At 40.6% G+C, this 48,283-nt stretch carries 72 protein-coding genes and 1 pseudogene; 66 read left to right on the forward strand and 7 right to left on the reverse strand.

Annotated elements, in window-relative coordinates:
* Window positions 1-105: 105 nt before the first annotated feature.
* The 7 genes and pseudogenes from H538_RS0114150 to xre all read right to left on the reverse strand — a co-directional run.
* A complete protein-coding gene (locus tag H538_RS0114150) occupies window positions 106-1,329 on the reverse strand; it encodes a tyrosine-type recombinase/integrase (RefSeq protein WP_026678174.1) in 1,224 nt (407 codons plus the stop codon).
* Between the two features lie 333 nt (window positions 1,330-1,662).
* Window positions 1,663-2,241 carry a hypothetical protein gene (locus H538_RS0114155; protein ID WP_026678175.1) on the reverse strand — a complete coding sequence of 193 codons (579 nt, stop codon included), beginning with the start codon at window positions 2,239-2,241 and terminating at the stop codon, window positions 1,663-1,665.
* Between the two features lie 2 nt (window positions 2,242-2,243).
* Window positions 2,244-3,173 (reverse strand): hypothetical protein, encoded by a 930-nt coding sequence (locus tag H538_RS0114160; protein ID WP_026678176.1) that lies wholly within the window; start codon window positions 3,171-3,173, stop codon window positions 2,244-2,246.
* 22 nt (window positions 3,174-3,195) lie between these two features.
* Entirely contained in the window at window positions 3,196-3,771 is a 576-nt protein-coding gene (locus tag H538_RS0114165) for an ImmA/IrrE family metallo-endopeptidase (RefSeq protein WP_026678177.1), read from the reverse strand.
* Between the two features lie 59 nt (window positions 3,772-3,830).
* Entirely contained in the window at window positions 3,831-4,712 is an 882-nt protein-coding gene (locus H538_RS0114170) for a thermonuclease family protein (RefSeq protein WP_026678178.1), read from the reverse strand.
* Between the two features lie 21 nt (window positions 4,713-4,733).
* The gene (locus H538_RS0114175; protein WP_026678179.1) at window positions 4,734-5,228 is read right to left on the reverse strand and encodes a PH domain-containing protein; all 495 of its coding nucleotides are present in this window, start codon (window positions 5,226-5,228) and stop codon (window positions 4,734-4,736) included.
* 471 nt (window positions 5,229-5,699) lie between these two features.
* Window positions 5,700-5,876, reverse strand: a pseudogene (gene xre / locus H538_RS26730) (HTH-type transcriptional regulator Xre); the annotation flags it as partial.
* Between the two features lie 169 nt (window positions 5,877-6,045).
* Between xre and H538_RS0114185 the strand changes: the two are divergent.
* From H538_RS0114185 to H538_RS25135, 66 genes are all read left to right on the forward strand, one after another.
* Window positions 6,046-6,282, forward strand: coding sequence for a helix-turn-helix transcriptional regulator (locus H538_RS0114185; RefSeq protein WP_026678180.1), 237 nt, complete (start codon window positions 6,046-6,048; stop codon window positions 6,280-6,282).
* Window positions 6,283-6,327: 45 nt separating this feature from the next.
* Window positions 6,328-6,600, forward strand: a complete 273-nt coding sequence (locus H538_RS23945; protein ID WP_081412672.1) for a helix-turn-helix transcriptional regulator — start codon at window positions 6,328-6,330, stop codon at window positions 6,598-6,600.
* A 190-nt stretch (window positions 6,601-6,790) separates the two neighbouring features.
* On the forward strand, window positions 6,791-7,522 hold the full coding sequence (locus H538_RS0114195; protein WP_026678181.1) for a phage antirepressor KilAC domain-containing protein: 732 nt from the start codon (window positions 6,791-6,793) through the stop codon (window positions 7,520-7,522).
* A gap of 12 nt (window positions 7,523-7,534) precedes the next feature.
* The gene (locus H538_RS0114200; RefSeq protein ID WP_026678182.1) at window positions 7,535-7,846 is read left to right on the forward strand and encodes a hypothetical protein; all 312 of its coding nucleotides are present in this window, start codon (window positions 7,535-7,537) and stop codon (window positions 7,844-7,846) included.
* Between the two features lie 130 nt (window positions 7,847-7,976).
* Entirely contained in the window at window positions 7,977-8,498 is a 522-nt protein-coding gene (locus tag H538_RS0114205) for a helix-turn-helix domain-containing protein (protein WP_026678183.1), read from the forward strand.
* A complete protein-coding gene (locus H538_RS26145; protein WP_154657983.1) occupies window positions 8,499-8,651 on the forward strand; it encodes a hypothetical protein in 153 nt (50 codons plus the stop codon).
* A complete protein-coding gene (locus H538_RS0114215; RefSeq protein ID WP_026678184.1) occupies window positions 8,614-8,946 on the forward strand; it encodes a hypothetical protein in 333 nt (110 codons plus the stop codon). The genes H538_RS26145 and H538_RS0114215 overlap by 38 nt, the downstream gene beginning before the upstream one ends.
* Before the next feature lie 179 nt (window positions 8,947-9,125).
* Window positions 9,126-9,293, forward strand: coding sequence for a hypothetical protein (locus H538_RS26150; protein ID WP_154657984.1), 168 nt, complete (start codon window positions 9,126-9,128; stop codon window positions 9,291-9,293).
* Between the two features lie 2 nt (window positions 9,294-9,295).
* Entirely contained in the window at window positions 9,296-9,514 is a 219-nt protein-coding gene (locus H538_RS0114225) for a YqaI family protein (protein WP_026678185.1), read from the forward strand.
* Window positions 9,515-9,569: 55 nt separating this feature from the next.
* The gene (locus H538_RS0114230) at window positions 9,570-9,716 is read left to right on the forward strand and encodes a hypothetical protein (protein WP_154657985.1); all 147 of its coding nucleotides are present in this window, start codon (window positions 9,570-9,572) and stop codon (window positions 9,714-9,716) included.
* 88 nt (window positions 9,717-9,804) lie between these two features.
* Window positions 9,805-9,984 (forward strand): hypothetical protein, encoded by a 180-nt coding sequence (locus tag H538_RS0114235; protein WP_026678187.1) that lies wholly within the window; start codon window positions 9,805-9,807, stop codon window positions 9,982-9,984.
* Complete coding sequence (locus tag H538_RS0114240; protein WP_407636396.1) at window positions 9,981-10,916, forward strand: YqaJ viral recombinase family nuclease; 936 nt, start codon at window positions 9,981-9,983, stop codon at window positions 10,914-10,916. The genes H538_RS0114235 and H538_RS0114240 overlap by 4 nt, the downstream gene beginning before the upstream one ends.
* Before the next feature lie 13 nt (window positions 10,917-10,929).
* Complete coding sequence (gene recT, locus H538_RS0114245) at window positions 10,930-11,844, forward strand: recombination protein RecT (protein WP_026678189.1); 915 nt, start codon at window positions 10,930-10,932, stop codon at window positions 11,842-11,844.
* Between the two features lie 178 nt (window positions 11,845-12,022).
* Window positions 12,023-12,175 carry a DUF6906 family protein gene (locus H538_RS26480; RefSeq protein ID WP_169729209.1) on the forward strand — a complete coding sequence of 51 codons (153 nt, stop codon included), beginning with the start codon at window positions 12,023-12,025 and terminating at the stop codon, window positions 12,173-12,175.
* Between the two features lie 17 nt (window positions 12,176-12,192).
* On the forward strand, window positions 12,193-13,059 hold the full coding sequence (locus H538_RS26735) for a hypothetical protein (RefSeq protein ID WP_051291490.1): 867 nt from the start codon (window positions 12,193-12,195) through the stop codon (window positions 13,057-13,059).
* Window positions 12,944-13,786: an ATP-binding protein gene (locus tag H538_RS0114265; protein WP_081412670.1), complete on the forward strand. Its 843-nt coding sequence runs from the start codon at window positions 12,944-12,946 to the stop codon at window positions 13,784-13,786. Before H538_RS26735 ends, H538_RS0114265 begins: the two co-directional genes overlap by 116 nt.
* Before the next feature lie 12 nt (window positions 13,787-13,798).
* A complete protein-coding gene (locus H538_RS26155; RefSeq protein WP_154657986.1) occupies window positions 13,799-13,951 on the forward strand; it encodes a hypothetical protein in 153 nt (50 codons plus the stop codon).
* The gene (locus tag H538_RS23955; RefSeq protein WP_051291491.1) at window positions 13,948-14,202 is read left to right on the forward strand and encodes a hypothetical protein; all 255 of its coding nucleotides are present in this window, start codon (window positions 13,948-13,950) and stop codon (window positions 14,200-14,202) included. Before H538_RS26155 ends, H538_RS23955 begins: the two co-directional genes overlap by 4 nt.
* A gap of 20 nt (window positions 14,203-14,222) precedes the next feature.
* A complete protein-coding gene (locus H538_RS0114280; protein ID WP_026678192.1) occupies window positions 14,223-14,411 on the forward strand; it encodes a hypothetical protein in 189 nt (62 codons plus the stop codon).
* The gene (locus H538_RS0114285) at window positions 14,398-14,592 is read left to right on the forward strand and encodes a Fur-regulated basic protein FbpA (protein WP_026678193.1); all 195 of its coding nucleotides are present in this window, start codon (window positions 14,398-14,400) and stop codon (window positions 14,590-14,592) included. The genes H538_RS0114280 and H538_RS0114285 overlap by 14 nt, the downstream gene beginning before the upstream one ends.
* Window positions 14,589-14,945 (forward strand): BC1872 family protein, encoded by a 357-nt coding sequence (locus H538_RS25115; RefSeq protein ID WP_051291492.1) that lies wholly within the window; start codon window positions 14,589-14,591, stop codon window positions 14,943-14,945. The genes H538_RS0114285 and H538_RS25115 overlap by 4 nt, the downstream gene beginning before the upstream one ends.
* Window positions 14,938-15,189, forward strand: a complete 252-nt coding sequence (locus H538_RS0114295; protein ID WP_026678194.1) for a hypothetical protein — start codon at window positions 14,938-14,940, stop codon at window positions 15,187-15,189. The genes H538_RS25115 and H538_RS0114295 overlap by 8 nt, the downstream gene beginning before the upstream one ends.
* Window positions 15,186-15,614: a hypothetical protein gene (locus tag H538_RS0114300; RefSeq protein ID WP_026678195.1), complete on the forward strand. Its 429-nt coding sequence runs from the start codon at window positions 15,186-15,188 to the stop codon at window positions 15,612-15,614. The genes H538_RS0114295 and H538_RS0114300 overlap by 4 nt, the downstream gene beginning before the upstream one ends.
* Window positions 15,614-16,054 (forward strand): RusA family crossover junction endodeoxyribonuclease, encoded by a 441-nt coding sequence (locus tag H538_RS0114305; RefSeq protein WP_026678196.1) that lies wholly within the window; start codon window positions 15,614-15,616, stop codon window positions 16,052-16,054. The genes H538_RS0114300 and H538_RS0114305 overlap by 1 nt, the downstream gene beginning before the upstream one ends.
* Before the next feature lie 15 nt (window positions 16,055-16,069).
* Window positions 16,070-16,747: a hypothetical protein gene (locus H538_RS0114310; RefSeq protein ID WP_026678197.1), complete on the forward strand. Its 678-nt coding sequence runs from the start codon at window positions 16,070-16,072 to the stop codon at window positions 16,745-16,747.
* Between the two features lie 187 nt (window positions 16,748-16,934).
* Window positions 16,935-17,141 carry a hypothetical protein gene (locus H538_RS0114320; protein WP_026678198.1) on the forward strand — a complete coding sequence of 69 codons (207 nt, stop codon included), beginning with the start codon at window positions 16,935-16,937 and terminating at the stop codon, window positions 17,139-17,141.
* Between the two features lie 5 nt (window positions 17,142-17,146).
* Window positions 17,147-18,502: a DNA cytosine methyltransferase gene (locus H538_RS0114325; RefSeq protein WP_407636397.1), complete on the forward strand. Its 1,356-nt coding sequence runs from the start codon at window positions 17,147-17,149 to the stop codon at window positions 18,500-18,502.
* Window positions 18,502-19,335: a DNA adenine methylase gene (locus H538_RS0114330; RefSeq protein WP_026678200.1), complete on the forward strand. Its 834-nt coding sequence runs from the start codon at window positions 18,502-18,504 to the stop codon at window positions 19,333-19,335. The genes H538_RS0114325 and H538_RS0114330 overlap by 1 nt, the downstream gene beginning before the upstream one ends.
* A 135-nt stretch (window positions 19,336-19,470) precedes the next feature.
* Entirely contained in the window at window positions 19,471-19,647 is a 177-nt protein-coding gene (locus H538_RS25120; protein ID WP_245595241.1) for a DUF3954 domain-containing protein, read from the forward strand.
* A gap of 133 nt (window positions 19,648-19,780) precedes the next feature.
* On the forward strand, window positions 19,781-19,963 hold the full coding sequence (locus H538_RS0114340; protein WP_026678201.1) for a hypothetical protein: 183 nt from the start codon (window positions 19,781-19,783) through the stop codon (window positions 19,961-19,963).
* 19 nt (window positions 19,964-19,982) lie between these two features.
* Window positions 19,983-20,432: an ArpU family phage packaging/lysis transcriptional regulator gene (locus H538_RS0114345; RefSeq protein ID WP_026678202.1), complete on the forward strand. Its 450-nt coding sequence runs from the start codon at window positions 19,983-19,985 to the stop codon at window positions 20,430-20,432.
* Window positions 20,433-20,626: 194 nt separating this feature from the next.
* Window positions 20,627-20,920 (forward strand): hypothetical protein, encoded by a 294-nt coding sequence (locus H538_RS0114350; RefSeq protein WP_026678203.1) that lies wholly within the window; start codon window positions 20,627-20,629, stop codon window positions 20,918-20,920.
* Window positions 20,921-20,980: 60 nt separating this feature from the next.
* Window positions 20,981-21,244 carry a hypothetical protein gene (locus tag H538_RS0114355; RefSeq protein ID WP_026678204.1) on the forward strand — a complete coding sequence of 88 codons (264 nt, stop codon included), beginning with the start codon at window positions 20,981-20,983 and terminating at the stop codon, window positions 21,242-21,244.
* A gap of 74 nt (window positions 21,245-21,318) precedes the next feature.
* Window positions 21,319-21,540, forward strand: a complete 222-nt coding sequence (locus H538_RS0114360; RefSeq protein WP_026678205.1) for a hypothetical protein — start codon at window positions 21,319-21,321, stop codon at window positions 21,538-21,540.
* A gap of 66 nt (window positions 21,541-21,606) precedes the next feature.
* Window positions 21,607-21,867 carry a YjcQ family protein gene (locus tag H538_RS0114365; RefSeq protein ID WP_281172192.1) on the forward strand — a complete coding sequence of 87 codons (261 nt, stop codon included), beginning with the start codon at window positions 21,607-21,609 and terminating at the stop codon, window positions 21,865-21,867.
* An 81-nt stretch (window positions 21,868-21,948) separates the two neighbouring features.
* Window positions 21,949-22,464 carry a terminase small subunit gene (locus H538_RS0114370; protein ID WP_026678207.1) on the forward strand — a complete coding sequence of 172 codons (516 nt, stop codon included), beginning with the start codon at window positions 21,949-21,951 and terminating at the stop codon, window positions 22,462-22,464.
* Complete coding sequence (locus H538_RS0114375) at window positions 22,442-23,707, forward strand: PBSX family phage terminase large subunit (RefSeq protein ID WP_051291494.1); 1,266 nt, start codon at window positions 22,442-22,444, stop codon at window positions 23,705-23,707. Before H538_RS0114370 ends, H538_RS0114375 begins: the two co-directional genes overlap by 23 nt.
* Window positions 23,708-23,718: 11 nt before the next feature.
* The gene (locus H538_RS23965; RefSeq protein WP_211235571.1) at window positions 23,719-25,146 is read left to right on the forward strand and encodes a phage portal protein; all 1,428 of its coding nucleotides are present in this window, start codon (window positions 23,719-23,721) and stop codon (window positions 25,144-25,146) included.
* Between the two features lie 133 nt (window positions 25,147-25,279).
* The gene (locus tag H538_RS0114385; protein WP_035350968.1) at window positions 25,280-25,984 is read left to right on the forward strand and encodes a DUF4355 domain-containing protein; all 705 of its coding nucleotides are present in this window, start codon (window positions 25,280-25,282) and stop codon (window positions 25,982-25,984) included.
* 14 nt (window positions 25,985-25,998) lie between these two features.
* Window positions 25,999-26,853: a phage major capsid protein gene (locus H538_RS0114390; RefSeq protein ID WP_026678210.1), complete on the forward strand. Its 855-nt coding sequence runs from the start codon at window positions 25,999-26,001 to the stop codon at window positions 26,851-26,853.
* A 56-nt stretch (window positions 26,854-26,909) separates the two neighbouring features.
* On the forward strand, window positions 26,910-27,059 hold the full coding sequence (locus H538_RS26160) for a DUF7302 family protein (RefSeq protein WP_154657987.1): 150 nt from the start codon (window positions 26,910-26,912) through the stop codon (window positions 27,057-27,059).
* Window positions 27,043-27,987, forward strand: coding sequence for a phage minor head protein (locus H538_RS0114400; RefSeq protein WP_026678211.1), 945 nt, complete (start codon window positions 27,043-27,045; stop codon window positions 27,985-27,987). Before H538_RS26160 ends, H538_RS0114400 begins: the two co-directional genes overlap by 17 nt.
* Window positions 27,980-28,138, forward strand: coding sequence for a hypothetical protein (locus tag H538_RS26165; RefSeq protein ID WP_154657988.1), 159 nt, complete (start codon window positions 27,980-27,982; stop codon window positions 28,136-28,138). The genes H538_RS0114400 and H538_RS26165 overlap by 8 nt, the downstream gene beginning before the upstream one ends.
* Before the next feature lie 5 nt (window positions 28,139-28,143).
* The gene (locus tag H538_RS0114410; RefSeq protein ID WP_026678212.1) at window positions 28,144-28,464 is read left to right on the forward strand and encodes a phage head-tail connector protein; all 321 of its coding nucleotides are present in this window, start codon (window positions 28,144-28,146) and stop codon (window positions 28,462-28,464) included.
* Window positions 28,461-29,072, forward strand: a complete 612-nt coding sequence (locus H538_RS0114415) for a hypothetical protein (RefSeq protein WP_035350970.1) — start codon at window positions 28,461-28,463, stop codon at window positions 29,070-29,072. The genes H538_RS0114410 and H538_RS0114415 overlap by 4 nt, the downstream gene beginning before the upstream one ends.
* A 10-nt stretch (window positions 29,073-29,082) precedes the next feature.
* On the forward strand, window positions 29,083-29,439 hold the full coding sequence (locus H538_RS23970) for a hypothetical protein (protein WP_035350974.1): 357 nt from the start codon (window positions 29,083-29,085) through the stop codon (window positions 29,437-29,439).
* Window positions 29,420-29,896 carry a phage neck terminator protein gene (locus H538_RS25125; RefSeq protein WP_051291495.1) on the forward strand — a complete coding sequence of 159 codons (477 nt, stop codon included), beginning with the start codon at window positions 29,420-29,422 and terminating at the stop codon, window positions 29,894-29,896. The genes H538_RS23970 and H538_RS25125 overlap by 20 nt, the downstream gene beginning before the upstream one ends.
* A 1-nt stretch (window position 29,897) precedes the next feature.
* Complete coding sequence (locus tag H538_RS0114430) at window positions 29,898-30,905, forward strand: DUF3383 family protein (RefSeq protein WP_026678214.1); 1,008 nt, start codon at window positions 29,898-29,900, stop codon at window positions 30,903-30,905.
* A gap of 12 nt (window positions 30,906-30,917) precedes the next feature.
* A complete protein-coding gene (locus tag H538_RS0114435) occupies window positions 30,918-31,313 on the forward strand; it encodes a phage structural protein (protein WP_026678215.1) in 396 nt (131 codons plus the stop codon).
* Window positions 31,314-31,318: 5 nt separating this feature from the next.
* Window positions 31,319-31,669, forward strand: coding sequence for a hypothetical protein (locus tag H538_RS0114440; protein ID WP_245595242.1), 351 nt, complete (start codon window positions 31,319-31,321; stop codon window positions 31,667-31,669).
* A 203-nt stretch (window positions 31,670-31,872) separates the two neighbouring features.
* Window positions 31,873-36,117 carry a transglycosylase SLT domain-containing protein gene (locus H538_RS0114450; protein ID WP_026678217.1) on the forward strand — a complete coding sequence of 1,415 codons (4,245 nt, stop codon included), beginning with the start codon at window positions 31,873-31,875 and terminating at the stop codon, window positions 36,115-36,117.
* A complete protein-coding gene (locus H538_RS0114455) occupies window positions 36,117-36,692 on the forward strand; it encodes a LysM peptidoglycan-binding domain-containing protein (RefSeq protein WP_026678218.1) in 576 nt (191 codons plus the stop codon). The genes H538_RS0114450 and H538_RS0114455 overlap by 1 nt, the downstream gene beginning before the upstream one ends.
* A 13-nt stretch (window positions 36,693-36,705) precedes the next feature.
* Window positions 36,706-37,056 (forward strand): phage baseplate plug family protein, encoded by a 351-nt coding sequence (locus H538_RS0114460; protein WP_035350976.1) that lies wholly within the window; start codon window positions 36,706-36,708, stop codon window positions 37,054-37,056.
* Window positions 37,043-37,888 (forward strand): phage protein, encoded by an 846-nt coding sequence (locus H538_RS0114465; protein ID WP_026678220.1) that lies wholly within the window; start codon window positions 37,043-37,045, stop codon window positions 37,886-37,888. Before H538_RS0114460 ends, H538_RS0114465 begins: the two co-directional genes overlap by 14 nt.
* Window positions 37,888-38,265, forward strand: coding sequence for a Gp138 family membrane-puncturing spike protein (locus H538_RS0114470; protein ID WP_026678221.1), 378 nt, complete (start codon window positions 37,888-37,890; stop codon window positions 38,263-38,265). The genes H538_RS0114465 and H538_RS0114470 overlap by 1 nt, the downstream gene beginning before the upstream one ends.
* Window positions 38,262-38,627, forward strand: a complete 366-nt coding sequence (locus H538_RS0114475; RefSeq protein WP_051291496.1) for a DUF2634 domain-containing protein — start codon at window positions 38,262-38,264, stop codon at window positions 38,625-38,627. The genes H538_RS0114470 and H538_RS0114475 overlap by 4 nt, the downstream gene beginning before the upstream one ends.
* Window positions 38,620-39,786 carry a baseplate J/gp47 family protein gene (locus tag H538_RS0114480; RefSeq protein ID WP_026678223.1) on the forward strand — a complete coding sequence of 389 codons (1,167 nt, stop codon included), beginning with the start codon at window positions 38,620-38,622 and terminating at the stop codon, window positions 39,784-39,786. The genes H538_RS0114475 and H538_RS0114480 overlap by 8 nt, the downstream gene beginning before the upstream one ends.
* Window positions 39,783-40,487 carry a hypothetical protein gene (locus tag H538_RS25130; protein WP_051291497.1) on the forward strand — a complete coding sequence of 235 codons (705 nt, stop codon included), beginning with the start codon at window positions 39,783-39,785 and terminating at the stop codon, window positions 40,485-40,487. The genes H538_RS0114480 and H538_RS25130 overlap by 4 nt, the downstream gene beginning before the upstream one ends.
* The gene (locus tag H538_RS0114490) at window positions 40,488-40,790 is read left to right on the forward strand and encodes a hypothetical protein (protein WP_026678224.1); all 303 of its coding nucleotides are present in this window, start codon (window positions 40,488-40,490) and stop codon (window positions 40,788-40,790) included.
* A gap of 15 nt (window positions 40,791-40,805) precedes the next feature.
* A complete protein-coding gene (locus H538_RS0114495; protein WP_026678225.1) occupies window positions 40,806-44,825 on the forward strand; it encodes a LamG domain-containing protein in 4,020 nt (1,339 codons plus the stop codon).
* Window positions 44,826-44,828: 3 nt separating this feature from the next.
* Window positions 44,829-45,617 (forward strand): hypothetical protein, encoded by a 789-nt coding sequence (locus H538_RS0114500; RefSeq protein WP_026678226.1) that lies wholly within the window; start codon window positions 44,829-44,831, stop codon window positions 45,615-45,617.
* Between the two features lie 15 nt (window positions 45,618-45,632).
* Entirely contained in the window at window positions 45,633-45,977 is a 345-nt protein-coding gene (locus H538_RS0114505; RefSeq protein WP_026678227.1) for a hypothetical protein, read from the forward strand.
* Window positions 45,978-45,988: 11 nt separating this feature from the next.
* Window positions 45,989-46,462, forward strand: a complete 474-nt coding sequence (locus H538_RS0114510) for a C40 family peptidase (RefSeq protein ID WP_026678228.1) — start codon at window positions 45,989-45,991, stop codon at window positions 46,460-46,462.
* Window positions 46,463-46,535: 73 nt separating this feature from the next.
* A complete protein-coding gene (locus tag H538_RS0114515; protein ID WP_245595244.1) occupies window positions 46,536-46,802 on the forward strand; it encodes a hemolysin XhlA family protein in 267 nt (88 codons plus the stop codon).
* A gap of 17 nt (window positions 46,803-46,819) precedes the next feature.
* A complete protein-coding gene (locus H538_RS0114520; protein ID WP_026678230.1) occupies window positions 46,820-47,053 on the forward strand; it encodes a phage holin in 234 nt (77 codons plus the stop codon).
* Between the two features lie 57 nt (window positions 47,054-47,110).
* A complete protein-coding gene (locus tag H538_RS25135) occupies window positions 47,111-48,133 on the forward strand; it encodes a GH25 family lysozyme (protein ID WP_051291498.1) in 1,023 nt (340 codons plus the stop codon).
* The last annotated feature ends 150 nt before the right edge of the window (window positions 48,134-48,283 follow it).

Consider the following 48,283-nt stretch of genomic DNA (forward strand, 5'->3'; position numbering starts at 1 on the left):
ATGGGCGGCATGATGTAATAAGTCGCCAGAAAGTGTTGATTTATCAACGATTGACAGCTTTATAAATGAGCTGTCAATCCAAAAAAATCACATTTCGCTAACATTTCACATCGAAATCTTATTATTGAGGATGTCCACTAAAGTTTGATTAATCTTTTGTGAGGCATCCTCTTTCATTTTCTTTGTGACATGAGTATAGATTTTCATTGTGGTTTTTATGTCTTCATGTCCAACTCGTTCCATAATCGTTGCAAGATCGACTCCCGCAGCAGTTAACATGCTAATGTGAGTATGCCGAAAAATGTGAGGGGTTGCATGCTTCTTAATCGTTGTTTTTTCTATAAGTCTTTCCATACGTACCAGGATGTTTTTAGGAGCGAATGGATACCCATTATCCCTGCAGAACACAAAATTCGCTTCATGAAAGTCCTCTTTGTACTTTAGTCTTCCTGCCTCATGAAGCTTCATTTGTTTGATTTTGTGCTGTTTTAGTAAATTCATCACATACTCAGGAATATCGAATGTCCGAACTGAACCTTCTGTTTTTGGTGGAGTGAGTTCATATTTTTTCATGTTATTCGTTTCGTTTGTTAACGTTTTAGTAACACGGACTAAATTTTTATTAAAGGTAATATCGGTCCATTTTAAGGCGCAAAGTTCCCCAGAACGCATTCCGGAAAATACAAGCAAATAAAACCATTCAGTGTCCAAATACAGGCCGTATTTCTCTACCGCATCTAAAAACTCGGATACCTCGTTTATCTCTAGGTACTTTTCTTCAATGTCCTCATTTTCAATCTCTTCAACTGTTTTTCGCTTTTTAGGAATAACGGCGTAAGTTGTTGGACTTTCTTTTATCAATTTTTCTTGAACTGCATATCTAAAAATCATCCCAGCTGTGGTATGGACGCCTTCAATTGTGTTTCTTGCATAGGAAACAGGTTTTCTTTTTTTATTTGGTTTTGATAAATCAATTAAGATGTCCTGATACATTTTGGATGATATTTTATCTACATTTACCTTGGCGATATATCTTAAGAGGATTTTAATTTCCTTTCGGCGAATCCTGACAGTGTTTTTCTTTACCCCTGTTAATACGTATACCTTTAACCATTCCGCAGCAAGTTTATCAAACGTCATTTTCCTTACTTTTTTCTCATCAATGCCGTTTTCCTTTAATTTTCTTATCGCATCTTCAACCCTTTTGGCAGCTTCTTTCTTAGTTTTTCCACGGCGAGAAATTTGTCTCCTTTTACCCGTTACAGGATCCGATGGACCATCAGCAACGCAAACCCACTTCTTGCCCTTGATTAGTTCTTTACAGTACATTGATCATTCTCCTTTCCTTTGATTTTTTATATAAATGCACATTCCGCGTAAGATAAAATCTCTTTAGCATCAGCGGCTTGTATAATAAATTGTTTGTTTTGGAATGTATGTTCTGTTTTACGTTATAATGAAAAACCCGATAAGGGCTAACACTAATTTAATTGATTCCTTTAAAATAACATTTTGCCATCTTCGGATAAGGTAAAAGTTAATGGAATAAATGTTCGGTTTGGTAATAAAATATCCCAAAAATATATATCCCTTTTGAAAGATATACAAAAACATATGTTCGATTAATGATGAAAAGAAAAAGCCCGGATAGGACTCAAAAAACTAAACACCTTTCACTATAAATAAATAAAGCATTTTTACATTTCGAATGGATATAAATATCGAATGAAGAACCCCAGCTAACCACATTACAAATACAGTCCATAACCAGTAAGGAGTTAAATCATTTTTAAAAGTTTTGGGAACGAAAAATTGACTTGCGAAGTAAAGCAAAATACCAATTAAAACAATTATCAATTGGACAACAATAGCCCAAGTGAAAAAAATTACTAAGATGGAGAATTTGGATGTTTTCGGGTCTTTTTCGCTTGGCTTATTTTTTAATTCTCTTATTACATCAGACTGTGAACTTGCAATAACCGCGATACTTGCAACATTAAATCCTGCAAGTATTGAAATAGCTGTTATAACAATATTGTTTAGTGTCTGAAAGTTGTTTATAAATTGCTTTATATTCACATTAAAAAACAAAACAGGAATTATTGTTAGTCCAAGAGCAATCAAAAGAGCAAAAAGTAAATCAAAAACTTTCTCGGATGAAGTCGAAAACTTCCGATACTCCTTAAATGATTCGAGTACAAACCTATTCGATTTGCAAAATGCTTTTATTTTTTGACCCATGATTATTCTCCTCTTTTTAATAGGTCTCTATCATCACCAATTTTCTTTATTTTATCATATAAATCATCACTAATCGGACTATTATTAGTATCTACTTTTATTGCAGGTCGATATCGTTCAGAATAAGAATCAACATTAAAAGTACGATCTGACCCTGATTGTTCCCCGACTACTTTTATAGCAGTAACACCTTTCTGACCTTTATATTTTTGAATAAATGGAATCATTTTTCCAAGTCCCTCACGAGCATATCTAGCTTTAAATTCCAAAAGAACATGCGTGCCATATATACTGTCGGTTTCTTCTTGAAGCTCTTGAATAAATTCATTCTCATCAGACTTTTCTTTTGTACTTATTTCTATGATTGTAGATTTAACTTTATCTAATTTTTTAATGTCCTCTAATAAATTAGAGCTGACAAGTGAGCAAATGTTCAAATCGGTATATTTCGAGGCACTAATTGTTTCAGATCCGAATTTTTCAAGATAAGTTTGTACTTTTGAGCGCCCCATTCTAACATCGGTTGATTGCAATAACATAAATCCATCTTCCTTCCTTATCAGGAAGTGCGTATACATCTCTTCTCCTTCTCTTTTGTCTTTTGGATTTTCTCTTGATTCAAGAGTATCTGCATGAATAAGATTTGCTTTTGTTCCATATGCGGCACTTTTGAATTTCCCGTAGATATATTTTTCATCCTGTTGTAAATCATCAAGCAAAGTAAACCATTCGTCTTTAACGTTCATTTTTCGAGCTAATGGTTCTTCGTCAAATATCGTTTTGAGTAAGCGATAAACAAACTGAAAGTCCCATGTTATGGCGTATTCATCATTTTTAACTTTTTTTCCAAGACGAAGCTTGTTAGTTTGTTTTATATAATGAAGATCAAATTGAAAAGCAGTAAAACTAAATTGTTTTGTCTTGTTAGCCAACTTTATTTCCTCCTAAATTATTTTATTCCAACCACTTAATCGCCCCGACCTTACCGCCAATCGAAGCAATGAGATCCACTTTTCGGTTAAACACCAATTGCAGCCGGTACTGTGCAAATTTTTCTGTTACAAGGAAGTGATCCGCAATTTCAGAAATACATACAGCCTGATCGGTTGCCGCAATATAAACACTTTCTAAAAATCGTGCGGGCATAAGAAGATAAGCTGACATTCGTTTTGCCTGGGCTTCAAGTTTGCCAATGTAATGCTTGTCCATTCCAATCTGTGATGTATGGTGAGCGTAAATGTGGCAGAATTCCTCTGTAAGAAGTAATTTCTTTTCGATCGCATTCAAACCAGGTCGAATGTAAATTAGTCCGCGGCGGCCGCGATTTTTTGGAATAGAGAAGGCTTTAATTCCGCCTTTGATGTTACCTTCATAAAAATCAAAGGGCAAAATTTTAATCCCGTAACGACGGCAAATTTCGAATATGTCAATTTCATCTGCAGATTGAAAATTAAAGTGTGAGAGTACGGCTTCTGCTCGCTCTTCCCAATAGTCTGATTTAGTTGTAGGAAGTAATTGCCCCAGTTGCATGGTGTAACGACTCCTAAATATGAAATTAAGGGGAGGGTGGGTTCCTCCCGAACAATTAATTAATTTCTTTCACACGCATAATTGTCGTGATCCCGATCCATTTTCGGCTGATAAGCCGGATGACTGGACGGCACACCGTTTGGATATACTCTTCTTAGATCGGTACAGTTTGCAAAATTGGTTTTAACCGGTTCTGGTTTTGGAGTAGAAGGAACCTTCGGTTTAGACGGTTGTGTCTTTATAACTTTTGCAACACAACCGACAAATCCTCTGTTTGTTACGTAACCGGATCGTGACCATATTCTAAGATGTTTCGCTTGAGCACTGTCTTCTGCTTTTTCGTATGTTGAGAGATACTTGTAGGGTGGTTCATATACATAGGCGACTCTAGCGTAGCCTTCTTTTAATAATGTTTCTTGAACTGATTTCCCATCAACAAATACATAAGCTAACAATCGGCCGTATTTATCAGTGCGACTTTTCTCAAACTCAAGCGTAAGTTTTCCGCTGTTCACGAGTTGGCGATTTCGCTCTGCGGCATCTTTGGCGAATGGCTGAACACAAGTGCCGGGTTTTTTAGATTCGGGTGTATCTACAAGTAAATAACGAACTGTTTCCTCTTTCCCTTTATAGTTGACTTTGATTGTATCTCCGTCTACTGTTTCAATAAGGGTAACAGCTGCTCGGTTTACTTTACTTTGAGGTTTTGTAGTATTATGTTTTGTAGCTTGATTTGTTTTTGTTTCTGTTTTTGCTTCATTTTTTGATGTTCCTTTGTCTTCAGTTGCAGCAGAGTTATTTTCTTTTGATTTATTTTGATCAGTTTCTTTTTGTGCAGCCTGTTTGGTTTGGTTATTATCTGTGCTTGCTTTTTGCGGTTGTTCACATGCCCCTAACAATAATGAAAGAGTCAAAGGTAATGTTAAAATTAATCGTTTCATTTTATCCCCCTCAAGATATCATCATAGTTGATTTGTACGTTCTTTTACTTTATCTCTAATTGCTTTAACGACGCTATCAAGATTATTCTCTGGTATATTACGAATCGTTCTTTTTTTCGATCCGAAAACTCCTTTGATTTTTAAATAAAGAATCCCCAACTCCATTAGAGCTTTACCAAAAGGATTTGGAGCGATATCGAAATCAACTTCAACAATATCTTTATATTGAATGGTTTCAGTCTCAGCGCCACCAAATAATCCGCCTTTCATCGTTACAAAAACTAATTTGCTTTCTGCCACAATGATAAAGCCAGTCTTTGTTAAGGTGGGATTTGCTGTTTCAAATGAAAAAATCTTTTCATTATCCTTGATCACTTTTTTTAATGCTTTTATGGCAAGTTCATAGAACTTTCGTTCCGACTTTGGAAATTCTAAAATAAATTCCTCCATTTCCGTTAAAGTCACTGGATATTCCATGATGCCAAACCGATAGTTAAGTTTAGTATAATTCCCCATGTTTTTAGCCCCTTTTTACTTTTTATATGTATTAATGGGTGAATGTCCCATTGATACAGAAAAAATAAATACCCCCAATAACGGGCGGAATTAAAAGAATAATATAAGTTAGGATAAATATCTGATATTTGTTTAAAATAAAACACGCCTAAGCGTGCTTTAATCATCGATAATATCTTCGTCGTCCTCATCATCTGCATCAAGATCTTTCTTGATAAATTCCCACATCTTAATCAGTTGTTTGATTTTTTTCTCCGGTGCATTGGCAAGATCGTGGAAGAGAACAGGGTGCTTTTTTATTTCTTCTAATATTTTTAGTTCTTCTTTTGAAAAACCTAATTTCTCATCAGAAATTTTAACTATATTTGCGTCTGGAAGCTTATTCTTGATCGTAAGCCTGTAAGGGAGAATAACAGACTTTCCGGATTGTGTATATGATTCTAAATAACCGGTTTTTTCTTCGGTACGCCCAAGAAGATAATCTGTTGACACATTAAATAGATCAGCCATCTTCTGAAGGGTTTCAGTGTCGGGTTCACTACGACCGTTTTCATAGTGAGAATAACGAGCACGGGAAATTCCTATTAAATTTGCAATGTCCTCTTGAGTTCTTTTACCCCTCAAGTCTTTTAATCTCTTCCCTAACACTCATCATCCTCCTCTCTATAATCATTTAATTTATCTTTATTATAGATACAGTTTGTATCGTTTTAAATAGATGATAAAAAAAGTATCAAAAAAGTATTGACGATACAGAATGTATCAAATATAATTTAGATACAGTGATACAAAACGTATCAGAAAAGAGGTGAATAAAATGCGAAAACGATTAGTAAACGAAAGAACTTCACGAGACTGGACACAAAAACAAGTGGCCGAAATGTTGAATATCTCAGAAGTCTACGTTAGAAAAATAGAAAAAGCTGAAAGAAATCCTGGTCGCAAAACCATGCTTAAGTTTGAAAAACTTTATGGTGTTAGAGACCGCGATCTTTTCCCTGATCTTTTTCAGATAGATATTGATACAAAATGTATCAAAACTAATTCAGCCTAAGGAAGCCAGCTGATGAACCTCCAACCCACGAAAGGCGGTGAAGAAATGTCAATTCAAAGAAAAAAACGAAAATCTAAAAAGAAAACTAAAGTTCCAAGTTTAGAATGGAACAACATTAAAGGGGTAAAGCGTGAACGCTTAATCTTGGAGCGTAAGAAAAAAGGTCTTACTCAGGGTGAACTCGCGAAATTACTAAGTGTCTCAACCTCAACGATTTCTCATCTAGAAAACGGGAGAATTAAGCCGAGTCTTGAAGTAGAGAGTGGCCTTTTAGAAATATTTAATGTACCTTTTGAAAAACTGTTTCCTGATTTATAAAAATAGGACTTGACTATTAAAATCAAAATTTTTTCCAGTTGAACAAGAATAAACGACATTTTGCGGTAAGCAACAACTATAATTTTCTTTATTTTGTAATTAGATATTTCTTGAAAGTTCGCGCGATGTCGTCTATCCCATACAATTGGAAACTTTCCGATTTTTATAATGAAATCAGGAGGCGAAGAATGTGAACCAATTACAAACATATAACCATTCCATGTTTGGAGAACTACAAATTTTAGTAAAAGACAATAAAGAGTTTTTTCCAGCTACTGACGTTGCATTAATACTAGGATACGCAAACCCTCATGATGCTTTGTCAAAACATTGCAAGAAAGAGGGGGTCGCGTTTTACGAGGTCCCTTCAAATGGTGGATTACAGAATAAAAAATTTATAAGTGAAGGCAACCTTTATCGTCTGATTGTGAAATCCAAGCTCCCAAGTGCAGAACAATTTGAAAAATGGGTTTTCGATGAAGTTCTTCCGACCATCCGAAAAACTGGTGGATATGTTGCAAATGACGATTTATTCATTCAAACATATTTGCCGCACGCTGACGAACAAACGAAAACCATGTTCAAGGCAACTCTGGCGACCGTAAGAAAACAAAATGAACAGATTGCCGTCATGCAACCGAAAGCCGATTATTTCGATGCACTAGTAGATCGAAACTTACTCACAAACTTTCGGGATACAGCTAAAGAGTTGGAGGTCGGTCAGCGGCAACTGATCAATTGGCTACTCGATCACAAATACATCTATCGTGACGCCAAAGGAAAACTTAAGCCTTATGCTCAGTACGTTCCGGATCTCTTCAAATTAAAAGAGTGGGAACGAAATGGTAAGGCCGATGTTCAAACCTTGATTACACCGAAAGGGAAAGAAACCTTCCGGTTACTACTTAAAAAAGCAAGTTAGGAGGGGGCACTATTGTTAAAACTCGATTTCGACGATGCAGCGATGGACATCATCGCCGCAAAGATCGCTGAGAAAGCCTTTGAAAAACTGAAAGAAAAAATGGATACTGCCAACCAATGGCCGCCATTATTAACCCGAGATCAACTAAAGGATTTCCTTGGAATCAAGGACACAAAAGCATCTGAACTTTTAAATCGTGCTGATTTCCCGGTGATCAGGGAATTTGGAAGGCCGAAAGTTCCCACTCACATGCTCATGAAGTGGATCGAAGAGCATACGGAGTGGATGGATTGCAACTCAAACTTTTTTGATCGCGCTATATAGCCCTTTTTTATCAGATTATTAACTTTTCAAGGAACGAAAGGAAAATTGCTATTTTCGACTCAATCAAGCTATCTATCTTTTATTATAAATTCTACAATTTGAATATTTGGTAAAGGGAGGAAAATAACTCATGGCAGTTGGTAAAGTGATCAAAGCACTAAGGAGGGAACAGGATCTTTCTCAACTTCAACTTTCATTCGATCTAAATGTTTCTCGCGAAAGCATTTCGGCATATGAGACGGAGAGGGCAAAAGTGCCACAAGATATTTCCCGTTCATTGATGGAGAAGTTCGATAATCCTTTTTACGCGATGGAGGTGGCCCATGATTATACAGGTGGGAGCTGGGTTTCAAAATTGGATGGAGAGGCAGTGGACCTTCACCGTTCCACCGTAAAGGACAAAACTTTGGAGGAATTGGATGAAGCTTTAGAGTCGATCAGAGGCGTGAGGTTAGCAACAAAGCCCAAATACATACAAGAGCACGAAAAGCATCAATTAGAAGAGGCTATCATACAAGCGATCGACGCCATTATTGCTCTAACTCATTTCGTTGCAATCATCTGTATCGAATATGGTTTTTCCTGGCTAAAGATGTGGAAGAAGCAGCATGCGAAACTTCGGTCAAAAGGATACATCAAAAGGAGAAGTTGAATGGATCGATCTTTGTTATCCGAGCAATTAGAAGTCGCTTTTGAAGAGATTAGTAGCTTTGAAGATTTACGAGTTTTTCTCAAGCACATTCAAAAATTTTATGGAGGGACAAGCAATGAGAACAGCAGCAGAAATCAAATTGTTACCGGCTGAATTAGGAATGGTTAAAACGGCCATGAGATCATACAGCGACTGGTTAGAAGGGTGGCAAAAGCGCCAGTTTGATATCGCGAAGGAAAGAGTGGAGAACTCAAACGGAAATTTTGAAATGGATGGCATGGAAATGGAGTATGTTTGCCGGGCACTTAGAAAATACGGATGGCTTTATTACAGCATAGGTAAAAGAGAGAAAGCAAAGACATATTTTGAACTAGCCCAAGAAATCAAAGAGAAAAAAGTTCAGTTCCAACAAAAAAATAATCCATTAAAAAAAGCAGTTAGCGCGTGAGTAGACGACATAACTGCATAACCAAAGTAACTAATACTATTCTATCATTCTTGGAATAGAATCCGCAAGGGTCTTCGGCCTCTTGCATCAGGATCAGGAACGATGTTCTCCCCATCCCCCTTCCACTTCGTTCCTGGTTCTGATGGTGGCGACCGAGCACCAGAAAGGTAGGTGTAACAATGAGAGAATTTGATGATTTTGAGGATGATGACGAATTCATCGAAAACATCGTGATTTACGAAAACGAGGTATGCGATTACTGCAAACAGATGCAGGAAGCCGTTCATCCGTTTTTCGGTACAAAAATTTGTGACGTGTGTTATTCAAAGCGTAGAAAGGAGGATTAGAAATGATTGAACACCCAATGATCACACAGATCGAGCGTACCGGTTATCCGGCAGATATGGTCGAACAGTCGGAGCATTTCGGAATCGATTACTACGGAAACGAAATCGTTTCTGGCGATGACGTAGTCGAGGATAAAGAAGCCGGCGAATTGATCTTGAAAGACGATCTTGAGAAGTACCTTGAAGAAGTTTACGGGTTCAAATTTTTTACCGCAGAGTGAGGTGAGGAGAATGCATTTAAAATCCGGAAGCTGGACAGTAAACGAGATTTTCTACATGGTGAATCACATCGATGTTTTGAGTAGAAAAGAAAGTTTTGACATTGCACTTGCTATCGTTGCTTGCAGACTAAATCGTTCAGCGAGTGAAGTGAGACGGCGCTACGAGCAGGAAAAGAAAAAGAACCATCACATTGCTGTGTGACGGTTAGATAGCACTTGTCAAATATTCTTAATTCCTATTTTAGGGGATTCGGACAAAAAATTCAATAGTAGTAGGGAGGACAAGCATTTTGAAACCATTTGAAATTGAATACAGCAGGGATTCTTTTGACCAATGGCGTTTATCACAGGTTGGAGGGCAGATCGCTTTTAACAAGCATAATCAGCCAGTATTCCAGTTCAAAAACCGTGAACAATACAATCGTTATCTTGAATTAAATAGTAAGCGTGGGGAGGTAGCGACAGCTTGAACATTACTGTATTAACCCTTACCAATGGAATGAGCCACGAGCAATGGTTACAGTCCCGCAAGAAAGGGATTGGCGGTTCAGATGCTGCTGCAATCCTTGGTCTAAACAAATGGAAATCACCGATTGCTGTTTATTTGGATAAGATCGGACAAGCTCCTAAAGAAAAGGAACAAAGTGAAGCCGCCTATTTTGGAAATGTTTTAGAAGAAGTTGTGGCCCAAGAATTTTCAAAGCGTACTGGATTAAAAGTTCGCCGGAGAAATGCCATTCTCCAACATCCTGAATATCCCTGGATGCTCGCCAACGTTGACCGATTGATTGTCGGAGAAAAGGCCGGGCTCGAATGCAAAACGGCTTCTGAATATCTGAAAGACGAATGGAAAGATGATGAAATCCCTGCTTCTTATCTGATTCAATGCCAGCATTATATGGCCGTAACAGGCTACGAGGCGTGGTGGATCGCCGTTTTAATCGGAGGCAACAAATTCGTTTATAAAAAGATCGAACGCGATGAGGAAATCATAAAGTACCTGATCGAAGAGGAAAAGATTTTCTGGCTCAATCACGTTGAAAAAGAAATCCCGCCAATGTTTGATGGTTCGGACGCTTCGTCTGATTTGTTAAAAGCACTTTACCCGGAAGCAAAGCCAGAGACAGAAATCGAATTGCCGCCGGACGCAGAAACTCTCATTTCTGCTTTAGACCAGGTTAGCGCGGAACTGAAAGAATTAGAAGCCCGCAAGAAAGAATACGAGAACCAATTGAAAGCGATGATGGGCGATAACGAAAAGGCCTATGCCGGCGAACGGACCATCACATGGAAATCCATCTTTAGCAATCGTTTTGACAGCAAACGTTTTGCTAAAGATCACCCGGAACTTTATCAGCAGTACTTGAATCAATCTTCATACCGCCGTTTAGCGGTGAAATAAGGAGGAATCATAGTTGGCTACAAATCAACAACTCAAGAATCAATTGGCCAATCGAAAGAACGGGGGTAATGCTCCTGCAGCTTCCCCGGCCCAAACGATTGCAGCTTACCTTAAGAAGATGGCGCCTGAAATTGAAAAGGCGCTGCCTTCCCACATGAATCCTGATCGACTTGCACGAATTGCACTTACAACGATTCGTACAAATCCAACGCTTCTTGAATGCACAGTTCCCTCCCTAATGGGTGCTGTTATGCAGTCAGCACAATTAGGTCTCGAACCCGGGTTAATCGGACATTGTTATTTCGTTCCTTTTAATAACAAGAAAAAGGGACCAGACGGTAGAGAGTATTGGGAAAAAGACGTTCAATTCATTATCGGATATAAAGGCATGATCGACTTGGCCCGTAGATCGGGGCAAATTCAAAACATTTATGCTTATACAGTGCATGAAAATGATGAATTCGAATATGCCTTAGGCCTTCATCCGAAACTCGAACATAAGCCAGCAACCGGTAACCGCGGAAAAATGACTCATGCCTACGCTGTGGCTCATTTTAAAGACGGTGGATACCAATTCGAGGTAATGGACGTTGAAGAAATTGAAAAGCGTAAAAAGCGTTCTAAGGCTTCTAAGAATGGTCCGTGGGTAACGGACTATGAGGAAATGGCCAAAAAAACGGTTATCCGCCATATGTGGAAGTACCTTCCGATTTCAATTGAGATTCAAGAACAGGCCGCCCAGGATGAAGTTGTTAGAAAAGACATCACCGCAGATCCGGAACCGGTTGAAATCATCGATGTAACTCCTCCTTTTGAAGAAGAGGATCAGCCTGATCAACAAAAAGAAGAAACAACACCGCCGCCAAATGATATTGGTGAGCCGGATCCAACAGATGAAGAGCTCAACAATCTATTTAATCAAGGATGAAAAAGACAATAGAGTATCCGATCGGCATTCCCTCTTTCTACTGGAAGATTGCCGATTGGAACCCCAAATTGTTTAAGCAATATGTATATGGTTATTTGAAAAGAAATCATCCCGGTTTTAATCCACAACGTGTCAAGAAGGGAAAATATATCGTTTGTGTGAGGGAGGATAACGCGGAATGAAGAACGGTAAACGGCCAACAAAACGTCAGAAAGAGCATATAAAGGCAATGGGGTTAAATCCAGAAAACTGGCTTATCATCAAGAATCTACATAATGAAATGCATTTGGTTCATCGTGAGACAGGAACAAGGCGAATTGTCCCGGCTTAATTTAGGAGGGTGATATTTTGCAGGGGTACATCAAAGATTACCGCAAGGAGCTCGGAAGTGACATATGGATGATGCCCCCTCTTTATCACCGGGTTTGGCAATATCTCAAATATAAGGTCAATCATCAAGAAAATAAAATTCCAATGCGTGATGGAACGTTTTTGACCATTAAAGCTGGACAACATTTAACTTCTGTCCGGGATATTGCGAAAGACGTTGGGTGGTATGAGGGGGTGAAATGGAAAGAACCAAACCCAAAGACCATTTCCACTATTTTAAACTGGTTAGAAAATCAATCGATGATCACTATAAATCGTGGTAAGGGTAACAGGCAATACACACTAATAACCTTGTTAAATTGGGATTTGTACCAATCGAAAGATGTTGAGGGTAACAGCAAGGAAACAGATAGGGAACACCCCGTGGATATAAACAAGAATGATAAAGAATGTCTTAAGAATGAAAAAGATGTTGTTGATAAGATGCCACCACAGCCAGAAGAGCATTATGACGATGTGGATTTAATTGCCAAACATTTCATGGTAGTACGCGGGAAACCCGGCAAGGCTCCGAAGGTCTCCGACTACCAGAGTATAAAAGCTGTCCTATCAGCTGGCGTTCCACTTGAAGAGGTTTTGCGCGGTGTAGACCAAGCGTTTCAAGATTTTAAACCTCAATATCCTGGCGATGAAATAACATCATTTGGTTATTGCAAGAAAGTTATTTTAGGCAACTTTTACAACAACAAGGCGAAGGAGGAGGTTAAACGTGACCAAAAGATTCTCCGGTATCCAGGACGTTCTGGCAGACCTCCAAAGAAAAGCAGCGATTCAATTACAGGCGGCCAAGTCGGCCGACTCGGAAAGAGAAAGCCAGAATTATAACTGCCCGAAATGTAGAGATAAGGGCTTCATCCTTAAAAACATTCCTGATCTTGATGAAAACGGGAACCAGAAAACTTGGCCAAACGGCTTGCCGAAATTCATAGAAACGCTGATAGATTGCGAGTGTTACCGCAAAAGACAATCTGCGCATTTGATGAAATTCAGTGAGATAACAGAGGAATTTCAAAGAATGACCTTCTCTAACTTTATCCTTGAGGGCAAACATGAGCTTATTCATGAGGCCTATCAATGTGCAATTGACTATTACAAAGACTATGACTCTATTAAAGACAATCGTTGTAATAGCATATGTCTTCTCGGTCAGCCGGGATCGGGAAAAACACATTTGCTAACGGCTCTTTCTAACAATCTGATACACAAAAAACAAGTGAGCGTACTGTATTTCCCTTTCGTTGAAGGGTTCAATGATCTGAAAAACGATTTCGACCGTTTAGAGGAAAAACTTACGAAAATGAAACGTGTCGATGTCCTGTTCATTGACGATCTTTTCAAGACCGGTGCTACAAAATTTGAGATTCAGCAAATGTACGCCGTTATCAATCATCGGTATTTGAATCATAAGCCGATTATGGTCTCCTCTGAATTAAATGTGGACATGCTGTGCGACATTGATGAGGCGCTCGGTACCCGTATTTATCAAATGAGCAAAGATTATACGGTTGTCCTTGAGGGTGACAGGAAGTTATTAAACTATCGATTGGCATAGGGGGGGAAGTAGATGCCAGACATGAAGGAACTCGGCTGCGGAATGTATCTTTTCAAACCTGAGACGGATCCTCAAAAGGTTGCAGAAGCCGCCAAACAATTTGACGAATGGGTTCGGGCGTATTTCTCTGAATATCCGAAAGAAATTGAGGAAACGGCTTCATGAGGGAAGCCAAAACGATCACGGAACTTGAGAAAACGTACCTAACTCGACCGAAAACGTACATCTGCCTAGAGGATTTAGATTTCGCCTGGTCCGAGCAAGAAGTACATGAATTCGACGAAATGTGGAAAGACGGCTGCTCGCTTGAATTTATCGCCAAGCGGTTTGACAGAGACATCGATGAAGTAGCCCTTTTGCTTATCGATCGAGCAAGGAAACGAAAATGTAAGCCACGAAAACACGGCATATTTTAGCCGATTAGGGGGTCAATATCATGAATTGGAGGGTGTACGAGCAAAACATAAAAAACCGCATCGCAGAAGCAGAAATTGAGCTCAAAGAACTCAAGAGAAAGGTTGCCAATTGCGAATTGCGGTTGCAGTTGGCTAACGAGGAAAAAGAAGCCTTCGACAAAGCCTTTGAAGAAATTGTGGCAAGGGGTGACTGGCATGGAACTTGCTAATTCTCCAGGCCTACTCCGTCGGGCGGTTGAGGGGCGGAAAAAGATGCTGATCCGGGAGCTTATTACATGTGGGGTTTTTGAACATCCAGACGGCAGGCAGCTATACGAATTAACGCTCACTGAGCTCGAGGACGAATTTCGCTTTATGAATTTGAAACGGGAAGGGGATGTGGTGTTTTGAGAGCAGGAAAAGAACTTGATGCATTGATCGCTGAAAAGGTGATGGGGTGGGTTTCACGTACCGATAAAAACGAGTTTGCTTGGTGGGCTTCTGATAATAGTGACATTCCAAAATGGTTTACATCACAGAGGAATTTCAGACCTTCCACTAATATTTCTGATGCTTGGCTCGTGGTTGAATGGCTAGAAAGTAACATCGGCGGTATTAGTCTTGAGTCACATTGTGATGAAAAGAGATACGATTTCCGTGTTTTTAACGGCTCGGATTTGATTGCAGGACGAGCAGAAACCGCCCCACTCGCCATTTGCTTGGCCGCCTTGAAATGTGTGGAGGGAGGGAATGCCAATGAATGACGTAGAAGAACGCGCAAGAGAAATACAAAATAATGTTTTGGAAATTATTGATGTATTGCAGAATTTGGAGTCTAAAGTGGAACGATTGCAGAAGGAAAATGAGCTACTACAAAGATTTTACAACTATTTTTACTATCTGTATGGAACTGGCTTAGAGGTTGTTAACAGGCATAAAAACGGGAACCCGGAATCATTTGACAATTTATTTGATGCAGCGGAACAGGGAATGGAGGAATCTGAATGACTGATAAATTGCAGGAATTTAAAAGCATCCTTTTTGACGGAAACTGCAATAATCTTTCATTACTTCGTGGAATTGGTATTGATCTGGTCAGTGAAGTGGAACGGCTACTAGATGAAGAAGATCCATATTTCATATCTAAATGTTTCGACTTGGAAAATCAACTTCAACAATCCCAACACGAAGCCGAAACCGCCAAAGAGTTTGTCTACCAAATGATTGAGGATAAACGACTTTTGCAACAGGAGATTGATAGTTTGCAAGAAGAACTTGACAAATTTAAAAATAGTTATCTTGCCGCTTACAGCCAATTGGTCGGCATCAAAAAACAGTACATCCAAACAAGCAACAAACTGAGGCAGCAAAGAGAAGTTACACAGAAGCTTGAAGAAAAGCTCCAGAAGAAACGGAAGGAGTCGGAGTTTTGATGATCAAATTCACAGTTTACGGGGAACCTGTTTCACAAGGCCGCCCGCGCGCAAGCACCATTCAAGGTCGAGTTCGCATGTACGATCCCGCTAAGTCTCGGGAGTACAAAAAATATGTGAAATTAGTTGCATCACAAAACGCTCCCGCCAAATTGTTAGAGGGACCGTTGGTATTAAACGTAAAGGTGTACAAGCCCACTTTAAAAAGTTTCAGTAAAAAGAAAAAGGCGGCTGCTGAACGCGGGGAGATCCGACCGACCACAAAGCCGGACGCAGACAATTTTGTTAAGGCCATTAAGGATGCTTGTAACCAGATTCTTTGGAAAGATGACAGTCAGATTGTAGATTTACATGTTTCAAAGTTTTATAGCGAAAAACCGCGTATTGAAATCATGGTTGAACCATTGGAAGCGCAGGAACAGCAGTTATCCATTATTTAAGGGGAGGAACCAATTATGTCATATATCGATTTTAAATCTGTCGTTAAGAAAGTGAATTTGAAGCCAAAGGGTGTAAAGGAAATTGTTCTTGAGATTAACGACAAAGGTCTTGACGGTAAACTGGACAGGCTTTCGGAAATGATTGATTGCAAAGTTGATGTTTCCCTGGAATCTCTTGTTGTAAATTACAGCATTACGTTGAATGCTCGTACTGAAAGGCCATTGAAAGAATACAAGGTGGACGATAAAGGCGTTGTTAAAGAAGTAGAACCAGAAGCAGAGCAACTTGAAGCGGATCTCGGTCTACCATTTGAAAAGATTAAAACGATAGAAGAGCAAAAACAAACCGAACGTAATATTGTTGATGAATTTATTCTTAGCGGCATGGCCCCGACTTATGATGATCTCCCAAAAGATTTTGCGAACATCTTTAAACGCCGGCTGGAAGGGGAATCGTATTCACGATTAGCATCCGAACTTCAAATATCCTCCGGAAAAATTGTAGAACTCATGGATGATTATCGGGCCCGGGTTGCTCCATTAGCTGAGAAATGGTGGGAATGGAAAGAAGGGCAGGAAAAAGGAGAACCTAAAGCATCAGAGGAAAAGCCGGAAATTGAGCCCGAATCCTCTCCTACTGCTGAAAAAGATGGAGAACAGCAAGATAATGACACCGATGAAAGTGTTGCGTAATGACCGAGGTCATCTTTATTGATACAAGAACGGAATGGATGAAAGAAGAGGATAAGCTTATGACATGCTTTTTTCGCTGTCCTCTCTACCGTTCTTGTTCATCTAAACATGGCGGAGATTGCAAGAGGCTTGGTGGTACGGAAATTCCAAAAATACGTAAGAGAAAGTGAAAAAAAGGGGGATTCTCATGAACGAGGTAAAGGTTTATTATCTTTCGCCAGATGAGCTTGAACATTATCGCTCGTTGCCGCCGCAGAAGGGCTTAAACCTGGAAGGCGCAAACTTTATGAACAGCGTTGATACCGCGCTTCAGTCTTGGGCGAAACGACAAAAGATTATCCGGGGCCCGCAAAGAAAAGTTGATTGGACGTGGCCATTAGCGAGGAAAGGGTGAAACGATTGCAGTTAAGCCTTTTCCGAGAAATCATAGTTGACAATTTTGCTGGGGGCGGTGGTGCCAGCACCGGAATTGAAATGGCAACTGGTTTGAGCGTTGATATTGCCATTAATCACGATCCTGCCGCCATCGCCATGCACAAGGCAAATCATCCCGATACAGAACATTATTGCGAGTCAGTTTGGGATGTTGATCCTGTCAAAGCAGTCAGAGGGAGAAAAGTTGGACTAGCCTGGTTTTCCCCCGATTGTAAGCATTTTTCTAAGGCGAAGGGCGGTAAGCCGGTCGAAAAGAAGATACGCGGGCTTGCTTGGATTGCTGTTAAATGGGCGATAGCTGTTAAGCCTCGAGTCATAATTTTAGAAAATGTAGAAGAATTTAAGACATGGGGTCCATTGGATGAAAAAGGGTATCCCGATAAATCACAAAAAGGCAAAACATTTAATTCTTTCGTTAAATCACTCGAGGCACTCGGTTATGAAGTTGAATTCAAGGAACTGCGTGCATGCGACTACGGCGCTCCAACAATCCGAAAAAGATTTTTCATGATAGCCCGCTGTGACGGCCGTCCGATAGTTTGGCCGAAACCTACACATGGAGATCCGAACAGTCTTCAGGTACATGCGGGTAAACTACAACCCTGGAGAACTGCGAGTGAAATCATTGATTGGGATATTGGTACGCCATCAATATTCGAACGTAAAAAGCCATTGAGTGAAAACACTATGCGCCGGATTGCTCGAGGTATTAAAAAGTTTGTTATTGAAAATAAGGAGCCTTTTATTGCTCCAGTGAAGCCAACAGCATGTTCATTTCTATCAAGCTATTACACTGAAACTACAAAAAACGAAGTAAGAGGATTAGGTTTGGATGAACCGTTGCACAGCATAACGGCCGGGGGAAATCGATTTGCGTTGGTATCAGCTTACATTATGCAGAATTTTAGCTCATCGGTAGGACAAAAGTTAAAGGAACCATTATGGGCGGTAACTGCGGTCAATAAAGCTAGTTTAGTTTCTGCTTTTTTGACTAAGTATTACGGAACCGATGTTGGCCAAAGACTCACAGAACCATTACACACCGTAACCACTAAGGATCGGTTTGGACTTGTCACAGTACATGGTCAAAACTATCAAATCATGGATATAGGAATGAGGATGTTGCAGCCTCACGAATTATTTGCAGCTCAAGGATTCCCGGACAACTATATCATAGACAGGGATTTTACCGGGAAGCAATATCCGAAAAAGGAGCAGGTGGCCCGATGCGGAAATGCGGTACCGCCTCCATTTGCAGAAGCACTTGTCCGAGCAAATTTACCGGAGTTATGTATCGAAAAGAAAGGGGTGGCAATGTAATGGTCAAATCTCCCCTTATATGGTTTGGTGGTAAAGCCATGTTAGCCGAGAAAATAATTGAACTCATGCCTTCACATTCCTGTTATGTTGAACCGTTTGGAGGTGCGGCGCATGTTATGGCCGTAAAGACTCCGTCAAAAGTAGATGTTTACAACGATATTAACGGAGATGTCGTCAATTTCTTAATGGTTTTACGTAAGGATCCGGATCGATTAGAGGATGCATGCTCATCCCTTCCTTACTCGAGATTCTTGTTCGAAACTTGGCAAAATGAATTGTTTGAGAACCGGCGATCCGAAGGGACAATGAACGATTTTGAAAGGGCCGTAAAATTCTTTTATGTCAATCGATGTGGAATAAATGGCGGTGGTCTTAATCATAAATCCGGATGGAAGCATAGCGTACACCATAATACACCGGCTGTCTATCAAAGTATATGCAAAAGGATGAAGGATTTCGGAGAACGTATGAGATCGGTATTTATTGAGTGCCGCGATTTCCGTTATATTATCAAAACGTATGACGGTCCGGAAACGCTATTTTACATTGATCCGCCTTATGTTGGCTGCGAAAGCCGGTATACTGGAAAGTTCAGTGAAAAAGATCATAGGGAGCTTGCAGAATTACTTTGCAATATCAAAGGAAAAGCAATTGTTTCCTATTATGCAGACGACCTGGTAAACCAACTTTATTATGGATGGAACAGACTCGAGCTCCCGGCCAAAAAGAATACAGTTGTTAGTGGAGAGGGTTACACCCGACCTGATGCAACAGAATTGCTTTTAACAAATTTCGAAAACAAACAAATGAGCATTTTTGAATTTGCACAGTAAAGCCAGGGCTCTGATCCCCCTGGCGTGTGACGTGGAAGGTTTAAAAATAGTATTAACAAAATTAACCGAGTATAAACAAAAAAAGCCGGTTGCCCCGGCTCTCTCCAATTCCATTATAGCATGGGGGCGTTACCGGTGAATAAAGAAAAAATGATGACAGCGGAAATAGATTTGATGGAAAATGCAGTCTATCGCGTTATAGATGGCAAATTGGATAAAGTGGACAAGCCAGGGATCGGGTTCGGCAAACAGATTATTACATGGCAAAACGGCAAGCCAACCCATTACGAAATTTCATATACAAAAAAATGATGCTACCGAAACAATCGGGGCACGAAAAGAGGACACAAAAGATGTCCTCCTTCGTGTCCTTTTTATTTTGCTGATATATTAGGGGGTCACTATACATATTCGTGTAGCTGGCCTCATCGCAGGGGGTGTTGACGTGAAAACATTGAGGGATCAATTGAAGGAGTGGCGTAGGCAGAACATGCCGCAGAAAAAGAAACACAAGAAACAGCCACAGAAGCCGTCTGGAGAGAAATTAAAATATCGAGATATATTAGACCTTATGGGTGTCCATCGCCCGGTATACGAAAGGCGCGGGGGCGCTATTCGCCAGAAATAAAATGATAGGAGGAACTAAAATGACTCAACTTTCTTTTCAACTACCAAAAATCGACCGCGAAGCAACTAAGGATGCTGTTGCTGCGGCACTTGAAAAGTACCGCCTCTATGTTCTAATGGAGCCGGAGGAACGATTACCCAAAGTTACGCAAACCTTTTCATTAGTTCCTCCTTCAAATAACGGTTTCCATTCTTCTACTGAAGATGCGGCCATTACAAATGTGGATCAGGAACGATACCGCAAAGAGTATATTGAAAGAATTCGAAAGGCTGTTAATCGACTTTCGTATCAAGAACGAGCAATAATCATTAGGCGTTATATGACCCATGAGGATATTTTTGATTATGAGGTTTATAGCGAGCTCGGGATGAGCGAAAGGAAATATTATCGCGTGAAGGGCCGAGCATTTTACAAGCTCGCGTTTATTTTACGCATTGAAGTAATGGAGGAACCAGAACCGGCAGCATAATGGCAGAAAAAAAGCAGAACGTTGGCAGGTTATTCCGCATTTTTGATGTTATTATGATAGTATCAATATTGTATCGTAAACACACTGGCACTCATCGAATAGATGGGTGTTTTTCTTCATAAAATTTGTAATTATTTAGAAGGAATTTTCTCTCTTTTTGGCGAAAAATGTATGTCGAAAAGGGGGATTAATTTATGAAATGTATAAAATGTGGTGTCCAATTTCATCCTACTGACATTCTTGTAATGGATGATGATGAACCGCCTATTTGCGATTCGTGTGAAAGCGAAAAAGATTTTTTCATCATTACTCATGACAACATGGAATACATAGTCCAGGCTGAAGACAGCAAAGAAGCATTTCATAAATGGATTGAGTGGAATGAACGCATGAATCGTAAAAAGTTTTCGTATGAAGAAAGGTTCTCGCCGACTAATTATGACATCAGACGGGTTGAGTATGTGATTTTAAATAGGGAAATACTTTAATCCATTTGCAGGATTTTTCCTCTTTTTTGCCGAATGGTGTAGGTGGAAGGGGGGATTGAATTGTCATATTATGAAGATGAAGTTCCACAGGATTTAGAGTTAAATTGTGAATATACTTCTCGGGAGATATATTTGTTTATGATTGAAAATAAAAATGTCATGATATTAAGTGATTCTGTTCATTTAAGTTATGATGATAGATCTAATAAATACAAAATTGTTGATATCAAAGAAAATTTCATTCATAAGCAAGCGGAAAATAGTTATAAGTCACATATGATCCCAAACAATAAGACTCGGATATTTGAAATTATGAAGGTTTAAAAGTCATCCTATAAGTTATCTTTTTATAAATTTATCCTCTCTTTTTTCCGATAAAAGAGAAAAGGAGGATTTTTATGCCAAAAGAAATAATTGAAAAAATGAGTGAGTTGTTTGGCAGTTTAGCCAGTAAAATATTTGCTTTAGTTGCTATTCCTGTAATGGCATATGGGATTTGTTTTTTGATTTTAAATATGTTAAAAGTACCAAAGACCATCGCAAATATTATTTCGACTATAATACTTTTGGGGAGTTTTTATTTTTCGTACAAACAAATTTTTATAGAAAGTGCTCATTAAAGGACAAGCTTCACATTTTGTGATGCGGGGGGGATAAAAATTAATAAGAAAAAATTAAGGTATGCAATCTTAAAAGAAATAGATAACGGAAATAACAATTTAACGGAAAATGATTTCGATGTTGATTCAGATGTTTTTGATGAAGCTATCAGCTTTTTGAAAAGAGAGGGCTATTTGGATGGAATTTTTTATGCCGATAATAGACCTTGTTTATTTGAAGGAACAGTGTATGTAACAGAAAAAGGCGAAAAATATTTATCTGATAACAGTAAGCTATCAAAAACATATAATGGATTAAAAGAAATAAGAGACTGGATGAAATTATAGCTCTTTCATATTAAACACCCAAATTTGGGTGTTTTTCTTTTGCACCAAACAAACATAAATACTGGAGGTGGGTGATGTGTAGTGGCTAAACTAACGGCTAAGCAACAACGATTTGTAGAAGAATATTTAATTGATTTGAACGCTACGCAGGCGGCAATACGGGCTGGCTATAGTGTTAAGCGGGCTTCTGAGATTGGGTATCAACTCCTACAGAAAACTACAGTTTCGGAGGCTGTTGCCAGGGCTATGGCTGAACGATCTAAAAGGACTGGAGTATCACAAGACCGGGTTATCGAACAATTAGCGAAGATTGCTTTTGCCGATCTCAAGGATTACGTTAATTGGAATGAATTCGGCGTTTCCATTATTAATTCTGAAGATGTTGATGGTTCCGTTCTTTCCGAAGTATCAGAAACCGTTAATAACACCATTTTGCCGAACGGTACCGAGATCGAAAAGAAAACTAAAAAGGTAAAGTTAAATGACAAAATAAAAGCCCTTGAACTGCTCGGAAAACATCTTGGAATGTGGACAGAAAAACAACAAGTAGAATTTACAGTGCCGGTGTTCGTTGATGATGTCCCGGAAGAAGATTAATATTCGTAAGCTGATCGGCGGCGGGTATAATCGTTTCTGGCATAACAAGAACTTCTACCGAGTTGTTAAGGGGTCCCGTGGTTCCAAAAAGTCCAAAACCACAGCTTTAAACTTTATTTATCGGATGATGAAACACCCGTGGGCGAATCTTCTTGTTGTTCGCCGTTTTTCTAATACGTTGAGGCAATCTACCTATACCGATCTAAAATGGGCAATAAATAAATTAGGCGTTTCTCATTTGTGGAAAACAAATGAAAGCCTACCGGAACTCACTTATATACCAACTGGCCAGAAAATTATTTTCCGCGGACTTGATGATCCACTTAAAATTACGTCCATTACTGTTGAAGTCGGTATCCTTTGCTGGTTATGGTTTGAAGAAGCATATGAAATTGAATCGGAAGATAAATTCAGGACTGTCGTTGAATCCATCCGTGGTTCATTTGATGATCCTGATTTTTTTAAGCAAGTAACAATCACGTTTAACCCTTGGTCTGAGCGCCACTGGTTGAAGCGTGTTTTTTTTGATGTTGAAACACAAGAGGACGACACTTTTGCTATTACAACTACTTTCCGCGTTAATGAATGGTTAGATGACCAGGACAGGAAACGATATACCAGTCTATATAAAACAAATCCTCGCCGCGCTCGTATTGTTTGTGATGGAGAGTGGGGAATTGCAGAAGGGCTTGTTTATGAAAACTTTGAGGTTAGGGAATTCGACCATGAAACAATTATTCAACAGGTTCAAACAACCGGTTACGGCTTGGACTTTGGATATGTTCATGATCCGACGGCCTTTGTCGCTTTTGCTGTTGATCAAAAAGAAAAAGAAATTTATATCTTTGATGAGCTTTACGAAAAAGGATTGAGTAACCAAATGATTTATAACCGGTTGGCTAAAAAAGGATATGAGAAAAGCCCGATTATCGCCGATTCGGCAGAGCCGAAGTCAATCGATGAGTTAAAACGTTTGGGTCTTAGACGTATCAAGGGCTGTGAAAAAGGAAAAGACAGCGTGATGCATGGTATTCAGTTAATTCAAAACTACAAAATTATTATCCATCCTCGTTGCGTTCATTTTATCGAGGAAATAAATAATTACGTCTATGACAAAGACAGAGAAGGCAATACACTCAACAAGCCAATTGACGAATTCAACCATTTGATGGATGCCCTCCGATATGGAATGCAATCATTATCCAGAAAGAAAAAAGCCCGCGCTGTTCCATCACTTTACTAGGAGGTGAAAATTTGAAACGATCGACTATACAGTTAGAAGTAAAGGGATCTCTTCCCGCCATTATAAAAAAAGTTCTCGATTGGCATAAGCCGCATCGTGACAAGATGATTGGTTTATTTAATCGTTACGATGGTGAGGGAATCCCTATTCAAAGCCGGGTCATTAAGGATCCGAAAAAACCAAATAATAAATTAATCCATGATTACCGCGGCTACATCATTGACCAGGTTGTTGGCTATCTTTTTGGAAAGCCCATTGGCTATCAGATTGATAAACGCGATTACACTGATGCTCAATTTAAAGTTTTTAAAGACAAGCTGTCCGATTTCACTGTGTTAAATGCAGTCGATGACCTGGACGGTGAACTTGGAAAGCTCATGAGTATTTGTGGTTATGCCTCTCGCCTTTTGTATATCGATACGGATGGAAACGAACGAATCATGAACGTCTTTCCATGGGAATCCGTCTTTATCGAAAACAAGGGGGTCGTCACCAATGCAATTCGATATTACACTGTTAAAAATGAAAAGGATGAGGACATTACTAAGGTCGAATGGTATGACGATAGCAATGTAATGTTTTTCATTCAACGCGACGATGAGTTCATTCCGGATGTGAGTGAGAAGCACTCTTCGCATTTGTTTAACTATGTCCCTTTAATTCTTTTTCCTAACAATGATGAGGAAAAAGGGGACTTCGAAAAGACCGAAACACTGATTGATGCCTATGACAAGATTATGAGCGATTCCGTAAACGAAATTGAAACGTTTGCAAATGCTTATATGAAATTCAAGGGTGCTGACGTGGATGCAGAAGTGATTGAAAATGCAAAACAAACCGGGGCTTTCGAAGTAGATGAGAATGGTGATGTTGATTTCATTACCAAAAATATCAACGATACATTCGTCGAGAACAACAAAAAGACACTTAATGAGAATATCCATAAGTTTTCATCTTCTGTTGATATGACTGATGAAAAATTTAGTGGTGGCAGCCAGTCTGGTGAGAGTAGAAAGTGGAAGATGCTTTCTCTTGAGAACAAAGCCGGCAAAAAGGCGCTCAAGTTTAGTAAAGGCCTTCGCCAACAATTCAAAGTATTGTGCAGTGCTTGGGCCCGCAAAAATATCCCTTTGAATTATCTCGATATTTTTTGGGAGTTCAAGCGTAACGTGCCAATTGACTTACTTTATATTGGAGACTATTCACAAAAGATGAAGGGGATTCACTCGGATCGCACATTGTTTTCACAGATCCCGTATATTGATGACGTTGATTACGAGCTTGATTTGATGCGACAGGAACGCGAAGACAGTATTGATCTTGATTATTTTGATGAATCGATTGATGAAACGAAGAAAAAATTAATGCAAATTCCTGAAGAACGTCAAGAAATGATACCGGTCGAGGGTATTGTCAAAGGCGATTCGATTCAGAAATAGTAAGCAACTCATTGAGGGGCTTTTTTTATTGCCTTTTTTTTCGCTCTGTAGGCGTTAAAGAACAGAACGAAAACCATTATTGAACTTTACAGGGGCTGATCTTGCAACTGTAGAGGGCAAGGAGGAAATTCTAATGCTCAAAAATTATTTAAACCATATTCCGAATTTATTTAAACCGAAATACCGTTTTCCTTTAAATCTTCAATATTTTTCAGAACAAGGAAATGGAGGTGGGGGGAATCCGCCGACAGGAGGAGGTAATCCAACACCGCCAGAGCCGCCAAGTCCACAGAATAATACTTTGACTCTTGACGTTGTACAGGCTTTTGTCAACGAGAATCAGGATGCAAAGAAATGGTTGCAATCCCTTACGGACTCTCGTGTTACAGATGCTATTAAAACTTACGAAACAAAGACTCTTCCAAAAAAATTGGAGGAAGAGATTGCAAAGCGTTTTCCGCCGGAAACACCCGAACAAAAACAGATCAGAGAGATGCAACAGCAATTAGAGAAGATTCAACAGGAAAAAGTACGCGAATCGTTGCGTAACAAAGCGTTATCTGTGGCTACAGAAAAACAGTTGCCTACAAAACTTGTAGACTTTTTTATCGGTCAAGATGAGGACTCCACCGTTCAAAATCTTGCCATGTTTGAAGAAGTGTTTTCCGCTGCTGTTCAACAGGCTGTGGAATCGAAATTTAAAGAGGGTGGCCGCAATCCGAACCCCCCATCACCGCCAGGACAGCCATTAACGAAAGAAGCAATTGAAAAGATGACCCCAGAAGAAATCAATAAAAACTGGGAGCAAATTGAAAAATTCCTGCAAGGGAAACAATAGGAGGATGAACTAATATGCCATTAACAAATTTTATCCCTACGATTTGGAGCGCCCGTTTATTACAAGCTTTACAAAAGTCACTCGTTTATGGTCAAGAAAATATTATCAATAGGGATTATGAAGGCCTTATCCGTAACGCGGGCGACACCGTAAAAATTAATACAGTCGGTGATGTCACAATCGGAGATTACACAAAAAATACGAATATGAGTGATCCTGAAACGTTGACTGATTCAACTCGAACGCTTCAAATCACACAATCTAAGTATTTCAACTTCCAAGTTGATGATATTGATGCGGCTCAACAAAATCCAAAAGTAATGAGTCAAGCTATGCAAAACGCAGCTTATGCTCTCAGGAATGCTGCTGATAAATATATCGCAAGTCTTTATGTTGACGCTCTTAACAAGATCGGGGATGACACGACTCCTGTTCAGCCAGCAAAAACGGATGCTTACGAATATCTTGTTGATTTGTCCGTGAAATTAGATGAGGCCAATGTACCTGAAGAAGGCCGATTCGTTATCGTTCCTCCTTGGTATGAAGGACTAATGTTGAAAGATGATCGATTCGTAAAAGCTGGAAACCTCCCATCCGACACCCGCCTATTAAATGGTCAGATCGGTCGTGCAGCTGGCTTTAACGTACTGAAATCAAACAACGTGCCTAAAGTAACCGGTGCGAACGAAAACTTTAAAATTATTGCAGGTCATAACATTGCCTGGTCTTATGCAGAACAAATTAACCAGGTCGAAGCATATCGCCCTGAAAAGCGCTTTGCTGATGCGTTAAAAGGCCTCCATCTCTATGGAGCGAAGGTTGTGCGGCCAGAAGCATTAGCGGTATTGAGCGCGAAACGTCCGGCATAATCCAGAGGGTAAAATTAGCCCTCTTTTTATTTTTATTTATGAGGAGGTGTAGAGATATGTGGGTTAAAAACACGGAGACTGGTCATGTCTGGCTGGTAGATGAAGAACATGGTAAACGTTTATTAAAACAAGACTATTACGAGGAAGTAGAGGCACCAAAAGCAGCGTCCAAAAAGAAAAGTGATGTAGATGAAAAATCTAAATAAATCTGCCGAAGTAATTGAAAGGCTTGTCAATAAAAGAGTAAAGGGTTCTGAACGTACTATCGCAATGCAATATGCTGTCACGCTTAATGAGATCCGGCAGGCCCTTGCGAAACTTTATGAGAAGTACGAAACAGGCGGCGTTTTAACCTATGCTGAAATGGCGAAATACGACCGCCTGACGAAGTTTATGGAGCAGATCGATAGGTTGTTAGGTTCTCGATACAAACAGCTAAAATCGCTTATTTATGATGTCTTAGGTGAGAGCTATTTAGACGGTTATTATCTTACAGCCTGGGCGGTTGAGACCGACACTCTCAGCAAACTTGCCTATTCTGCCGTTTCCGCTGACATGATCATGGCCATGATCGAAAATCCGATTTCCGGATTAACATTGAGCGAACGTCTCGAAAGGAATCGCTCCTTGATTGTTTATACAATAAGGCAGGAAATTACACAGGGACTTGTCAAAGGCGAAAGCTATAAAACTATGGCTACACGTCTCAAAGGCGCTCTGGAAGATGATGCCGTTAAAGCAATGAGAATCGTCAGGACTGAGGCTCACCGGGTAAAAGAAAACGGAAAACTGGATTCGGCGATTCACGCTAACAAGAACGGCGTAATCATGATGAAGGAATGGAACTCCATGCAGGATGAGCGTGTTCGGCCCGGACGTGGTATTGGAAAGAAGGATGCTAAAGGTAGTGCCGATCATCGCATGCTGAACGGCAAAAAGATTCCAGTTGAGCAGAATTTCAAGGGTAAACTCGGAGAGGGCCCGGCTCCGGGGAAGTTTGGGATAGCTAGCGAGGATATCAACTGCCGGTGCTTCCTTACTTATTCCGTAGAAAAGGTCACGAAGCCCGATTCCAAGGAACTTGAAAGTATGACGTTTGAAGATTGGAAGAAAGAGAGGCTGAAAAATGGCTAAGATGAGTATTAACGTACAGGATTTGGACATATTCAAAAATCTTGTTGGCGGTCTCATAGAAATCTTAAAAGATGAACGTATTCCTTTTTCAATTAGAGAGGAATATCTTGAAAAAATGATGCCTAATCTCGGACTTGAATGCGAGAGGTGAAATCAATGGAACTAGATGAACTGAAAACGCGGCTTAAAATATCTTTGTCTGATACTTCCCAAGATGCCTTTTTATCCGTTGCTTTAGAAGATGCCATCGACTACACCAAAACGTTTTGTCGCCAGGATTTTTTAGATGAGAATGGAAATATGGTTCTTCCTTCTGGTGTAAAGCAGTCCATCACGAAGCTTGTGAAAGCATACCAGGAAAACAGCAATGTCGCTTCCCAGTCGCTCGGCGATATGAGCAAGTCCTTTTTTGAAGGCGGCACAATGAACGAGGTTCACCGGCTTTTAAAGCCATATCGAAAGGTTCGGTTCCTATGAGAAGAAAAACCGGCGTGACCATAAAAGATACCAACAATATGGACCAACTCACTCGGAATCTGGAAAGGCTCAACAAAAAGCGAATCAGGGTTGGTGTGTTCGGATCCGATGATTCTGAAATGGTGATGATTGCCCGGGTTCATGAGTTTGGAACGACGATCCGCCCAAAAAACAGCCAGTTCTTGACCGTTCCTGTCAGCCCAAAGGCAAAAGGAAAAAGAGCATCCGATTTCCCTGATTTGTTCCGCCCGGCAGGCACTAATGTTTTGGCCATTCCGAAAGGCAAGAATGATTTCGAGGTTCTTTTCGTTCTCTTAAAGTCCGTCACTATTCCGGAACGGTCTTTTTTACGCTCCGGATATGACGAAAACATTGACTATATTTCAAAAAAAATAGAGTCGATGATCGAGGATGTAATTTCTGGCGGAATCGATCCAGATGTTTTCGCTAATATGATTGGCATGGAATTTGCTGAGCTGATTCAGAAGAAATTACGTTCGATCTCAGAGCCGCCGAATAGTGCTGCTACACAAGCTGTAAAAGGTTCATCAAATCCGTTAATGGATACAGGACATTTAGTAGGCTCAATTCGCCATCAAGTGGAATAGAGGTGGTTGAATGAAACCATTCGAATTTGCCGATTTTGTAGAGGAATTTCAAGTTCCTTTTGTTGCATGTGAGGAATCAGAAGGGCGCTGGGCGGATAACGGCGACTGGATCCCGGGCAGCAAAGTTTCTGTTAACATGGTCGGAATCATCCTTCCTCTTTCCGAAGACGACCTAAGGTACGCTGAAGCCGGCACTTATTCCGAAAAGGACCGGAAGATTTACACGACACAACCGTTAAAAATCGGACAAAAAATCGAATACAAAGGCATCCCGTACACGATTCAGAATTTTAAGGACTACAGTGATTATGCGGATGTCTTTATTTATTATGCGAGGTGGGCGGGAAATGAATCTGCCGGCAATTAAAGAGATTATTGCCCAAATTAAGAAGGACACTGGTCTACAGATTGTCAAAGCCAATATGACTGCCCCGCAACCGCTGTTGCCGTACGGGGTTTATAATATTACTTCCCCTTTTGTCAAAGATCGGGGGAAGGGATCAATAATGCAATCTCCCAACGGAACTGAAAAACGAACGGAGCAATACAAGTTTACTATATCGTTTAATATTTTTGCTGTTGACAACGAAACCACGATTGACCTTGCTCACAAGGTGCATCAGTGGTTTTTATTTTTGGGCCAAGAATTTATCCAGGACAGGAATATGGCAGTTGTTAGTGTCGGAAACATTGAAAACCGCACTACTTTTTTAATCGATAACTACGAATACAAACATGGTTTCGACGTCATTTTCCGGGCGACCGATGAACAGGTTCGCCAAATAACCGAAACCATTGAAACTATTAATATAGGAGGTATGTAGAATGCCTTTACAAGATGTTAAGGTCACAATTGACCTGGTAAAGCCCGCTGGTTTAGTCGGCCTTGGCAAACCACTTATTCTTGCCAAAAAGACCGGGACAAGTACTATTAAAAACTACAGCGATTTGGATGCTGTAAAGGTCGACTTTCCAGACACAACGAACACTTTTAAGAAAGCACAAGCGATTTTTGCCCAGGAACATCGTCCGCAAGAAATTGCTATCGCTACTTATGATACGGCTGGAACCACCGATAACAGCCCTGTTAAGGTGCTCGATAAATATTACGATTATGATTGGTTTTTTGTATTAACTGCAGATGCTACCGTAACCGAGCAGCTTGCGGTTGCTGATTTTGTTCAAAGTCAAAATTTCAAAATGTTTGTCGCTAAGGTCTCAACTGCAGCAGATCGAAACGGATTCAAACAAAAGGCTTATGACCGGACCGTTGTTTTTTATCATACAATCGATACAGAACATCCAGACGCGGCGTTAGTGGGTGAATTAGGTAGTCAGCCTGTCGGCTCCATCACATGGAAATTTAAAAAGCTTAATGGAATTACTCCACTCAACGTTAGCGCGTCAGAGCTTGCTACAATCCATACGGACGGTGCAATTGTTTATGTAACAAAATCGGGAAGACCGCAAACGAGCGAAGGACAGGTCGCCAGTCGGGAATACATTGACGTCATGCACGGCAAGGACTGGATCAAAGTCAATATGGAAAACGAAATACAGGCAGTCTTTTCGAACAATCCAAAGGTACCGTATGATGGCCGTGGTATTAGCCTGGTTGAAGGAGCTGCAACGACTACACTTAAGCAGGCCTTCACTAACGGAATCATTGCTGCAGATAATGATGGAAATCCATTATATACAGTTACCGCAAAATCACGAAATGACGTTCCTGCAGGGGATAGGGCAAGCCGTGTATACAACGGGTTGTCTTTTTCTTTTCAATTGGCCGGCGCTATTCACAGTGCCAATATTACAGGTCAAATTTTGATTTAGGGAGGGTAAGGCATGGCTACTTATGATGCGAAATACGCCACTGTAACCGTTGATGGCCGATACATTACCGGCTTTGATGACGGTACTTTTATTAAAGCTGAAAAAGATGAAGAGTCCTTTCAAACAAAAGTCAGCGCTATGGGGGAAGTCATTGTTTCTGAAACAAACAATCCTCTGGGCACTATTACAATCACGCTTTCGCAAACATCACCTTCATATTCTTATTTGATGCAAAAGGCAAAAACGAAAAAGCCGTTTCCAATCTGGGTGAATTACAATGACGGGGTTCAGAAGGAAAAGGCCGGCGGAACGCAAGCGCGGATCAAGAAGTCTCCAGGAAAGGAGTTTTCTGATGAGGCGAGTTCCCGGGAATTTGAGTTCCAAGTTTTTGACTATACCGAAGAGTGATATAGATGGCTCTTTCTAAAAAGAAAAACAATCATACGAGGCAGTCCAATCGGGCTGCTTCTTTATATCTGCATATAAAAGGAGAGGTTTTTAAAATGCCTAAAATTGGAACACAAAAAACGATCACTGTAGAGGGACAAGAATATGTTTTACAACATCCTGGTACACGAGAATTTATCAGAATTCAGGACAGAATCATGACGGAAAACGGTGTCCCTTCAAACGAAAAACTAGCGGAAGAATTATTTAAACACGTTATCGTTGATCCAAAAGTAAGTTGGGAATATTTCGATGAGCACGATGGTTTTGAAGAGGTTTTCAAAGAAACTATGAGCTTTCTTAGAACAGGAAAATAGTTCGGATGACCCGGCGAGGCTTCGGGCGGAAGTAAAAAACGAGTGGTGGTTTTGGCGCCCGATTGTTCACAAAGTTATTTCTTATACCGAAGCCACACGTATGTCAAAACGACAATTAATGAAAGCCAATATTGCTATGGACATTAAGGCGGAACAAGAAGAAAAAGCCATGAAGAAAAAATAAGAAAGAAAGGAGGGAATCAATGGAACAGCTCCGCAATCTTACGGTCGATATCGGACTGTATACGGATACTTCTCCTTTAATGAACGTTAACCGTGAAATCAATCAATTTAAACGTCAAGCAATGGGGGTCGGAAGTGAAGTAAATAAAATGGCTTCCACCTTTAAATCTGCTACACAAGGAATGATCAAGGAGTCCCAGGCTTTTAATAAGCAGGTAAGCCGTCAAAGTGATTTGATTCGTAAATTAGCGCGAACATCCGGTATGAGTGCAGCACATCTGGCCGCAGATTGGTCCAGTATGAGCGACGAGATGAGGAAATCACTAATTAAGAATCACAACGAATTGATGAAGCATAGGAAAGATTTATTGCTTGTCAAAAATGATATGCGAAAGCTCGGGTCCCAAATGGGTCATTACACCAGTACTACTGATGATTTTATGGCTGAGATCCAAAGACTTGGGAAACAGCACAAAAAGATTTCTGATCAGATGATCAACAACAATCTTTCTACCCGTCAGAGTCTCATTCAAACGGTCGCCACTATGTCGGCCATGAGTGGACAGTCCGATAAAATCGCATCAAGTTATGATCGGATTGGAAGCTCTTTGTTAAAAGTTAATAAGCCTTTGTTAGCCGTTACCAGTGGTCTTGAACGAATGGCACGTAACGGGAATGCAGCAGCTTTGGCTCTACGTTTGTTAGGCCCAAACGCAAAAATGAAAGAATTGCTCGATATGCAGCGGATGATAAATCAAGGGACAATGCGTTATCAAATGGTCGCGATTGCTGCTCTTGCCGCAGGAGCCATGTTTTATCACGGTTTACACAAAGCGGCTCGTGACAGTGTGCCTGGTTACGCGAAAGCATTCGATCAAATGCAGGAAAGCATGAGAAAGGCTTTTCAGCCGATGGTTGATGTTTTCGCATCAGTAATGGTACCTGTCTTTAAATTTATCAAATACATTGCAGATTTAACGATTAAATTTAATGAGGCGCATCCGGTTTTAGCGAAAATAATTCAAGGATTTCTCCTTTTAATACCGGCTGTAACTTTACTCTTAGCTCCACTCGCAGTAGGGATTGGATTATTCGCTGGCATGAAGGCGGCATTTGCGAGCGTTTGGATGCTAATTGGCCCGTTGGTAACCGGACTAGGTGCTATGATGGGAACTGTTCTTCTGGTTTCCGCTTCAATAGTTGGGTTAGTTACTGTTATTTATTTGTTATGGAAGCACTTCGAAACCTTGCGTAATGTTGTTAGTAAAACATGGTCTGTGGTCAAAAACACAGTACTAATAGCGGTTGATGCAATCAGCAAAGTCACCTCTGCAATGTGGAATAATGCCTTAGAATCCACACACAACCTTAGAATTACTATTGTAAACGAAATTAGTGAGATGGGACGATCGATAGTATACGGTTTTCAAGTTGCTGTAGAGAAAACAGCTGCTTTCTTTTCCGTAATCGGAACCAAGATTGCTGATTTTATCGGAAAAGGATTGTCAGAAAAAGTCGGCGGTATTACTAAGGGCTTTATTAATCAGTTAAAAACGGGTTTTTCGAGCCTTGGCGGTATTGTATCGTTAATAGCTCCAACAATAACAGGAATTAGCTTAAGTCTTTTAGGAGTAACTGGACCAATTAGTTTTGTAATCACTGGAATTGTTAGCTTAATAGGTTTTCTCTACCGTTTATCTAAGACAAATGAAAGTGTGCGGAATACATTCGTTTCAATTTGGTCGGGAATAAAGAGTTTTTTAGCATCTGTTTTTTCAGCTATAAAACCGATCATTGATGTGTTTGCTCAATCCTTCTCGCAAATGGCAACAGAATTAGGGCCAGAATTCCAGAAAACTGGACAAATAATTGCTCAAAGTTTTGTGTCGTTAAAACCGACTTTCGTAGAGTTAGGTAAAGCGTTGAAGGATCTATTTAGTACAATGGGTGGAATGTTTTCTGAAACCGTGGCTACTGTCGCTCCTTTAATTGGGCAATTGGCACAGTCCTTTGCAAGTTTTATACCACAAGTTGTCCCATTGATTGGTCAGCTTATTCAAGCGTGGATGAAGGTTCAATCTACTATAATGAGCGCGGTAATTCAGATAGTGCAAACTGTTTTACCGATGTTATCTCATGCATTTTCTCAAATTCTGCCGATGGTGTTACAGGTTGTAAAGTCCGTGCTGCCTGTAGTTATTTCGCTCATCCAAACACTAGTTCCAGTAATATCTAGAATTGCAATGACTGTTATACCGTTGTTTTTAAAGGCGGTCCAAACGGTGTTACCCGTGGTTTTGACCGTTATCCAAACCATAATGCCAGTAGTGATTGATCTGTTTTCTGCAATTATCCCAATTATCACTAGAATTGCAATAACACTTATTCCAGCAATACTTAAAGCTGTTCAACAGGTATTTCCAGTTATACTACAAATTATCCAAATGGTTATACCGATCATTGCCGCACTTTTAAGAGTAGTCGTGCAAGTAATCAATACGTTTTTAATCCCAGCAATACGGTTTATTTTAAAAATTGTCCAAATTGTTTTCCCGTCGATTATGTCGATCATAAAAAATGCCTTGAATATAGTAACGAACGTTATTCGTTTGTTTACCTCGGTGTTAAAAGGCGACTGGTCGGGGGCATGGACAGCAGTTAAAAATATTCTTAAAAGCGCATGGGGCATCATAAAGACTGTAATAAAAACAGGATTAGATATGGCCGTTCAATTTATTAAATCGGGTTGGAATACGGCGAAAACTTTTACTGCCTCTATTTTTACGGGGATTAAAGACAAGGTAAGCTCGACATTTAAGAATATTGTTGATGCTGCTAAAGCTTTGCCCGGAAAGATCGGTGACGGGATTAAAAGCATGGCTGGAAAGGCCTTGAACGGGGTGAAAGCGTTAGGAAGTAAGCTTGCCGGCGGCCTTGAAAATATCGTAAATAAAATTACTCAAGATGGGATCAATAACATGGTCCTAAAACCGTTAGGTGTCAAAAATCATCTTATTCCGAAGCTTGACATTCCTGGCTATGCAAGAGGTACCGGATACCATCCGGGAGGTCCCGCAATTTTAGGTGACGGTGGCCAACATGAACTTTTCAGAACACCGAAAGGTCAAATAGGGTTATCTCCTGCTACAGATACGCTGATGAATCTGCCAAAAGGAACCCAGGTTCTTTCCGGAAAACAAACCTTGCAAGCATTAAACGGGTTGTTCCCTGCCTATAAATCTGGGAATGTTATCGGCAACGGACTAAGGGCGGTTGGAAACTGGATCAAAGATACATCGGTTAGTGCTTATAACAGTGCGAAAAATGTAGGCAGTGCTGCTGTTAATAAAACAAAAGACCTTGCACTTGATGTCTGGTCGTATATGTCCAATCCAGGAAAACTTGTGAAAAAGATATTTAGTAGTTTAGGCATAAAGCCACCCGATGTTCCTGGTGTGTTTGGTGGTATTGGAAAAGGTGCCATTAATTTTGTAAAAAGCGGAGCAATTGATTTTGTTAAGAAACAGATGGATAGTCTCGGCGGTATGTTCAGCGGTAGCAAACCATCTGGAAATGTCGCGCAATGGATCCGGGCGGCAATGGCAGCGACCGGCGTACCCGATTCGTGGTTTTCTCCACTTGTTACCATTGCCATGAAGGAATCTGGAGGAAATCCACGTGCATACAACGGATGGGACATTAACGCCAAGCGCGGTATTGCTTCTCGCGGTTTGATGCAAACCATTCCGCCGACTTTCGAGGCATACAAGCTGCCGGGTATGAATGACATATGGAACCCGGTTCATAATGCAGTTGCCGCAATCAGGTATATAAAAGCTCGTTACGGAACCGTCTTTAATACGCCTGGTATTCGGTCGATGGCTCATGGAGGACCTTATCGAGGTTATGCCAATGGAGGCATCGCAACAAAACCACAATGGGCTACGCTTGCCGAAAACGGTTGGAAAGAGTTCATTATCCCGACGCAGCCGAGCAAAAGGAAACGAGCACTCGGACTTTTGGAACAGGCGAATTCGGAGTTGGGTTATTCGCCCAATAAAGGGGGAAGCAATTATTCCCCTTCAGTTGGTTCTCCTGTTCCTTCCGGAGGTTCCCGTCCAACAATAAACTATAACCCTACTATTAATATCGAGATTTCAGGTGCTAGTGATAGTCGTGTTGATGTTAAAAAAGCAGTTCAAGAGGCACTAGATGAACAATGGAAAAAGCTCATAAGCATTTATGACATAGAGGTGGTTCGGTAATGGCGAAACTAGGAAAAATAAATCTATTAATCACCGATGAATCCATAGGGAACTCCGTCGATGCCACCTCTTATCCAGTAGAAAAAGGTGAGCCTTTTACTGATCATGTACAACAAAATGCACAGACCATTTCCTTGAATGGTTACATTTTAGGTTCAGATTATAGGACACGGCTACAGTATTTAAGGGACTCGATGCGCAAAGGGGAAATTCTTTCATACACAGGTCGGACGATCGCTCAAAATGTGATCATATTAAGTATTGACGATAATCGGACGGCTGAAACTGCCAACGGTAGTGCGGTTTCAATAAAATTGCAGTTTGTCCGTCTTGTCAAAACACCCTGGAAAAAAGCGCCGAAAAAGCAAAAGCCACAGCGTAAGCCAAAATCGAACAGTGGTAAGAAGAAACCGACACCGAAGAAAAAAACTTCTGCTGTTTATCACAAGACAAGATCTGGTGATACGTATTGGGGACTGTCCAAAAAATATGGGACTCCTATTTCTACTTTAAGAAAATATAATAAGTACCCTGATAGACGCATCCCGATCGGCGTTAAATTAAGAGTTAAATAGGAGGCGAATCTTTTTGAATAAAGACTATATTGAAATCGACAAAGAGGAGCTTCCTGTTCGTTTTGAAATTGATTTTGCAGAAGAAACCTTTGTAATGGAGGTTTTTTACAATGAAATAGGTGATTTTTTCAGCGTTAATTTGTTCGATCTGAATGAAGAGCCGATTGTTCTTGGTGAAAAACTAATTTTAAATCGGGAATTGTGGTCCGATATAACTGATCAAAGGCTTCCCGCGCCATCTTTAATACCACTTGATGAATCCGGAAAAGAAGATCGTATCACCTTTGAAAATTTTGGTGAGACGGTCTTTTTATTTATCGATGATGTTCCGGATGGGGAAGGTGAACCCGATGGCAGCGGATAACCTTTTCGGTCGCGTTATTAAGGTATCAATAAGTGGGAAATACTCAACTACTTTTTCTAATGAGGATCTGGAGATTCGGTTCGAATCCCCCTTTGATGATGATGCAAAGCCGAACGAAAGCAAGGTGGAAATTTATAACCTATCAAACGATTCCATTCATCGTATGACCCGGGGGGATACTTGCACTATTCAGGCCGGATACAAAGGAGATTATGGTGTAATTGCCAGTGGGAAGATTTCACGTATTCTAACCAGGAGAGAAGGCGTAGACAAAATTACAGCCATTTATTTTCTCGAAGGTGAGGATTATTCCCGGATAAAAGTAACATCGAAGACAGCTGATCCGGCTAAGAAGGGGAAGAAACAATCATTGAAGATCACCTTTAAGGCGGGGACCCACGGTTCAACGATTATTAAAAAGCTTTGTTCAATTTTAGGCATAAAGCTTGCCGAATTTAAGCTGCCCAAGGATGTTGTTTACAAGAAGGGTTACACGGTTACCGGTCTAATCTTGAATAATCTTGAGGAAGTCGTTCACGATTGTAAAGCTTCTATGTACTATCGCCGCGGCCGATTAGTCATTCGCTCCATAAAAGAGGGGAACGATGAACGGTTTGTTTTAAATGAGGAAACTGGTCTTATCGGTAGCCCAGAACCATTCGAAGAGGATGGCGTTAAAGGTTACAAGGTAAAGTGCCTTCTTCAGCACCGAATTACCGTTGCTTCAATCATTGAAATAAAAAGCAAAACAGCAAAAGGGAAATATCGTGTTCGAAAAGGCACTCATACCGCAAATGGCAGTGACTTTCTTAGTGATTTCGAGGTGATCTAATGGCCGGAGATACAAATTTTTTTGATCTTATAGAAAGACGTATCAAATTGAGCTTACATACCTTTGCTCCGGCAAGGGTTATAAAATTCAATGAAGGGAAGCGCACGGTCGACGTGGAGCTTCTTTTTTTGTCTGTTGATAAGAATGGAGACACAGATCGGTATCCGTTAATAGAGGATGCCCCGGTTCTTGGACATCGTTATAAAGTAGATGGGATTATAAAAACGTATTCGCCTGTTCTTCAAACCGGCGACGTTGTTTTTGTCGCTTTTGCCGAACGTGCTCTTGATAATCTGAACGGCGGCAAGCCCTTTGATCCTGAATACCGGCGAACGCATGACATTAGGGATGCAGTCGTTCTGGGGGTGCTATTTTGAATATTTTTTCTCCAAAAATAGTTGATGGTGACATTGTAATCGAAAATGGCGATATCGCAATGATCGAGGGAGATGAAGAGCTTGCCCAATCCGTTCGAATGCTCCTCCAAACAAGAAAGGGCGAGTTTTTTCTTGAAGAAGATCACGGACTTGTTTTTGACCACATCCTTGGAAAGGACTTCAATCTGGATGAAGCCCGAGACGATATTATTGAGGCAATTTCTCAAGAGGATCGCATTGCTTCGGTCGAAGAAATCGCATTTAATGATGATCTACAATCTCGGACAAGGACTATTTCGCTAACGCTCAAAAAAGATGATGGAGAAACACTTTCCGTAGAGGGGGTGGAAATTGATGGTTGACGAAAACGGCTTTCAGAGAAAGACATATGCCGATCTTATTGAAGAAATGGAAGCTAGAGCAAAAGAATTATTCGGAGAAAAGTTGAATCTTACTCCACGTTCCTTTATGGGAATTCTGATCCGTTTGTTTGCCTGGTTTCTGGCCGTTGTATGGCAAGTAGCTGAAAAAGTATACAATAACTCTTTTCCTGGCACCGCCGAAGGTGTCTCGCTTGATCGGTTGGCTAAGTTGAAAGGTATGACACGCCTTAACGCCGATTACGCGTATGGAAAAATAAACATCACCGGAAACCCGGGTGCAGTTATTCCTTCGGGTTTTGTCGTTGGCACTCAAAGTGGTATCCATTTTGAAACAACAGAGGAAATTACTTTGGATGGATCCGGTAAGGGGGTTGCAGAAATTTATGCTGTGGAGACTGGATCAAGAGGGAATATGACAGCCGGTCAAATAACCGAAATAATAACTCCCCTTGCTGATGTTTCTTCCATTACAAATCTCGAACCAACCGCTGGAGGGCGAGAACGGGAAACTGATGCAGAGTTTTATGCTCGTTTTCAAGAATATCCCTCAAAAAAAGGAGCATCTGGAACAGAAAGTATTAAGGCAAGACTTTTAGAAGTACCTGGCGTAAGGGACGCAATTGTTAATCAAAACACTGCAATGGTCGAAAAAAACGGAATCCCGCCAAAATCTATTGCTCCATTTGTTTTTGGTGGAGAAGATCAAGCAGTTGCCCAAGCAATTTTTTCTGTAAAAGCCGGAGGAATACAATCGTATGGGACAACGGTTATTGATGTGCGAGATTCAAAGGGCAATTTGCACCAAATCGGATTTTCAAGACCAACCGAAATTTCTGTTTTTGTAAAAGTTCAATTGACAAAGGGTGCAAATTTCCCGTCGGATGGAATTCAAAGAGTTAAAAACCAAATCCTGAGCTATATTGGTGGGAAAGATGAAAATGGCTTCGAATATCCTGGACTTGGGCTTGATCAGGATGTTGTTTACGCAAAATTAGTTGCTGTAGCCCTATCCATCGATGGGGTAGATGATGCGATTGTCCAATTAAGTACAGATGGAATTAATTATTCACAATCAAATATTGTCGTATCGTCCGATCAAGTCGCAAAAACGAGCACAAGTAAGGTCGTGATCACATGAGTTTTTTAGATGATATGCTTTCGAAACTTACAGACGTATTTCTGAAAATGAAGGAAAGCAACATTGGAAAAGTCTTTACGATTGTTGCAGATCAATTGGACGATTTACAAAGCACATTTGATGTAATGGAATTATGGCGTGATATCGATAACGCCAAAGGCAAAGTCCTTGATCGGATCGGCGAAGAAATTCTTCAGGAATATCGCGCGGGTGTTTCTGATGAAGAGTATAGGCTCAAACTTAAAACTCGTATAATAGTTAACTATCTTGCTGACGGAGATATCGAAACGATTATTCAGCTCCTGCAAGTTTATCTTGGCGAGAGTCTTGTTTCTGTTCAAGAGGGATGGACTTTAAAAGACGGGCCATTTGCGGGAGAGCCAGCCATGCTGTTTATCACAGTTCGTGGTCATGATGGACCAGATGTAGGTATTCCATTTTCCGAGTTGGCTAAGGTTATGACTGGTGGCGTTGCTACACAATGGAAATATATTTTGGAACGCGAAATTGCTATCCAAAGTCAATCCAACCATTACCTTTACCCATTTGAGAAATATGCTGGAAATTTGATAACCGGTGATGAGATAGTTTCAAATGATACTGCTGTTTTCGTTTCAAGTATTGATTTAAACAGCAGCTTTTTTTCTGTTCTACAAGATTATCCGATTTGCGGAACTTTTGTTGCGGGAGAGGTGATTTAATTGGCAGTAACAGCAACTGGCCGTACAAAAACAAAAAATTTGTTGCTCAATTTTATTAGAGACGGTCAGTATACAATGAACGGGAAAAAGTACAGGACACCGATATTCAAAACGGATATTACCGGTGACATTGTTACGGTTTATTTGTATTTAGACGATTCAGTTAGCGGAACCGTTACCAAATTTGAATTATTGGATCCAGATGGAGAAACTTTTGACGACAGTCCTAAAAATATCACGAAAACAGCGGCAAATGGCTTATTGGTGTATTTCCAATACAAGTTATCAATCACTTCGATTTAAAAAGGAGGGATTTAGATGCCTTATACAAAAAAACTATGGCAAGACAGGATTAAAGACGCTCAAGGAAATGTTATTCAAGAGGGGACACCTGTTAATGCTGGAAATATGAATCGGATTGAACAGGGGATTGCAGATGCACAGACTTTTCTGGCTTCAGATTTAGCAAAAGCTGCTGTACCCAGTGGGGTTTTGGACACACCCTCAATTAAGGACGGCTATACGTCAGCTTTATCCCAAATTGCCCCAGGTCAAGTACAAACGCCAGGGTCTGGATGGTACACGAAAGGTGCTAATGCTTTAGCTGTACCTGGTGACGTAAATCATAACTTTTTAATAAACGGTAACGTGGTAACGTTTAATAAAAACAGCGCTAGCTTTGTACCGTTTACTGACGTAGGTGCAAGCCTTCACAAGCTACAGCTATCACCCCCGCCAACATCTGGAGAGCGTTTCGACCTGGTATTTTTGGAAGCCTGGCGCGACCAAACCGATCAAAGCTGGAAATGTCGCTTTAGGGTAGCAGACGGAGTTGACTTCGAAAAATTCCAGGATGGTTTAGAACTTACAAGTGGTAGTCAGTATAACACCAAAGTAACAGCCCAGGGCGGTAACAATGCACCTATCGACGTTTCTTCTTATTCTATCGATACCCTTTTTACTAAAAGAATGTACTGGGGCTTTTTGGGGATTAGAAAATCGTCATCTTCTTGGAACTACCCCGGGATCGCTACACAAAATGACGCTGGCCTTTTTGTTTGTGGGGACGGGACAGATGCTAGCAAAGCAGCCCTAAAAACGTATGACGGGTACGTATATGCTATTCCTTTATTTAGAGTACGTCGACGTAATACCGGAACCTATTCCGCTGTAAATCCTACAGGGGCTTCCCAGTGTGAGCAATCACCTGTAACCGTTAGTGATACAGACCCTAACGCTTCTAACTGGAACGGGTATTACAATTTTTCACCAGGAGAGCGCACTATCATCACATTTACAGCTCCACTACCAGCGTCATTTACACCCGGGAAAATCCTAACTCGAGTAACTGGAACTGCGATTGTGGGTAAAATTATAAGTAGAATAAGCGATACACAACTTTTGGTAGAGGCTATTTGGCCAGGTAAATCAGCCGTAAATGGACACAATTTTTATGTCAACAGCGAAAGGCCGGACGGCCTATATTCAAATGTCATAGCTGAACGAGATATTATGGACCTTCGCCATAAGGTAAGCCTTACGGGTTGGGACTATGACCCCCTAGCTGTAGAAGCATTCGAAAAACTGTTAAGTACTGAACTACAAACAAACCACAGAAAACGTATGGTTAAGACGTATCACGGTATAAGGAAGACGCCTATTGACAGCAACCACGTATTTTATGCTTCTTTCGATGGAACGACCGTTGCTGAACTTGGAGGGGACTTAGGAATAAGCAGTCCTGCATATCTGCCAATGCCCACGGGAATAGGAATAAAAGCTAGTGGTGTTCCAGTAGTTAATATAGCCAACTTAACCGAGGAACAGGGAACAATTGACTGCTTCATCGATGCAGATAAAACTAACGATTTTACAGGAACAGCTGGGGACATAGTAGCCTTGTATAATAGCAATAATCATTTAGCTTTACGTGCTTCAATTGCGGGTGGTGATAATCGAGTATATTTATTAACGTATAAAACAGAAGGGGCAGCCCCTACAAACCAACTTTCTGCCTACCCGCTTAAAAACAAGGGTTTAGTTCATTTACGGTATACATGGAATAAAGCAGCAAACTTAATAGCTGCTTATGTTAACGGTGTGCTTATTGCTAGCGCCCCATATTCTGGAATGCTAGCACCTTCTAAAATAGCATTGTTCGCTGGGGGCTGGACTTCCACTGGTAGTGATATTATGCGATTTTATCCATTTAAAGGTCCTATATCTGATTTATCGGTCTCAAATATTGATAGAGGTACAAGTTTTGCTACTATACCAGCAGATGTTATGTCTGGAAACGCAAGAATAATGCCTGCCTTTAATAACCAAAGAAAAGTCCACAGCGATGCCCTTGTATCGCAACTTACGCAACAAATCGCGAAAGTACAGAATCAAACCCAGGAAAAAGGTGTAATCATTTCGAAGGGAACAGGAACAAATACTGGTGCATGGGAAGCTGGGGACAAAGTCAAAATAACGGGGCGGGCCGGAGAGACTATTACAGGCGTAATCGATTCAGACACTGCCCTAGCAAAAGTGATGGAAACCATTAACAACGTAACAAACACAGGTACCATAAAAGTAGATGACGTATCGAAATTTGCAGTAAACGATACTTTCCGGATGTTGCTTCCAGACGGTGTAACGTATTCTAGCTTTACGTATACCGTAACGGCTATTGATGCCGTAAATAAAACCATTACTGTAAGCTTTTCGGGAACTACTACCTTTAGTGCAGGTGCTACGTTATTCGAAACCACGGCCAGCACTTCCAGCCCGACGGTCAAGGCAAATATTAACGGAACGGTAACGACTGTACCTGGCACATGGACAGGACTAGGTACAAACGCAGCTGAATTTACATTAGGCACGCTCCCTGCTAACTTGGTAGCCCAAGACATATTAGTAGAATACAGTTTAAATATGCCAGCTGGGCAGGGCGGGCTTTCAGAAGTCTATACAGATACCCTGGCCGGGGAATTTAAAGGGCAGAAGCTGATAAAAGGCACCCTGGCTATTATAGACGATTTTAAGGATAAAGTAGCAGGAAGTACGGCTGTGAATCCTAATATTATGAAGACTGCCTATAATACCAGCATACAAGCACCGTCGGCCTTCGGAACAGAAGCAACCCAGGCGCAATATGACACTGTTAAAAACTTGGATAACAACTTACTATCCCTTTCTACTAGCGCGAACGGTCAAATACCGCAGGTTTTATTGTCATTCGATCTAGTTGGTATTGCGGAAAAGAAATACGGTTCAGACTTCTTTAAAGGTTGTTTAACTGTAGCAGAAAAAGTACAGCGCCTTAAAGATCGAATCGGCACACTTTCCCCTATCGTTTGGTCTTTCGGTAGTACGGTAGGTGGAAATAAAGTATACCTAACCTGGTATTACCCAAATTCTTCTTCGTGGGCTACTGATGGCGGCAGGTTTAGTCATTCAAACGGGATGATTTCAAGAACAGCCATGTCTTCTAATAGCGTATCAAGTCTTATCGATGCTAACGGATATGCACATATTTTAGTTTATACAGATGCTTCTGACGGCGTGACACCTTCCGTTATAAACATAGACACAGCTTCTATAGAAATTAGTCTAATAAGTAAAGCAGGCTACGATTTACTAGTACCCGAAAACCCAAGAAGGGACGCCGGACTAAGTAACACTTTCTACGTCCGAAAAGAAACAAAGGAAATTGAAGCACTGGTACCAACAGATGAAAACGGCGGCGTCATTACCTGGGGTGACTTTGTGCCTTATCAAGGTATTTACACTGGTGCAAGTATAAACTTAAAGCCCGTAACGTCTCCAGCTAAAAATAACTTCGCAACATCCTATGGAACGGGCAGGCAAAAGCCTGGGGTTACTATGGAATCATCTCCAGTACCACTTTTAAGTATTTTACCTATAGGGGTAAATGTTAATCAGCATGACTACGTAAATGATGACCTAAATACCCAGGGCGCTGTAGCAAGTAACATTAATGGGTTATTAAAGCGTGGTGGTTTATATCACGAAGAATATAACCACGCTACTGCACAAAATTACAGGCAAATTAAAGTAGGATCGCTTACATTTCTGGGTACCAGCTTAGCGAAACGAGGCGCGGCTTCAATAAACGGTTATAATTATGGCGTAATTACATCTGTGCCAAACTCTTTAGCAAAAGTTATTTATGGAAGTATGTTTTTAGCGATCAACACGGACTCAAGAGAATTGCAACTTGTTATTATGACAATGGATAAACCAGCGATGTCAGTCGATGGTGACCCCAGGGCTGCTGTAGACGTCTTCCGTTTACCGGGCAGACCACTGGCTGCGAAGGGGGCTTAGTAAATGCAAACTGTAGTTTTTAATCGAATCACTCACAAAGTTGCCGGGCTTAATCGCTCGGCTTTTCCACTGGAATACGCCATGTCGCTTCCGTACGAAATAACTTTAAGCAAGATCGTAGAAGAAGTACATGGAAAGAATCAAAAAACAAATGCCCAGGGCCTACCGCTGTACAAAGATAATGTTACGGTAGATGAATTTGGCAGGGAAACTTACGATGAAGTAACCGAAGCCCATAAAGCTGTAGCCTTCGAAGAAATAGCGAATACGTACGTAATCGATGGAAAAGAAGTAGATGTGCCCGCCCAGGTGCCAACTGAATGGGTAGATCTCGAACCGGTAATGATCGACAACGTTGTTAACCAGACTGTAAGCTTTCAGGACGATCCGTATGCGTTTACTTACGAAGAAGTCTTGGAAGCGAAAAAGGCATCGATACAGGCGAATAACTTGCGCCAATTGGTCTATTACGACGAAGATTTTAACCTGGAAAGCTTTTCCACTAATTTAGCAAGTTTTGCAGCAAATATGGGTGACGGAATTCTGGCGATTCACCCGGGTGGCCAGGTACGAAATGAAAAAATTCCACTGGGTACGCCAGCTAAAACAATTCAACTTTATTTAGAATCCGCGCCTAATATTAAAGTGGAAGTCGGAGCCACAGTAACCAGTTTTGTAGAGTTTAAGGACGGTATCGCACAGCTGTCAACTGCAGCCGATCAAGTATACGTTCGTTTTACCAATACATCTGACAAATTCCGGGACGTATATGCTTTCGGCATTTTAATTTAGTGAGGTGAAGTAATCATGGATGAAAAAAAGAAGCAATATCAGGAAGTTGCTCAACAAAAATTTGAAACGCTCGGCCCGCCAGTAATTATTATTGCGTATCTCACTCATCTCATTGATCTGCAAGCCAGGCTTATCAAAGACCTGGCTGGTGCGGTAGATCAGACCAAACTAGATACCGCAGCAAAAGATCGCCTGGCTCTTCTCGATCAGGTAATTGCGGCTTCGTCTATTGATTTTGCAAACATCTTGGCTCCTACTGAAGCTTATAAAATACCCGGGGCTGTAGATATAAAGCAAAAAGCAAATATACTTATGGCCGATTATATACAGGCTTTAGAGCGTGAAGGGCTTTTAAGTTAGGGGGCGGCGGCATGCAGCGGTTCGATTTACTTTTTATAAAGGGGACAACGCTTAGTAGTAAGATCATTCGAGCCGTAACGTCGTCGCCCTATAGTCATGTAGCAATTGTGTTAGACAGTTACCATGTTGTGGAGACGGATATTCGTTATCCACTACAGATTAGACACATAAGCTATCCTAAAAGAAAAGTAGACGTTTACCGTTTTTACAGAGACTTTACTGAAAAAGAAAAAGCTGCGATGAAATCCTTTATAATGGAAAATTTACACACTCAATACGATATAGTTCGTACAGTTAGTAACGGGCTATTTATTATGGCAAAAATTCCGATTATGAACGCAGTTAAACGGATGAACTGTACAGAAGCTGCCTATGAAATGTTTTTGGCCGCTGGAATCGACCTTGAAGTAAACGATCTTACGCCGAAGGGACTAGTGAATTCAAAAAAATTAATAAAAATAATGAATTTGGGAGATGGGGCTTAACAGAAGTTTTTAGGGAGCCCCAGCTCTCTTTATTAAAATGCACTAAACGATGAAGCAAAGGGGGTCAATTGGATTGGAGGAACAGACTATGAATCTGTTTGAGCAGACGATTCAGAAAGAAATTGCAGAATTGAAAAATGGACAAGAGTTGATGAAAAAAGACATCCGGGACTTACAAAACAAAACCTTGATCCATGACCGCGATATTATTCAGATCAACAAAGTGTTGGCAGATATTTCGGATGACACGAAGTGGTTACGACGAGCCATTACCAACGCTTTTATCACAGGGCTGATCGGTGGAGGCATCGCTGTTTTTTATGCTTTTTTTCAACATTAAAAGGGAGGATTTAAATAATGGACAAAGGGACAATCATTCGAACGATCGTATTGGCAATTGCGCTTATTAATCAGTTTTTGGTGAGTCTTGGGCTTTACGAGATTCCAGGCACAGCGGACGAACAAACCGCTTTTCTTTCTACCGTTTTTACATTCGTTACCGCAGCCGTAGCTTGGTTCCGTAACAACTATGTCACTGCAAAAGGCAAAAAACAGAAAGAAGTATTGCAACGTGAAGGATTAACGAAGTAAGAGCAGCGAGTAATATCGTTGCTCTTTTTTATTTTATTTGAAAAAGGAGAATCCACAATGGACAATATTGTTGACCTTTCGCATCATCAAAAACCCTGTGAAATCGATTATGATAAATTTGCAAAATGCCTGGACCTGGCCATTATTCGTACACAGTACGGCTCACAGGTCGTTGACGAGCATTATAAGACACATCATAACGAGTTACGCAAACGCGGCGTTCCTACTCATGCGTATGCCTGGGTTCGCGGTGTGTCAATTAGCGACATGGAAAAAGAGGCAACAGACTTTTACAACCGCACGAAAGAATTTAACCCGGAGGTCTGGTGGTTGGATGTTGAGGAAAAGTCTATGAAAGATATGCGGGCGGGAGTGTCTGCTTATCAAAGGAAATTGCGTGAGCTAGGCGCTAAAAAGGTCGGGCTTTACATCGCTCATCATCTTTATGAGGATTTTAATATCAATATTAGTGAATTCGACGCCGTTTGGATCCCGCGCTATGGCGACAATAATGGGAAATTTCATGCTATAAAGCCGGCTTTTCCTTGCGACTTGTGGCAGTACACTTCTACAGGTAGACTGCCCGGATATAATGGTGATCTCGATTTGAACAAATTAACTGGCAGCAAGTCTCTTGAATGGTTTGTTGGCAAGAATATATCTACAAAACCAATACCATCAAAGCCTGCAAACACATCATCGCCTAAACCAGTCGTAAAGGACGAAAAATACAAAGTAAACCGAATCATAAACGGTTATGTTTCTGCGGCTGATGCAAAATCGAAGAAAAATGCAAAAGGAACAGTCGCCCCCGGCAGTTATTTTGTCTTTAATAAATCCGAAGGCATGATTAACGTCACGGATAAAAAGGGCGTTCCTGGTTCGTGGATTAATTCGGCCGATAATAAAAAGGCTGTTCCAAAACCGAAAGATACGAAAAAATACGTCACGGTCAAAAGTGGTGACACTGTATCTGGTTTGGCTAAGGCAAATGGATCAACTGTCGCTGAAATCAAAAACTGGAACAATCTGAAGGATGTAAATAAGATTTATGTGGGTCAGCGATTACGTGTAAAATAATAAAAACAGCCCGCCTCTTATGAGGTGGGCAAATCTATCTTCGGTGCATATCGATCATGCTTCGAAACTAAATCATCTCCCCACATATGCACATATTGCATAGTCATTTCTAAACGTGAATGACCGAGGATCCTCTGAAGACTGAAAGGA

The sequence above is a fragment of the Fictibacillus gelatini DSM 15865 genome, assembly GCF_000430745.1.
GTDB classification, from domain to species: Bacteria; Bacillota; Bacilli; order Bacillales; family Fictibacillaceae; genus Fictibacillus_A; species Fictibacillus_A gelatini.

What these genes read in the sequence shown, in the direction of transcription:
- H538_RS26155 (WP_154657986.1), top strand. Translation starts at nt 13,799, where the DNA reads ATGCCAGACATGAAGGAACTCGGCTGCGGAATGTATCTTTTCAAACCT.
- H538_RS25130 (WP_051291497.1), top strand. Translation starts at nt 39,783, where the DNA reads ATGAGTTTTTTAGATGATATGCTTTCGAAACTTACAGACGTATTTCTG.
- H538_RS0114455 (WP_026678218.1), top strand. Translation starts at nt 36,117, where the DNA reads ATGGCGAAACTAGGAAAAATAAATCTATTAATCACCGATGAATCCATA.
- H538_RS25135 (WP_051291498.1), top strand. Translation starts at nt 47,111, where the DNA reads ATGGACAATATTGTTGACCTTTCGCATCATCAAAAACCCTGTGAAATC.
- H538_RS0114280 (WP_026678192.1), top strand. Translation starts at nt 14,223, where the DNA reads ATGAATTGGAGGGTGTACGAGCAAAACATAAAAAACCGCATCGCAGAA.
- H538_RS0114400 (WP_026678211.1), top strand. Translation starts at nt 27,043, where the DNA reads ATGAAAAATCTAAATAAATCTGCCGAAGTAATTGAAAGGCTTGTCAAT.
- H538_RS0114285 (WP_026678193.1), top strand. Translation starts at nt 14,398, where the DNA reads ATGGAACTTGCTAATTCTCCAGGCCTACTCCGTCGGGCGGTTGAGGGG.
- H538_RS26150 (WP_154657984.1), top strand. Translation starts at nt 9,126, where the DNA reads ATGAGAGAATTTGATGATTTTGAGGATGATGACGAATTCATCGAAAAC.
- H538_RS0114320 (WP_026678198.1), top strand. Translation starts at nt 16,935, where the DNA reads ATGAACGAGGTAAAGGTTTATTATCTTTCGCCAGATGAGCTTGAACAT.
- H538_RS0114470 (WP_026678221.1), top strand. Translation starts at nt 37,888, where the DNA reads ATGGCCGGAGATACAAATTTTTTTGATCTTATAGAAAGACGTATCAAA.
- H538_RS26160 (WP_154657987.1), top strand. Translation starts at nt 26,910, where the DNA reads ATGTGGGTTAAAAACACGGAGACTGGTCATGTCTGGCTGGTAGATGAA.
- H538_RS0114310 (WP_026678197.1), top strand. Translation starts at nt 16,070, where the DNA reads ATGTCATATATCGATTTTAAATCTGTCGTTAAGAAAGTGAATTTGAAG.
- H538_RS0114295 (WP_026678194.1), top strand. Translation starts at nt 14,938, where the DNA reads ATGAATGACGTAGAAGAACGCGCAAGAGAAATACAAAATAATGTTTTG.
- H538_RS0114495 (WP_026678225.1), top strand. Translation starts at nt 40,806, where the DNA reads ATGCCTTATACAAAAAAACTATGGCAAGACAGGATTAAAGACGCTCAA.
- H538_RS0114205 (WP_026678183.1), top strand. Translation starts at nt 7,977, where the DNA reads ATGGCAGTTGGTAAAGTGATCAAAGCACTAAGGAGGGAACAGGATCTT.
- H538_RS0114225 (WP_026678185.1), top strand. Translation starts at nt 9,296, where the DNA reads ATGATTGAACACCCAATGATCACACAGATCGAGCGTACCGGTTATCCG.
- H538_RS0114330 (WP_026678200.1), top strand. Translation starts at nt 18,502, where the DNA reads ATGGTCAAATCTCCCCTTATATGGTTTGGTGGTAAAGCCATGTTAGCC.
- H538_RS0114450 (WP_026678217.1), top strand. Translation starts at nt 31,873, where the DNA reads ATGGAACAGCTCCGCAATCTTACGGTCGATATCGGACTGTATACGGAT.
- H538_RS0114385 (WP_035350968.1), top strand. Translation starts at nt 25,280, where the DNA reads ATGCTCAAAAATTATTTAAACCATATTCCGAATTTATTTAAACCGAAA.
- H538_RS0114300 (WP_026678195.1), top strand. Translation starts at nt 15,186, where the DNA reads ATGACTGATAAATTGCAGGAATTTAAAAGCATCCTTTTTGACGGAAAC.
- H538_RS0114430 (WP_026678214.1), top strand. Translation starts at nt 29,898, where the DNA reads ATGCCTTTACAAGATGTTAAGGTCACAATTGACCTGGTAAAGCCCGCT.
- H538_RS0114510 (WP_026678228.1), top strand. Translation starts at nt 45,989, where the DNA reads ATGCAGCGGTTCGATTTACTTTTTATAAAGGGGACAACGCTTAGTAGT.
- H538_RS0114435 (WP_026678215.1), top strand. Translation starts at nt 30,918, where the DNA reads ATGGCTACTTATGATGCGAAATACGCCACTGTAACCGTTGATGGCCGA.
- H538_RS0114215 (WP_026678184.1), top strand. Translation starts at nt 8,614, where the DNA reads ATGAGAACAGCAGCAGAAATCAAATTGTTACCGGCTGAATTAGGAATG.
- H538_RS25125 (WP_051291495.1), top strand. Translation starts at nt 29,420, where the DNA reads ATGAATCTGCCGGCAATTAAAGAGATTATTGCCCAAATTAAGAAGGAC.
- H538_RS0114480 (WP_026678223.1), top strand. Translation starts at nt 38,620, where the DNA reads ATGGTTGACGAAAACGGCTTTCAGAGAAAGACATATGCCGATCTTATT.
- H538_RS23945 (WP_081412672.1), top strand. Translation starts at nt 6,328, where the DNA reads ATGTCAATTCAAAGAAAAAAACGAAAATCTAAAAAGAAAACTAAAGTT.
- H538_RS23970 (WP_035350974.1), top strand. Translation starts at nt 29,083, where the DNA reads ATGAAACCATTCGAATTTGCCGATTTTGTAGAGGAATTTCAAGTTCCT.
- H538_RS0114465 (WP_026678220.1), top strand. Translation starts at nt 37,043, where the DNA reads ATGGCAGCGGATAACCTTTTCGGTCGCGTTATTAAGGTATCAATAAGT.
- H538_RS0114185 (WP_026678180.1), top strand. Translation starts at nt 6,046, where the DNA reads ATGCGAAAACGATTAGTAAACGAAAGAACTTCACGAGACTGGACACAA.
- H538_RS0114375 (WP_051291494.1), top strand. Translation starts at nt 22,442, where the DNA reads ATGATGTCCCGGAAGAAGATTAATATTCGTAAGCTGATCGGCGGCGGG.
- H538_RS0114165 (WP_026678177.1), bottom strand. Translation starts at nt 3,771, where the DNA reads ATGCAACTGGGGCAATTACTTCCTACAACTAAATCAGACTATTGGGAA.
- H538_RS0114500 (WP_026678226.1), top strand. Translation starts at nt 44,829, where the DNA reads ATGCAAACTGTAGTTTTTAATCGAATCACTCACAAAGTTGCCGGGCTT.
- H538_RS26480 (WP_169729209.1), top strand. Translation starts at nt 12,023, where the DNA reads ATGAAGAACGGTAAACGGCCAACAAAACGTCAGAAAGAGCATATAAAG.
- H538_RS0114175 (WP_026678179.1), bottom strand. Translation starts at nt 5,228, where the DNA reads ATGGGGAATTATACTAAACTTAACTATCGGTTTGGCATCATGGAATAT.
- H538_RS0114520 (WP_026678230.1), top strand. Translation starts at nt 46,820, where the DNA reads ATGGACAAAGGGACAATCATTCGAACGATCGTATTGGCAATTGCGCTT.
- H538_RS26145 (WP_154657983.1), top strand. Translation starts at nt 8,499, where the DNA reads ATGGATCGATCTTTGTTATCCGAGCAATTAGAAGTCGCTTTTGAAGAG.
- H538_RS0114305 (WP_026678196.1), top strand. Translation starts at nt 15,614, where the DNA reads ATGATCAAATTCACAGTTTACGGGGAACCTGTTTCACAAGGCCGCCCG.
- H538_RS0114410 (WP_026678212.1), top strand. Translation starts at nt 28,144, where the DNA reads ATGGAACTAGATGAACTGAAAACGCGGCTTAAAATATCTTTGTCTGAT.
- H538_RS0114170 (WP_026678178.1), bottom strand. Translation starts at nt 4,712, where the DNA reads ATGAAACGATTAATTTTAACATTACCTTTGACTCTTTCATTATTGTTA.
- H538_RS0114230 (WP_154657985.1), top strand. Translation starts at nt 9,570, where the DNA reads ATGGTGAATCACATCGATGTTTTGAGTAGAAAAGAAAGTTTTGACATT.
- H538_RS0114440 (WP_245595242.1), top strand. Translation starts at nt 31,319, where the DNA reads ATGGCTCTTTCTAAAAAGAAAAACAATCATACGAGGCAGTCCAATCGG.
- H538_RS0114350 (WP_026678203.1), top strand. Translation starts at nt 20,627, where the DNA reads ATGAAATGTATAAAATGTGGTGTCCAATTTCATCCTACTGACATTCTT.
- H538_RS0114415 (WP_035350970.1), top strand. Translation starts at nt 28,461, where the DNA reads ATGAGAAGAAAAACCGGCGTGACCATAAAAGATACCAACAATATGGAC.
- H538_RS0114345 (WP_026678202.1), top strand. Translation starts at nt 19,983, where the DNA reads ATGACTCAACTTTCTTTTCAACTACCAAAAATCGACCGCGAAGCAACT.
- H538_RS26165 (WP_154657988.1), top strand. Translation starts at nt 27,980, where the DNA reads ATGGCTAAGATGAGTATTAACGTACAGGATTTGGACATATTCAAAAAT.
- H538_RS0114360 (WP_026678205.1), top strand. Translation starts at nt 21,319, where the DNA reads ATGCCAAAAGAAATAATTGAAAAAATGAGTGAGTTGTTTGGCAGTTTA.
- H538_RS0114505 (WP_026678227.1), top strand. Translation starts at nt 45,633, where the DNA reads ATGGATGAAAAAAAGAAGCAATATCAGGAAGTTGCTCAACAAAAATTT.
- H538_RS0114155 (WP_026678175.1), bottom strand. Translation starts at nt 2,241, where the DNA reads ATGGGTCAAAAAATAAAAGCATTTTGCAAATCGAATAGGTTTGTACTC.
- H538_RS23955 (WP_051291491.1), top strand. Translation starts at nt 13,948, where the DNA reads ATGAGGGAAGCCAAAACGATCACGGAACTTGAGAAAACGTACCTAACT.
- H538_RS0114150 (WP_026678174.1), bottom strand. Translation starts at nt 1,329, where the DNA reads ATGTACTGTAAAGAACTAATCAAGGGCAAGAAGTGGGTTTGCGTTGCT.
- H538_RS0114390 (WP_026678210.1), top strand. Translation starts at nt 25,999, where the DNA reads ATGCCATTAACAAATTTTATCCCTACGATTTGGAGCGCCCGTTTATTA.